The sequence below is a fragment of the Streptomyces sp. NPDC056169 genome, assembly GCF_042268445.1.
Lineage (GTDB): Bacteria > Actinomycetota > Actinomycetes > Streptomycetales > Streptomycetaceae > Streptomyces.
This window is the reverse complement of sequence record NZ_JBHJUO010000008.1, coordinates 112730-167414: the sequence shown is the minus strand read 5'-3', so window position 1 is coordinate 167414 and position 54685 is coordinate 112730. Positions and strand designations below refer to the sequence as shown.

Below are 54685 nucleotides of genomic sequence, written 5' to 3'. Positions count from 1 at the left end.
ACGCTGACGGCGACCCCGACGGTGGAGAGGACGACGGCGGCGGGCAGGGCCGGCTTGATCTCCTTCCACTTCGTGCCGAGGCCACCCTCGGCGAGGATCACGACGAGGGCGGCGTAGCCGATGACCTGGGTCAGTTCGGCGTTGTCGAAGGCGACGTTGCCGATGCCGTCCTGCCCTATCGCGATCCCGATCCCGAGGTAGAGCAACAGGCTGGGAAGCCCGCTCCGGGACGAGATCCGTACGGCCGCGACGGCGATCAGCAACACGAGGGAGCAGATGAGCAGGAGTTCGTTGAGCTGGTGGACAGTCAGTGGCCGATCCTTCCCCTCGCATGCAGCTGGATCGTTCCTCCAGCGGCCGACACTTCGTTACCTTACCTAATCTTTAACGTTTTCTTGACGCCTCCTTTGCATCGGCCCGCTCATCAGTACGGTTCTCTTCCTGACACCGAGTCCGGGCCCTCCGGGGGCTGCGCCTAAGGTTGCTCCCGTACTCCAGGACCACCCTGCCCCTCGAAGGACAGCGATGCCCTCCAACACGACCGCGCCCCCCGCCAAGAAGAAAGGGCGGCGCGCCCGCCTGCTCCTCCTCGTCCTGGTCCTTGCGCTGGTCGCGGGCATCGGGTTCGGCGGGTACTGGGGTGTCAGCACCGTCCGGGCCTCGTTCCCGCAGACCACGGGCGAGATCCGGCTCGACAGCCTCTCCGCCGACGTCGAGGTGAAGCGGGACGCGAACGGCGTCCCGCAGATCTACGCGGACAACGAGACGGACCTCTTCCGCGCCCAGGGCTACGTCCAGGCGCAGGACCGCTTCTACGAGATGGACGTCCGCCGGCACGTGACCGCGGGCCGCCTCTCCGAGATGTTCGGCGAGAGCCAGGTCGAGACCGACTCCTTCCTGCGCACGCTCGGCTGGCGCCGGGTCGCGCAGCAGGAGTACGACACGGTCCTGTCGGCCGAGACGAAGAAGTACCTCAAGGCCTACGCGGAGGGCGTCAACGCCTACCTGAAGGACCGGGCCCCGGCGGACGTCTCCGTCGAGTACGCGGCGCTGTCCTTCACCAACGACTACGCGATCGAGCCGTGGACCCCGGTCGACTCGGTGGCTTGGCTCAAGGCGATGGCCTGGGACCTGCGCGGCAACATGCAGGACGAGATCGACCGCTCGCTGATGACGAGCCGGCTGAGCGCGAGTCAGATCAAGGAGCTGTACCCGGAGTACCCGTACGCGCTCCACCAGCCGATCCTCGACCGGGGCGCGGTCGACGGGTCGACCGGCGCCTTCGACCCGAAGGCCAAGCCCGGCGAGGGCGGCGACGGCGACGGGTCGACGACGGGCGACACCCCGGGCACCAACCCCACCGGTTCCGGTTCCTCCGCGGACAGCGGCGTGGACGCCCAGCTCAGCGGGCTCTCCGAGGTCCTCGACGGCATCCCGGCCCTCCTCGGCCCCAACGGCAACGGCATCGGCTCGAACTCCTGGGTCGTGTCCGGCGACAAGACGACCTCGGGCAAGCCGCTCCTGGCCAACGACCCGCACCTCGCGCCGCAGCTGCCGTCGCTCTGGTACCAGATGGGTCTGCACTGCCGCTCGGTCTCGGCCACCTGCCGCTACGACGTCGCCGGCTACACCTTCTCCGGCATGCCCGGCGTGATCATCGGCCACAACGACAAGATCGCCTGGGGGCTCACCAACCTCGGCGCCGACGTCACCGACCTCTACCTGGAGAGGATCGGCCCCGACGGCTACCTCGTCGACGGCAAGGTCAAGCCGTTCACGGTCCGCGACGAGGTCATCAAGGTGGCCGGCGGGGACGACCGGAAGATCACGGTCCGCTCCACCGACCGCGGCCCGCTCGTCTCCGACCGCTCCTCCGAGCTGGAGAAGGTCGGCCAGAAGGCCCCCGTCGGCAACGCCGCCCCCGACCGCGGCACCGGCTACGGCGTCTCCCTCCAGTGGACCGCGCTCCAGCCCGGCAAGTCGATGGACGCGATCTTCGCGCTCGACCGCGCCAAGGACTTCACCACCTTCCGGGCGGCGGCCAGGAACTTCGAGGTCCCGTCCCAGAACCTGGTCTACGCCGACACCGCGGGCAACATCGGCTACCAGTCGCCGGGCAAGATCCCGCAGCGCGGCAAGGGCGACGGCACCCTCCCGGCGCCGGGCTGGGACTCCACGTACAAGTGGAAGGGGTACATCCCCTTCGAGAAGCTGCCGTACGAGTTCAACCCGGACCGCGGCTACATCGTCACCGCCAACCAGGCCGTGATCGACCAGAAGACCTACCCGGACCTGCTCACCAAGGACTGGGGCTACGGCTCGCGCAGCCAGCGGATCAACGACCTCATCGAGTCGAAGATCAAGGACGGCGGCAAGATCTCGCCGGACGACATGCGGACCATGCAGACGGACAACCGCAGCGAGATCGCGACCCTGCTCAACCCGCTCCTGCTGAAGGTCGACATCTCGGACCCGTACGTCCGCGAGGCGCAGAAGCTCCTGGAGGGCTGGGACTACACCCAGGAGCCCGACTCGGCCGCCGCCGCCTACTTCAACGCGGTCTGGCGCAACGTCCTCAAGCTCTCCTTCGGCGACAAGCTGCCCAAGGAGCTGCGGGCCGAGGGCGACTGCATCACCGTCCGCCCGGCCGACGCCACCGGCCCGGTCGACGAGCAGAACAAGCTCGTACGGGAATGCGGCCAGCGCGACCCCGACTCGGCGCAGCCGGACGGCGGCGACCGCTGGTACGAGGTGGTCCGCCCGCTCCTCAAGCAGGAGAAGAGCGAGTGGTGGACGACCCCGGGCAACCGCACGGACTCGGCCACCGAGACCCGTGACCAGCTGCTCGCGCGGGCCATGAAGGACGCGCGCTGGGAGCTGACCGCCAAGCTCGGCAAGGACGTCTCCACCTGGAGCTGGGGCCGGCTGCACCAGCTGACCCTGAAGAACCAGACGCTCGGCACCGCCGGGCCCGGCGTCGTGCAGCAGCTCCTCAACCGCGGCCCGTGGAACCTGGGCGGCGGCGAGGCGGCGGTCGACGCGACCGGCTGGAACGCGGCCGGCGGCTACGAGGTCATCTGGGTGCCGTCGATGCGGATGGTGGTCAACGTCGGCGACTGGGACAAGTCCCGGTGGATCAACCTGACCGGGGCCTCCGGCCACGCCTTCCACGACCACTACACCGACCAGACGGACAGGTGGGCCAAGGGCGAGCTGTACGACTGGGCCTACGGCAAGGCGGCGGTCGACGCGGCGACGAAGGACACGCTGGTCCTCAAGCCGTAGGGGCCGTACGGAATCGGGTGACCCCCTCCGGGGTCACCACCGCGTGCACGGGGTGGTCGTGCGGTTCCTCCGGGACCCGGGCGACCACCTCGTCCGCGTACAGGAGCACGACGAGCGCCGGGTCGGCGCCCGCCCGTGCGAGCCGGGCGAGGACCCGGTCGTACGAGCCGCCGCCCCGCCCGAGCCGCATTCCTCGCCCGTCGACGGCGAGGCCCGGCAGCAGGACGGCGTCGGCGGTGCAGACGGCCTCGGGACCGAGGCGGGGCCCGACCGGTTCGAGCAGTCCGCGGCCGGCCTTCGCGAGCCGCTCCGGACCTTCGTACGAGGCCCAGTCCAGGTCGTTGTCGGGGAGCAGTACGGGGAGCAAAACCCGCACCCCGCGCGCGTGCAGCGCGTCGAGCAGCGCGCGCGTGCCCGGCTCGCGGCCCACGGAGACGTAGGCGGCGACGGTGGACGCCTCGGCCAGTTCGGCCAGTTCCACTCCCCGGTGGGCGAGGGATTCGGCCGCGGCGGTGAGGGATTCGACACTCAGCGCGGATCGGGCGGCCAGAAGTCGACTGCGCAGCAGGGTCTTTTCGGACAACTCGGGTGCCTCGGGCGTCATGACGGCCTCCTCTGAATTCACGAAAGTCTCGTAACTGTCTTTATGTGGATGAAGTTAATCGAACCCACATCTTTCTCTTATTCCGAACGACTAAGGTGCACCTCATGAATCAGTCGCTCCCCAGGCTCGGCCGGATCAGCAAGGCTGTCATCCCGGCCGCGGGCCTCGGCACCCGCTTCCTCCCGGCGACCAAGGCGACGCCGAAGGAGATGCTGCCGGTCGTCGACAAGCCGGCCATCCAGTACGTCGTCGAGGAGGCCGTCGCGGCCGGCCTCTCGGACGTTCTGATGATCACCGGCCGCAACAAGCGTCCCCTGGAAGACCACTTCGACCGGAACTACGAGCTGGAGGAAGCTCTGATCCGGAAGGGCGACGCCGAGCGCCTCTCCAAGGTCCAGGAGTCCAGCGACCTCGCCACCATGCACTACGTGCGCCAGGGCGCCCCGCGCGGCCTCGGCCACGCGGTGCTGTGCGCGGCCCCGCACGTCGGCGACCAGCCCTTCGCGGTGCTCCTCGGCGACGACCTGATCGACCCCCGCGACCCGCTCCTCGCGCGGATGGTGGAGGTCCAGGAGCGCGAGGGCGGCAGTGTGATCGCACTGATGGAGGTCGAGCCCTCGCAGATCCATCTGTACGGTTGCGCGGCCGTCGAGGCGACGGCGGACACGGACGTCGTGAAGGTGACGGACCTGGTCGAGAAGCCGGAGCCGTCGGAGGCGCCCAGCAACTACGCGATCATCGGCCGCTATGTGCTGGATCCGGCCGTCTTCGGGATGCTGCGGGAGACCGAGCCGGGCCGCGGCGGGGAGATCCAGCTGACCGACGCCCTGCAGAAACTCGCCACCGACGAGAAGATCGGCGGGCCGGTGCACGGTGTCGTGTTCAAGGGGCGCCGCTATGACACCGGTGACCGCGGGGACTATCTGCGTGCCATTGTCAGACTCGCGTGCGAACGTGAAGATCTGGGACCGGACTTCCGGGCCTGGCTCCGGAGATACGTCAGCGAGGAGATGTAGGACCTTGAGCAGCAGCGCGGGACCGTCGCCGTCCCACGACGACCACGAGCAGGGCCACGAGCACGAGCACGGCCATGAGCACGAGCACGGGCCTGCGGACCCCTGCGCGGGCCCCGCCCGCGGGCTGTGGTCGGTGGACGAGCACCTGGCCGACATCCTCGCGACGGTCGGCCCGCTCGAACCCATCGAGCTGCAACTCCTCGACGCGCAGGGCTGTGTCCTCGTCGAGGACGTGACGGTGCCGGTCGCGCTGCCGCCCTTCGACAACAGCTCCATGGACGGGTACGCGGTGCGGGTCGCCGATGTCGCCGGTGCCGCCGAGGAGTTCCCCGCGGTCCTCACGGTCATCGGCGACGTCGCGGCCGGTGACGGCGGGCTGCCGACCGTCGGCCCCGGGCAGGCCGCCCGGATCATGACGGGCGCCCCGCTGCCGCCCGGCGCCGAGGCCGTCGTCCCCGTCGAGTGGACCGACGGCGGTACGGGCGGGGGCGCGGCCACCGGCATGCGCGCCGCGAGCACCGCCCCGGAGGGCGCGGGCGGCGAGGTGCGGGTCCACCGGTCCGCCGAGGCCGGCGCCCACGTCCGCAGGGCGGGCAGCGACGTACGGGCCGGGGAGCTCGCCCTCGCGGCGGGCACGGTCCTGGGGCCGCCGCAGATCGGTCTCCTCGCCGCGATCGGCCGGGGCACCGTGAAGGTCCGCCCCCGGCCCCGCGTGGTCGTCATCTCCACCGGCAGCGAGCTGGTCCAGCCCGGCGAGCCGCTGGGCGAGGGCCAGATCCACGACTCCAACAGCTTCGCGCTGGCCGCGGCCGCGCGGGACGCCGGAGCCCTCGCCTACCGGGTGGGCGCGGTCACCGACGACGCCGAGACGCTGCGGGCGACGATCGAGGACCAGCTCATCCGGGCGGACCTGATCGTGACGACGGGCGGGGTGAGCGTCGGCGCGTACGACGTGGTGAAGGAGGCGCTGACCGCCGACGGCCAGGTCGACTTCCGGAAGCTGGCCATGCAGCCGGGCAAGCCGCAGGGCTTCGGCGCGGTCGGCGCCGAGCAGATCCCGCTGCTCGCGCTGCCGGGCAACCCGGTCTCGTCGTACGTCTCCTTCGAGTTGTTCGTCCGGCCCGCGATCCGGGCCCTGATGGGCGTAGAGGACCTGCACAGACCCCGGGTCCGGGCGGTCCTCGCCGCCGACAAGGCCCTCTCGTCGCCGGCCGGCCGCCGGCAGTTCCTGCGCGGCACGTACGACCCGGAGGCGGGCACCGTCACTCCGGTGGGCGGTGCCGGCTCCCACCTCGTCGCGGCCCTCGCGCACGCGGACTGCCTGCTCGTGGTCCCGGAGGAGGCGGACGGCGTGGAGCCGGGCAGCGAGCTGGAAGTGGTCCTCCTCGGCTGAGGGGGCGAGGGTGCCATGGAGGCGGTGACGGGCGGGGTGGTTGCGTGTTCGGGGTGGGAACGGGTGACCTTCTCCGGTGTGGTTCGTTGACCAGTGCGATCTGTCGGGGGTATCGGGCCGTGGGTGGGGTGCGGTCGGTTTCGGGTCTGCGTGTGCTTGCTGCGCCGTTCGTGGTGTCCGGTCCCACCGGTGTCGCGGTGCGGGACCGGTTGAAGGGCCTCGCCGAGGGTGAGACGGACGTTCTGCGGTTGGTGGGCGCGCATCTGGGTGTGCTGGCCTCGCGGGACCTGAGGGTGCGCTGCGCGGATGGTCTGGAGCATTCCACCCGGTCTTGGGCGGCTCGGAAGCGGTCCCTGACGCCCGTGTCGTCGTCGCGGTGGGCGGGTGCGGTGACGAAGGCGTCTCATGATCAGTGGGCGTTGGCCCGGCGTTGTCAGGCCGCGCATGTGCAGGGGCTTGAGGCGGGGATCCGGGTGCTGCGGCACCGGCTGTCGTTGCCGGTCGGTGAGCGTGGTTCGAAGCGGGTGCCGGGTGGTTATCGGTCGCGGCGGGAGTGGCATGCGAAGTCCCGGCGGCTGGCCGCCTTGGAAGCCCGGCACGCTGCCGCTGTCGCGGACTGGCGGGCGGGACGCGTGCGGGTGGTCCGGGGCGGCAAGCGCCTGCTGAACACCCGCCACCACCTCCCCGACGCCCGACTCGTCGAGGCCGAGTGGCGGGAGCGGTGGGAGGCGGAGCGCTGGTTCCTGGCGGCGGACGGGGAGTCGGGGAAGCGGTACGGCAACGAGACCGTCCGCGTCACCCCCGACGGCGAGGTCAGCATCAAGCTCCCCGTGCCGCTTGCCGGGCTGGCGAACGCCCCGCACGGCCGCTACGTCCTCTCCGCGCGGGTGCGGTTCGCGCACCGGGGCAGCGAATGGGCCGACCGCGTCGAGACGAACCGCGCTGTCGCCTATCGCATCCACTACGACGCGGCGCGCGGGCGCTGGTACCTCACCGCCTCGTGGCAGATTCCACCCGCGCCCACGCCGGTCCCCCTGAAGGCGGCGCTCGCGCACGGCGTGATTGGGGTCGACACCAACGCCGACCACCTCGCCGCCTGGCGCCTCGACACCCACGGCAACCCGATCGGAAACCCGCGCCGCTTCTTCTACGAGCTGTCGGGCACCGCCGAGCACCGCGACGCGCAGGTCCGCCACGCCCTCACCCGCCTGCTGAACTGGGCGAGAACCTGCGGCGTGAAGGCCATCGCGGTGGAGGACCTGGACTTCCAGGGAGAGAAGACCCGGGAGAAGCACGGTGGCAGGCGCCGATTCCGACAGGTGATCTCCGGCATGCCCACCGCGAAACTCCGCACCCGTCTCACCTCCATGGCAGACCGGAGCGGCATCAGCATCATCGCCGTCGACCCCGCCTACACCAGCAAGTGGGGCGCTCAGCACTGGCAGAAGTCGTTCACCGGCACCACCCGTAAGACCACTCGTCACGACGCTGCCGCCGTGGCGATCGGACGACGCGCCCAAGGACACCCGATCCGGCGACGGACGGCACCGCCCCCACACGACCGGAGCGATCGTGTGGGGCATCGGACCGTCCAGGCCCGACCGGATGCTCTTGGGCGTGAGGAACCCCGCCCCCGCATCCCCGGACCACGCACACGATGCGTGCCGCCCGGACGCGGAGCGAAAGCGGGCGACCAGCGTGCCCAACACCGCTCGGGACACGCGACTGATCAGGGGTTCTGGCAAAAGGCCTCACTCCCGCTCAGTCTGTAGGAACGGTACGGTGTCGTCCCCATACAGCGACCGGGAGTGTCACGGCCATGAGCACGCAGCAAGGTCTCACCCACATCGACGAGGCGGGTGCGGCCCGCATGGTCGACGTCTCCGCGAAGGACGTCACGGCCCGCACGGCGCGGGCCAGCGGACGGGTCCTCGTCTCGCCGCGCGTGATCGAGCTGCTGCGCGGCGAGGGCGTCCCGAAGGGCGACGCGCTGGCGACCGCCCGCATCGCCGGGATCATGGGCGCCAAGAAGACCCCGGACCTCATCCCGCTCTGCCATCCGCTGGCCGTCTCGGGCGTCACCCTGGACCTGGCGGTCACGGACGAGGCGGTCGAGATCCTGGCGACGGTGAAGACCACGGACCGCACGGGCGTCGAGATGGAGGCCCTGACGGCGGTCTCGGTGGCGGCCCTGACGGTCGTCGACATGGTGAAGGCGGTCGACAAGGGCGCGGTCATCTCCGACGTACGGGTGGAGGAGAAGACGGGCGGCAAGTCGGGTCACTGGACGCGGAGCGGGTCGTGACGCGCGGGGGCCGGGTGGCCGGGGCCCACGAGCACGGGGCCGAGGCGCCGACGACCGAGGCGCCGACGGCCGAGTCGTTCCCTGCCGCGCTCGGCGACGAGGCCGGCGGCGCGTCGACCGCCCGGTACTCCGCGCTGGTCGTCACCGCCTCCAACCGGGCGTCGGCCGGGGTGTACGAGGACAAGGGCGGTCCGCTGATCGCCGAGGGCCTGACCCGGATGGGCTTCGCCGTGGAGGGCCCGCAGGTCGTCCCGGACGGGGCGCCGGTCGAGGCCGCGCTGCGGGCCGGGGTCGAGGCGGGGTACGACGCGATCGTCACCACGGGCGGTACGGGCATCTCGCCCACCGACGAGACGCCCGAGGTCACCCGCCGGGTCCTGGACCGCGAGATCCCCGGCATCCCGGAGGCCATCCGCGCGTACGGCCGCGAGAAGGTGCCGACGGCGGCGCTGTCGCGCGGGCTCGCGGGAGTCGCGGGCGGGACGCTGATCGTGAACCTGCCGGGGTCGCCGGGCGGCGTACGGGACGGGCTCGCGGTCCTGGAGCCGATCCTCCGGCACGCCGTCGACCAGATCCGCGGCGGCGACCACCCGAGAACGTCATGATCCCGTCCTGGCCCGTGGTCCTCGTGGACGGGGACGTCGTCCTCCGCCCGATAAAGATGAGCGACCAGCGGGTCTGGCGCGAGGTGAACCGGCGCAACCGCGAGTGGCTGCGGCCCTGGGAGGCGACGGTGCCGCCCCCGGCGCCGGGCGGCCCGGTCGCGCAGCGGCCGACGTACCGTCAAATGGTCCGCCACCTGCGGTCGGAGGCGAAGGCGGGCCGGATGTTGCCGTTCGTCATCGAGTACCAGGGGCGTCTCGTCGGGCAGTTGACCGTGGCGGGGATCACCTGGGGCTCGATGTGCTCGGGGCACGTGGGCTACTGGGTGGACGGCGAGGTGGCCGGGCGCGGGGTGATGCCGACGGCGGTCGCGCTCGCCGTCGACCACTGCTTCCGCGCGGTCGGGCTGCACCGGATGGAGGTGTGCATCCGCCCGGAGAACGGCCCTTCGCGCCGCGTCGTGGAGAAACTCGGCTTCCGCGAGGAGGGGATGCGCCCCCGCTATCTCCACATCGACGGCGCGTGGCGGGACCATCTGGTCTTCGCGCTGACGGTGGAGGAGGTGCCGGAGGGATTGTTGCGACGCTGGCGCCAAGCTCGAATGGCATAAATGTTCGAATTTTATCGGCAGTTGGCACCGAACGATCTGAACAATCACAAAAAAGTTCAGTGATATCAGCCAGATCGTGCGACACACCGGGCCAATTGGCCGATGCCCGTAACGGAACCCCTCTACCGTGTGAGGCGTGAGCAGCAGCGGCCTCATCTACGCAGTCATCGTCGGGGCCTGGGCCGCCTACTTGGTGCCGATGTGGCTCCGCAGGCAGGACGAGCTGAACGAAGCCCGTCCGACGGAACGCTTCAGCACCGCCATCCGGCTGCTGTCCGGACGGGCGGGAATGGAGCGCCGGTACGCCAAGGAGCTCAAGGAGCGGGACCGTACGGCGGAGGGACCGACGCCCGACGTGGACCCGGACGCGGAGACCGAGCATCTGAGCTCGGTCGACGTCCGGGCCTTTTCCGCGCCCGCGGCCAGGACCGAGGCGCGCCTCGAACTCCCGGCCCCCGTGCCGGAACCCGCGCCGGAACCCGCCCCCGCACCCGCCCCGCAGCGCCCCTCCACGAGCGGCGCTGCGGCCGAGCGGGCCCGCCGGGGCAAGGCCCTCGCCCGGCGCCGGCGCGTCACGACGCTCCTCTTCGCCGGGTTCACCCTCGGCGCGGTCGTCGCGGCCGTCGGCGGCGTTCCCTTCCTGTGGGCGCCCGCGGTCCCGGCGCTGCTCCTCAGTGCGTACATCGTGCATCTGCGGGTCCAGGAGCGGCGGCGCTTCGTGTACGTGATGGACCGGCGCCGCGCGGAAGCGGCGGCGGCCCGGCTGCGCGAGAGCCGGCGGCCCACCCCGACGCCCGAGCTCGAGGCCGAACAGGCCCCGGTCTCGACTCCGCCGGTGTCGCCGCAGGAGGCGGGCCGGCGCGCCCTGGTCGAGCAGACGGACCACGCGGAGTGGGTGGACCAGCAGCGCGAGCGCGGTCCGGCCCGCGGCGACAGCTGGGAGCCGGTGCCGGTCCCGCTCCCCACGTACGTGACGGCGCCGGTCGCCCCGCGCGCGTCGAGCGGTGTCGACATCACGGACCCGGAGACGTGGAGCGCGGCCCGCTCCTCCACGGCGGCGGACCCGACCCCCGCTCCGTCCCCGTCCCCCCGCCGCCGCCCGGCCCCGCCCCGCCGCGGCCGGGACAGCGGCCGCACGCCCCTCTTCGACCAGTACGCGGAGGACGACCGCCCCCGGGCGGCCAACGAATGACCCCCACCGGGGGCCCGCGACGGCCCCCGGTGACCTGCGGCGGAACGGATTTTTGCGTGAGCCGGTCGGGATGCTAATGTTTCACACGTCGCAAGGGCCTGTGGCGCAGTCTGGTAGCGCACCTCGTTCGCATCGAGGGGGTCTGGGGTTCAAATCCCCACAGGTCCACAGACACGGAAATCCCGTCCGATCGAAAGATCGGGCGGGATTTCTGCTTTCCTGTGCCCTACGGCGCGTCAGGTCGGTGTCAGGTCAGCGGCTTCGCGAAGCAGCGGCTGTTGGGGTAGTCGCGGTAGTGGCCGAACTTGGCGCAGGGCTCGTAGCCGCTGGACGTGTAGAGGCCTATCGCCTCCGGCTGGGCGCTGCCCGTTTCGAGGACCATGCGGGTGCGGCCGGCCGTGCGGGCGTCGGATTCCAGGGCGGCGAGGATGCGGCGGGCCAGGCCCAGGCCGCGGGCCTCGGGGATCACGTACATGCGCTTCAGTTCGGCGTCGCCGTCCGCGTAGCCCTCGTCGTTCCGGTTCTGGGTGCGCCAGCCGCCGGTGGCCACCGGGTGGTCCTCGGGGTCGTACGCGAGGAGGTAGAGGCCCTGCGGGGGAACGAACATCGTGGCGTCCAGCGGTGTGACGTCGCCCTCGTCGCCATAGCGGGCGACGTATTCGAGTTGCACCGCGTCGTTGAGTTTGACGGCGTCGGGGTGGTCATAGGGCGTGGGCTGGATGTTCATGCGAAGAATCGTACATGTATGCGATGCGATGGTGTCGGTATTCTCCCGGGATGCTCACTGTCACGTCCGTGAATGTCAATGGTCTCCGTGCCGCCGCCAAGAAGGGCTTCGTCGAGTGGCTGGCCGGCACCTCCGCCGATGTCGTGTGCCTCCAGGAGGTGCGCGCCGAGGAGGCCCAGCTGCCCGCCGAGGTGCGGGCGCCCGAGGGCTGGTTCACCGCGCACGCGCCCGCCGCCGCCAAGGGCCGCGCCGGCGTCTCCCTCTACACGCGCCGCGAGCCCGACGCGGTGCGCGTCGGCTTCGGGTCGAGCGAGTTCGACGACAGCGGGCGGTACATCGAGGCCGACCTGCCCGGTGTGACCGTCGCCAGTCTCTACCTGCCCTCCGGCGAGGTCGGCACCGAGCGCCAGGACGAGAAGATGCGGTTCCTGGGCGAGTTCCTGCCGTACCTGAAGGAGCTCAGGGGCCGGGCCGCCGCCGACGGGCGCGAGGTCGTGGTCTGCGGCGACTGGAACATCGCCCACCGCGAGGCCGACCTCAAGAACTGGAAGGCCAACAAGAAGAGCGCCGGCTTCCTGCCCGAGGAGCGGGAGTGGCTGGGCCGCGTCTTCGAGGAGGGCGACGGGGGGTACGTGGACGTCGTGCGGGCCCTGCACCCCGAGGAGGAGGGGCCCTACTCCTGGTGGTCCTACCGCGGCCGCGCCTTCGACAACGACAGCGGCTGGCGCATCGACTACCAGGTCGCCACCCCCGGCCTCGCCGGCAAGGCCGTCAAGGCCTACGTCGAGCGGGCCGCCACCCATGCCGAGCGGTGGAGCGACCACGCCCCCGTGACCGCCGTGTACGAGCTGTCCTCGTAGGCGGAATCAGGTCTGTCCTCGTAGGGCGGAATCAGGTGCTGTCGGGGCGCAGGCGTCGGTCCAGGGCCATCGACAGCTCCGCCTCGACGACGCTCTTCGCGAGCGGGCGCAGCCGCCCCAGGTCGTCCTCGGCCGCGTGGGCGCGCAGCAGGTCGGTGAAGAGCTCCGCGAGGGCGTCGGCGTGTTCGCGGACGCGGGCGCCCGCCTTGAGGACCTCGGCGAGCGGGACGCCCTCGCGGACGAGCGCGGCGGAGACGTCGAGCAGGCGGCGGCTGATGTGGATGATCTCCTCGCCGTCGGTGACGAGGTAGCCGAGGTCGAGGGCGGCCGCGAGGTTCTCGGGGGTGACCTCGCCGGCGAAGTGGTCGGCGAGCTCCTCGGGGGTGAGGCGGACGGGCTCCTCCTCGGTGGGGGAGCCGAGGGCCAGGACCTCGCGGACGTTCCGGCCGCTCTCGAAGGCGGTCGTGAGGTCGGCGATGCCGTTGAGGGTGTGGCCGCGCTCCAGGAGGGCGGCGATGGTGCGCAGCCGGGCCAGGTGGTGCTCGTCGTACCAGGCGATGCGGCCCTCGCGGCGCGGCGGCGGGATCAGTCCGCGCTCGCGGTAGAAGCGCAGGGTGCGCACGGTGATGCCGGCGGCGGTCGCCAGCTCCTCCATGCGGTACTCGCGTACGCCGTCGGGCACGGTCTCGTGTGCGCCCGTGCCGGGTCCCGGTTCTTCTGCTGATCCTTCTGCCACGCACGCCAGCCTATGTTGTACCGCCGGTAACTTTCCCTCGCCGTACCCCTACCGCTCGGTATGGAGCTGCTCTACAGTCCCGACTGTGCCAGTGATTGCTGGCGTGATCTGCCGGGCGTTCGGGAGGCGGCATGGCGAAGCACGAGCACGTACGGGTGGCGGTGATCGGATCGGGATTCGGTGGCCTGGGGGCCGCCGTCCGGCTGCGCCGCGAGGGAATCACCGACTTCGTCGTCCTGGAGCGGGCCGACTCCGTGGGCGGCACATGGCGCGACAACAGCTACCCCGGCTGTGCCTGCGACGTGCCCTCGCACCTCTACTCCTTCTCCTTCGCGCCCAACCCCGACTGGCCGCGGACCTTCTCGGGACAGCGCCACATCCGCGCCTACCTGGAGCATGTCACGGACACCTTCGGGATCCGTCCCCACCTGCGCCTCAACCACGAGGTGCGGCGGATGGCCTGGGACGCCGAAGCGCTCCGCTGGGAGATCGAGACCAGCCAGGGCTCCTTCAGCGCCGAGGTCGTCGTCTCCGCGACGGGCCCGCTGTCCGACCCCAAGATCCCCGACATCCCGGGGCTCGCCGACTTCCCCGGCAAGGTCTTCCACTCCGCCCGCTGGGACCACGACTACGACCTCACCGGCAAGCGCGTCGCCATGATCGGCACCGGCGCCTCCGCCATCCAGATCGTGCCCGCGATCCAGCCCCTGGTCGGGAAGCTGACGCTCTTCCAGCGCACGCCCCCGTGGGTCATGCGCCGCATGGACCGCGCCATCAGCGGCCCCGAGCGCTGGCTCCACCGCGCCGTGCCCGTCACCGGCACCCTCCGCCGCGGCCTGCTCTGGGGCATCCGCGAACTCCAGGTCGGCGCCTTCACCAAGCACCCCAACGAGCTCGGGCTGATCGAGAGGCTCGCCAAGGCCAACATCGCCAAGGCGATCAAGGACCCGGCGCTGCGGGCCAAGCTGACGCCCTCGTACCGCATCGGCTGCAAGCGCATCCTGCTCTCCAGCACGTACTACCCGGCCGTCGCCCAGCCCAACGTCGACGTCGTCGCCTCCGGGCTCCGCGAGGTCCGCGGCTCGACCGTGGTCGCCGCCGACGGCACCGAGACCGAGGTCGACGCGATCGTCTTCGGCACCGGCTTCCACGTCACCGACATGCCGATCGCCGAGCGGGTCGTCGGCGCCGAGGGGCAGACGCTCGCCGAGGCCTGGAAGGACGGCATGGAGGCGCTGCGCGGCGCCACCGCCGCAGGCTTCCCCAACTTCATGACGGTCATCGGCCCCAACACCGGCCTCGGGAACTCCTCGATGATCCTGATGATCGAGTCCCAGCTGAACTACATGGCCGACTACCTGCGCCAGCTGAACATGCTGGGCGGGCGCGCCGCGCTCGCCGTCCGACCCTCCGCCGTCGGCGCCTGGAACCGCAAGGTGCAGACGCGCATGGAGCGGACCGTCTGGAAGGCGGGCGGCTGCGAGAGCTGGTACCTCGACGCCAACGGCCGCAACACCACCCTGTGGCCGGGGACGACGGGCGAGTTCCGCAAGGAGACCCGGCAGGTCGACCTCTCCGAGTACGAGGTGCTGAGGGCCCCCAAGGCCCCCAAGGCCCCCAAGCCCGCCGAGGCCGCCGAGGCTGCCGAGCCCGCCCCGGCGGAGAAGACCCGCCCGTCCCGCACGAAGGAGGCCGCCAAGTGAGCCGGCACCTGACCTCGCTGCCCGCGTCCCGCGAACTCACCGCCGTCTCCGCCGACGGCTCCCGGATCCACGTCGAGGTGTACGGCCCCGAGGGCGCCCCCGCCGTCGTCCTCTCCCACGGCTGGACCTGCTCGATCGCCTTCTGGGCCGAGCAGATCCGGTCCCTCGCCGCCGACCACCGGGTCGTCGCCTACGACCAGCGCGGCCACGGCCGCTCCCCGCTCCCCGCCGGACCCTCCGGATACTCCGTCAGGGCCCTCGCCGACGACCTCGAAGCCGTCCTCGCGGCCACCCTCGCCCCCGGCGAGAAGGCCGTCGTCGCCGGGCACTCCATGGGCGGCATGACCGTCATGGCGGCGGCCTCCCGCCCCGGCTTCCAGGAGCACGCGGCGGCCGTACTGCTCTGCTCCACCGGGCCCTCGCGGCTGACCGCCGAGGCCACCGTCGTCCCGCTGCGCCCGAGCGAGCGGCGCACCCGGCTGACCCGGGGCGTCCTCGGCGCGAAGGCCCCCCTCGGGCCCGTCACGCCCGTCTCGAAGAAGATCCTCAAGTACGCGACGATGGGACCGGGGTCCGCCCCCGAACGGGTCGACACCTGCGCCCGGATCGTGCACGCCTGCCCGCGCGGCGCCCGCGTCGGCTGGTCCCACGTGCTCTCCGCGCTCGACGTTGAAGCGGGCGTGCGGGAGCTGGACCTGCCGGTGGCCGTCCTCGTCGGCACCGCCGACCGGCTCACCCCGCCCGTCCACTCCCGGGCCATGGCCGAGGCGCTCCCGCAGTGCGTGGGGCTCCTCGAACTCGCCGGCGCGGGCCACATGACGCCGGTGGAGGCCCCCGAGGCCGTCACCGCGCGGATCCGTGAACTGACCGACACGTACCTGACCGACACGCGTCAGGAAGCGAAGGAGAAGGCATGAGCCGGGTGAGCCTGGAAGGACAGGTCGCGGTCGTCACCGGAGGGGCCCGCGGCGTCGGCGAACTCCTCGCCCGCAAGCTCTCCGCGCGCGGCGCGAAGATCGCGCTCGTCGGCCTGGAGCCCGAGCAGCTCAAGGAGGTCGCCGGGCGGCTGCACACCGAGGCCGACTGGTGGCACGCCGACGTCACCGACCACGAGGCGATGGCGAAGGTCGCGGCCGAGGTCAAGGAGCGGTTCGGGAAGGTCGACATCGTCGTCGCCAACGCCGGTGTCGCGGCCGGCGGCCCGTTCGTCGAGTCCGACCCCGACGCCTGGCGTCGGGTCATCGAGGTCAACCTCATCGGCGGCGCCGTGACCGGCCGGGCGTTCCTGCCCGTCCTCATGGAGTCCCGGGGGTACTTCCTCCAGATCGCCTCGCTCGCGGCGCTCACCCCGGCCCCGATGATGACGGCGTACTGCGCCTCCAAGTCGGGCGTCGAGGCCTTCGCACACAGCCTGCGCGCCGAGGTCGCGTACAAGGGCGTGCGGGTCGGCGTCGGCTATCTGTCCTGGACCGACACCGACATGGTGCGGGGCGCCGACCAGGACGACGTGATGCGCGAACTCCGCTCCCGGCTGCCGTGGCCGGCGAACCGCACGTACCCCCTCGGCCCGGCCGTCGACCGGATCGTCGCGGGCATCGAGCGGCGCTCCTCCCACGTGTACGCGCAGTGGTGGCTGCGCGGGATGCAGTCGGTCCGGGGCTATGTCCCCGGGGTGATCGCGGCGGTCGGGCAGCGCGAGATGCGGCGCTTCGAGCCGCGCCTCGGCTCCGTCTCCAAGGGGCTCGTGGGCGCGGGCGGCGCGGCCGACGAGCAGGCACGGGCGGGGGACGCGAACCGGCGGTGACGGGGGACGCGACCCGGCGGTGACGGGGGACCGGCCCGGCGGTGACGGGGAGTCCGGTGACGGGGAGTGAAGGGCGGTGGCTGATCGAAATGCGTGGGATGTGCGCCCGTGCAAGGCTGGTCGAGCCCGATGGGGCATGACGCCCCGTCGCCCCCACACCCTTCTAGGAGTGAATCTTCATGGGCATGAAGGACCAGTTCCAGGACAAGGCGGAGCAGCTCAAGGCGCAGGCCAGGCAGGCCGCGGGCAAGGCGAAGGACGAGGCGTCCGAGCGCGCCTCCCAGGGCCGCGGCCGCTCCGAGGACGAGACGCGCAAGGCCCAGCAGGAGGCCCAGGACCGTTTCGACCAGGACTACGACGCCTGACGTCCGTCTCTGAGGCGTTCGTCTGAGGAAGGCGCATCCGGGACGCCGGGTGCGCCTTCGCGTGGTCAAGGCTCCGGCGGGCGGGGAGCGCGGGGCACGATCGAGAAGGTCCGGTCGAGGAGGACGTTCTCGGCGCGGTTCTGGAGGCGGTGCGCGAGCTGCTTGAGGTCGGCGGTCCGGGTGGCCGGGAGCGAGATCGCGAGGGCGGCGGCGGAGGAGCCGACCGTGATGGGGACAGCGGCGCAGACGGTGCCGAGGGCGTACTCCTCGTACTCGAGGTGGGGCAGCCCGCGCCGCTGGGAGGTGAGGCGCCGCTCGACGGCGGTGCGGCCCGCCACGGTGTGCCGGGTGAGCGGCGTCGCGGGGTTCCGGTCGAGGTGGGCGGCGCGCTCCTCGTCGCCGAGCTGTGCGAGGAGCGCCTGCCCGGCGGCGTGCGCGTGACCGGTGAGTCCGAACTCGGCCCACTCGGTGACGGGCGGGCAGTCGGGGTTGCGGGAGACGGCCGTGACCCGTATCTCGCCCTCGCGGTAGATGACGAAGTACACGGCGGCGTCGAGTTCCAGACTGAGGGCGTCCGTCCACTCCTGGGTGGGGAGCCCCTCGGGCGCGGAGGCCTGCGGGACCGCGAGGCCGGCCGGATCCGCGAGGGCGTATCCGTGGCGGTCCTTGCTCACCAGTCCCTCGTGGCAGAGGGTTCGCAGCAGGTGGTACGCGGTGGGAAGCGGCAGGTCGGTGTCGCGCGCGAGCTGCTTGGCGCTCGCGCTGCCGCCCCGGTGGTTCAGGGCGCGCAGCAGGTGGACGGCGCGCTGGACGGACTGGATGAGGGTCTGGCCGGTAAGTGAGCGTTCGGGCATGCGGGTTCCTGTTCTGCATCTTCTGCATCCTGGACGGCGTGCTCCGCCCGGCGGGTTTCCGCCGAATCCGGCCCCGGGCCGCAGGATATTAGGGCGCCCTTTCCCCGGGCGAGCGCATAGCGTGCCCCCCATGCCTGAACTGCAGCGACTGCGCCCCGACCACGCGCCCGCCCTGCTCGCGTTCGAGCGCGAGAACAGGGCCTACTTCGCCGCCTCCGTGCCCGACCGGGGAGACGCGTTCTTCGAGGAGTTCGAGGACCGGCACCGGGCCCTCCTCGACGAGCAGGAGACCGGTGCGATCCACTTCCATGTCCTGGTGGGGGAGGGCGGGGAGATACTCGGCCGGTTCAACCTCGTGGACGCCGTCGACGGGGCCGCCGACCTCGGGTACCGGGTCGCCGAGAAGGCGACCGGGCGGGGCGTGGCGACGGCCGGGGTGCGCGAGGTGTGCCGGCTGGCGCGGGAGGCGTACGGGCTGACCAGGCTGACCGCCGCCACGACCCTCGACAACGAGGGGTCGAGGGCCGTGCTCGGGCGGGTCGGTTTCGGCGCGGTCGGGAGCGTGACGCTGGACGGGAAGCCCGGGACCTCCTACGAGCTGGACCTCGGTGCGGCCCACGCGTAGGCCGCCCACGCGGGCCTGTTACGTGGTGGACCTCGGCGGCAGTTTCGGGCGGGAGCGGTCGGGGACTGCCTCGTAGCCCGGGGGGCTGGCCGCCGGGGTCTCCTCAAGGAGCGCGAGGGCGACGTGCACGGCGTCGTCGAGCTGGGCGTGCCGTCCCTCGGCCCAGTCGAGGGGGGTGCGCAGGACCGCGAGGTCGGGTTCGACGCCGTGGTTCTCCAGGGACCAGCCGTACTCCGGGAACCAGGCCGCGTTCATCGGGACCGTGATCTGGGTGCCGTCGCCGAGCCGGTGACGGCCGGTCATGCCGACGACCCCGCCCCAGGTGCGCTGGCCGACGACGGGCCCGAGGCCGAGGAGCTTGAACGCGGCGGTGATCATGTCGCCGTCGGAGGAGGTGGCCTCGTCGGCGAGGGCGACGACGGGGCCGCGCGGGGCGTTCGAGGCGTACGAGACGGGCTGGGCGTTCCGGGTGAGGTCCCAGCCGAGGATCTTGCGGGTGAGTTTCTCTATGACGAGCTCGCTGATGTTGCCGCCGGCGTTGCCGCGGACGTCGACGATGAGGGCCGGCCGGGAGACCTCCATGCGGAGGTCGCGGTTGAACTGGGCCCAGCCGGAGCCGCCCATGTCGGGGATGTGGAGGTAGCCGCAGCGGCCGCCGCTGATCTCCCGGACGACGGCCCGGCGTTTGGCGACCCAGTCCTGGTAGCGCAGGGGCCGTTCGTCGACGAGGGGGACGACGGCGACGCGGCGGGGGCGGCCCTCGTCCTCGGCGGGGGTGAAGGTGAGCTCGACGGTGGTGCCGCCGGTGCCGGAGAGCAGCGGGTACGGGCCGGTGACCGGGTCGACGGGCCGGCCGTCGACGTGGGTGAGGACGGCGCCCTCGCGGATGCCGGTGCCGGCGAGCGGGGAGCGGGCCTTGGAGTCGGAGGACTCGCCGGGCAGGATCCGCTTCACCGTCCAGCCGGTGTCCCGGGGCACGAGGTTGGCGCCGAGCAGGCCCATGGGCCGCTGGTAGTGCGGCGGGCCCTCGTTGCGGCGGGCGGGGGTGACGTACGCGTGGGAGGTGCCCAGCTCGCCGACGACCTCGCGGAGCAGGTCGGCGAACTCGTCGGGGGAGGAGACCCGTTCGACGAGCGGCCGGTACTGGTCGAGGACGGCCGTCCAGTCGACGCCGCCCATGCCGGGCTCCCAGAAGTAGGCGCGGACGATCCGGCCGGCCTCGTCGAAGGCCTGGCGCCACTCGGCGCCGGGCTCGACCTCGTGGAGGATGCGCCGCAGGTCCAGGTAGACGGTGGAGTCGCCGTCCCCGGACTCGGTGGCGGGTACGGCCCGCAGCTCGCCCTCGTCGGCGACGACGAGCCGGGTGCCGTCGCCGCTGACGGCGAACCAGTCGAGGTCCTTGGCGAGTTCGGTCTTGCGGGCCTTGGTGATGCTGAAGTGTTCGAGCGAGGGGCGGCCCGAGGTGTCGGCGGGGTTGGCGAAGGTCTCGCCGAGCGCGCCCGAGATGGGCCAGCGCAGCCAGACCAGACCGCCGCCGCTGACGGGGTGCAGCGCGGAGTACTTGGAGGCGGTGACCGGGATGGGGGTGACCCGGTCGGGGAGCCCCTCGATCTCGACGGTGACGGTGCCGTCGCCGGTGTCCGTCTCGTCGTCGGCGGGGTCGAGGCCGCCGGCCGCCGGGCGCCCGTCGGGCAGCAGCGCGAAGGGGGAGGGCGTGGCGGAGGAGAGCGGTACGAGGTAGGGGCGGCAGCCGAGCGGGAACGACAGGTCGCCGGTGTGGACGTCGTACACCGGGTCGAAGCCGCGCCAGGAGAGGAAGGCGAGGTAGCGGCCGTCGCGGGTGAAGACGGGGTTCTCGTCCTCGAAGCGCCCGTTGGTGACGTCGACGACGGTCCGGGGGCCGGGGCCGGAGATGCGGGCCATCTTGATGGAGCGCAGGGAGCGGCCGATGCCGGGGTGGGACCAGGTGAGCCAGGCACCGTCGGGGGAGAAGGCGAGGTCGCGGACGGGCCCGTTGACGGACCGGATCAGCTCGGTGACCCCGCCGTCCGCGGAGTCGTCCCCAGGCCCTTCTCCGGCCCCGTTCCCAGGCCCTTCTCCGGGCCCGTTCCCGGGCCCGTCCCCCGCCCCGCCGTCCGCGGAGTCACCCCCGGCCCCTTCTCCGGGCCCGTTCCCGGGCCCGTCCCCCGCCCCTTCGGCCGGGGCGGGCTCCCCGGCCTCCTCCTCCGTCGCGTCGATGAGGAGGAGCCGGCCGTCGTGGGAGGCGATCGCGAGCCGCTCGCCGTCCGGGTCGGAGATCAGCTCCTCGACGCGGCCGAGGCGGCCCGAGGCGAGCCGGCGCGGCGGCCGGTCGCCGCTGGCGCGCGGCAGGTAGGCGACCTCGACGGCGTCCTCGCCGTCGGCGTCGGTGACGTACGCGACCTGGCCGCCGCTGCCGAGCATCTCGGGCAGCCGGACGCGGACGCCCGGCGCGTCGATGATCGTCCGGGCCGGGCCGTCGCGGTGCGTGAGCCAGTACAGGCTGCCGCGTACGGAGACGGCGCTGGCCCGGCCGGTCTCGTCGACGGAGACCGCGTCGACGTGGTGGGCGGCGGGCACCTGGTAGGAGCGCCGGCCGACGCGCTGGCCGCCGAGCCGGACGTCCAGCTTCCGGGGGCGGGAGTCGGCGGTGAGCTCGTCGACGATCCACAGGTCGCCCGCGCACTGGTAGACGACCCGGCGCCCGTCGGTCGACGCGTGCCGGGCGTAGAAGGCGTCGTGGTCGGTGTGGCGGCGCAGGTCGGTGCCGTCGGGGAGGCAGGAGTAGAGGTTGCCGACGCCCTCGTGGTCGGAGAGGAAGGCGACCCGGCCGCCGACGGCCATGGGGGAGTCGAGGTGGCCCCCGATGTCGGGCAGGAGCCGTTCGCCGTGCAGCCAGAGCCGTCCGGTGGCGCCGCCGAGGTACCGCTTCCAGGACGCCGGCTCGTGCGGCGGCTTCCCGGTGAGGAGGATCGTGCGGCGCTCCGCGCCGGTGGCGTCGCCGGTGATGCCGGCGTCGGCGGTGACGGCGATGTCGGAGACCGGGCCCCAGGGCATGCGGCCGCCGGGGGAGCCGTCGGTGGAGACGGTGTAGGCCCAGGAGTAGTACGAGAAGGGCTGCCCGTGCGAGGAGACGGCGAGGATGTCGGAGTGGCCATCCCGTTCGGGGTCGGGGGGCGTCCAGCCGCAGACACGGGTGTCGGTCGAGCCCCAGTAGGTGAGGCGCCGGGCGGATCCGCCGTCGATGGGGACGAGATGGATCTCCGGGTCGAGGCTGCGCCAGTTCGTGTACGCGATGTGGCGGCCGTCCGGCGAGAAGCGCGGGTGGCCGACCCGGGTGCGGTCGACGGTCAGCCGCCAGGCCCGGCCGGGGCGGAGTCCCTCGGGGACGAGGGGGGCGATCCAGAGATCGTCCTCGGCCGCGAAGCACAGCAGGTCGTCGTGGAGGTGCGGAAACCGGAGATACGCGACGTCGTCACTCACCTGTACATGCTTTCCGCGCGGAGGGGGTGCGGCAACTCGTACGTGTATACGGGCTTCCGGCGCGGTGTGGTGCGGCGCGGTGTGGTGCGGTGTGGTCCAGGACACGTACGAAACGGTTTCGTTTCGCTGGGGCCGCGGGTACCTTCGTACTGTACGAAACCGTTTCGTTCGCACTGTCGGATCGGAGGAGCCGTTCATGGCTCGCAGCAGACTCACTCCCGAGCGGGAGTCCGAGCTGTACACAGCCGTGCTCGACCTCCTCCGCGAGGTCGGTTACGACGCCCTCACCATGGACGCCGTCGCCGCCCGCACCCACTCCAGCAAGGCCACCCTCTACCGCCAGTGGGGGAGCAAGCCCGAGCTGGTCGCCCGGGCGCTGCGCGCCAACAAGCCCGCCGATCTCGCCGAGATCGACACCGGCTCGCTGCGCGGCGACTTCCACGTGCTCATGGAGCGGACCGACGACTGCCAGATGGAGAAGGACTCCGCACTGATGCGGGGCCTGGCCCATGCCGTCCACACCCACCCCGAACTGCACCGGGCGCTGCGCGAGCTGCTCATCGAACCCGAGATGAACGGCCTCGACGAACTGCTGCGCCGAGCGGTCCGCAGGGGAGAGGTCGACGCCGACAACCCGGCGCTGAAGCTCCTTCCCCACATGCTGATCGGTGCGTTCATCGCCCGGCCGCTGATCGAGGATCAGCCGGTCGACCGTGCCTTTCTCACCGCCTACGTCGACGCCGTCGTGCTCCCCTCACTCGGCGTCTGACCCCACCCGCACCGGCACACCCGGCCGGAGCACCCACACGACACACCACACCACCTGACGCGCACCGCTCACCCGTCGGGCCGGCTCCCCATGTCCTGTCCCACCCCACAATGGGAGTACGCCCCCGTGGCCACGTTCCTCTACAAGCTGGGCCGTTCCGCCTTCCGGCGCCGACGGCTCGTCGCCCTCCTCTGGGTGGCGCTCCTGGCGGTCGCCGGCATCGGCGCCGCCACCGCGCCCGCCCCCACCTCCGGCTCCTTCTCGATACCCGGCACCGAGGCCCAGCGCGCCTTCGACCTGCTCGAAGAGCGCTTCCCCGGAGCCGGCGCCGACGGCGCCACGGCCCGTGTCGTCTTCAAGGCCCCCGAGGGCCAGAAGGTGACCGACCCGGCCCACAAGGCCGTCGTCGAGGAGACCGTCGGCGCGCTGAAGTCCGGCTCGGACCAGATCGTCTCGGTCGCCGACCCGTACACCGCGCACGCCGTCTCGCAGGACGGCTCCACGGCCTACGTCTCCGTCGCCTACAAGGTCAACGCGATGGAGCTGACCGACGAGACCCGCGAGGCGCTCACCCAGGCCGGTGAGCACGCGCAGGGCAAGGGGCTGACCGTCGAGGTCGGCGGTGACGCCCTCCAGACCATGCCGGAGACCGGCGCGGGCGAGATCGTCGGCGTGGTCATCGCCGGCATCGTGCTCGTCATCACCTTCGGCTCGCTCGTCGCGGCGGGGCTCCCGCTGCTCACCGCGATCATCGGCGTCGGCATCGGCGTCTCCTCGATCGCCGCCCTCGCGAACGTCCTCGACCTGGGCTCCACCACCTCCACCCTCGCGATGATGATCGGCCTCGCGGTCGGCATCGACTACGCCCTCTTCATCGTGTCCCGCTACCGCGCGGAGCTCGCCGACGGGCGCGAGAAGGAGGAGGCCGCGGGCCGCGCGGTCGGCACGGCGGGTTCGGCGGTCGTCTTCGCCGGACTCACCGTCGTCATCGCCCTGGTCGGCCTGGCCGTCGTCAACATCCCGATGCTGACGAAGATGGGCTTCGCCGCCGCCGGCACGGTCGTCATCGCCGTACTGATCGCCCTCACCCTCATCCCGGCGCTCCTCGGCTTCGCCGGCGACAAGGTCGTCGGCCGCAAGCAGCGCAAGGGCACCGCGAAGGTGAGCGACAAGCCCAACGGGGGCACCCGCTGGGCCCGGTTCGTCATCCGGCGCCCCCTGATGGTGCTGCTCGTCGGCGTCATCGGCCTCGGCGCGATCGCCGTGCCCGCCGCCTCCCTGGAGATGGGCCTGCCGGACGACGGCGTCAAGCCCACGTCCACCACCGAGCGCCGCGCGTACGACACGCTGTCGGACGGCTTCGGCCCCGGCTTCAACGGCCCGCTGCTCGTCGTCGTCGACGGCGACAAGGCCACCGCGGACCAGACCGTCTCCACGATCAAGGGCCTCGAAGGCTGGGCCGCCGTCACCCCGGCGACCCCGAACAAGGCCGGCGACGCCGCGATGATCACGGTGGTCCCGAAGGACCGTCCGTCCTCCGTCGCCACCGAGGACCTGGTCCACGACATCCGGAACGCCACCGGCGACGAGGTCCTCGTCACCGGCGCCACCGCGATGAACATCGACTTCTCGCAGAAGATGAACGACGCGCTCGTGCCCTACCTGGCACTCGTCGTCGGCCTCGCCTTCCTGCTCCTGACGGTGGTCTTCCGGTCGATCCTGGTCCCGCTGAAGGCGGCCCTCGGCTTCCTGCTCTCGGTCGTCGCGGCCCTCGGCGCGGTCGTCGCGGTCTTCCAGTGGGGCTGGCTCGGCAGCCTCTTCGGGGTCGAGCAGACCGGCCCGATCATGTCGATGATGCCGATCTTCATGGTGGGTGTCGTCTTCGGTCTCGCGATGGACTACGAGGTCTTCCTCGTGACCCGCATGCGGGAGGCGTACGTGCACGGGGAGCGGCCCGGCGAGGCGATCGTGACCGGCTTCCGGCACAGCGCCCGGGTGGTCGTCGCCGCGGCGGTCATCATGATCGCGGTCTTCTCCGGCTTCATCGGCATGACCGACCAGATGATCAAGATGATCGGCTTCGGCCTGGCCGTCGCGGTCCTCTTCGACGCCTTCGTGGTCCGGATGGCGATCGTCCCGGCCGTGCTCGCGCTCCTCGGCCACAAGGCCTGGTGGCTGCCGAAGTGGCTCGACCGGGTCCTGCCGAACGTGGACGTGGAGGGCGAGGGTCTCGCCGCGTCGACGGGTGAGCCCGCGCCCGCGAAGCCGGACCTCGTGAAGGTCTGACCTCATGAAGGTCTGAACCTCGTGAAGGTCTGACCTCCGGATCCGCTCCGTCTCCGTTACGCCGTCAGTGTGTCGTCAGCGACGTACTGGCGGCGTACGTGTGCCGGAGGAAGCGGAGCAGGGGAGCGGTGTCGAACTGGACGACCGCGACCCCGTCGGCCGTGTGGAACTCGACGACCGTCTGCACCCGGCCGCAGGGCCACACCCCGATGTCGCCGCGGCGGGTCGGGGTGCGCAGCCCGGTTTCGAGGAGCGCGCGCGGGAAGGACCACTCGACGCCGTCGGGGAACCCGAAGCGGACGGTCGCGGGGGAGAAGTCGGCGTCGTAATGGAGGGTCACGGGCACGGGCCGGGAGAGGGGGGCGTCGCTGATGATCCGTCCTTTGGCGTGGTCGTCGACTGCGTGTTCCTCTACGGCGGCCATCGCGGGCTCCTCACGTTTTGTCCTGCTATCAGCCAATGTGTCACTCCTTCCCGCCGTGTGCGAGGGGCATGCTCCGTCTGCCCTGTGATCTGTGACCTATGCGCTCTTGCAACTGGTTCGCAAGAAGGCTCATCATTCGGGACGTGCATGTACCTGACGGATTTATCAACGCCCCCGTATCGGCCGCCGCCGGTGTCGTCGCCGCCGGCGCCGTCGCCGTCAGCCTGCGGGGGGCCCGCCGCGAGCTGGACGAGCGGACGGCGCCGCTCGCCGGGCTCGTCGCGGCGTTCATCTTCGCCGTGCAGATGCTGAACTTCCCGGTCGCCGCCGGGACCAGCGGACACCTGCTCGGCGGCGCGCTCGCCGCGATACTCGTCGGCCCGTGGACCGGCGTCCTGTGCATCGCCGTCGTCCTGCTGATGCAGGGCATCCTCTTCGCCGACGGAGGCCTCACCGCCCTCGGCGTGAACATCACCGTCATGGGCGTCGTCACGGTCGTCGTCGCGTACGCGCTCTTCCGGGGCCTCGTCCTCGTGCTGCCGCGCACCCGCCGCTCGGTGACCGTGGCCTCCTTCGTCGCCGCGCTCGTCTCCGTACCGTCCGCGGCCGCCGCCTTCACCCTCGTCTACGCGATCGGCGGCACCACCGACGTACCGCTCTCCAAGGTCCTGACGGCCATGGTCGGCGTGCACGTCCTCATCGGCATCGGCGAGGCCGTCATCACCATGCTGACCGTCGGCGCGGTCGTCGCCGTCCGCCCCGACCTCGTCTTCGGCGCCCGCGGTCTGACGTCCCCGCTCAAGCTGCGGGTCGACGGCGAGCTCGTCGACGCGGCGGCCCCCGCTCCCGTCGCGCCCGCGGGCTCCCCGAAGAAGCTGTGGATCGGCGGTGTCGTCACCGCGCTCGTCCTCGCCGGCTTCGTCTCCTTCTACGCCTCCGCCAGCCCCGACGGCCTGGAGAAGGTCGCCGCCGACAAGGGCATCGACGCCAAGGTCGAGGAGCACGCCGCCGCCGGCTCGCCGCTCGCCGACTACGGCGTCAAGGACGTCGACAACGCCCGGCTCTCCGGCGGCCTGGCCGGCGCCATCGGCGTGGGCGCGACCCTCGCCGTCGGCACGGGCGCGTTCTGGGTCGTGCGCCGACGCCGTACGGGCCAGGAAGCCGCGGCGGTCTGACATGGGAGCCGGGCACGCCCACAAGCTCTACCGGCACGCGCACTCGCCGGTGCACGCGCTGCCCCCGCACACCAAGCTCGCGGCCGTCCTCGGCTTCGTCGTGGTCGTCGTCTCGACGCCCCGCGAGGCCGTCTGGGCCTTCGCCCTCTACGCCCTGCTCCTCGCGGCCGTGGCGGCGAAGGCCCGCGTCCCGGCCGGCTTCCTGCTGAAGCGGCTGCTCATCGAGGTGCCGTTCGTCGCGTTCGCGCTGCTCATGCCATTCGTGGTGCCCGGCGAGCAGACGACCGTCCTCGGGGTGTCGCTCAGCGTCCCCGGCCTGTGGGGCGCCTGGAACGTCCTCGCCAAGGGCACCCTGGGCGTCGCCGCCTCCGTGCTCCTCGCCTCCACCACCGAGCTGCGCGCCCTGCTCCTCGGACTCCAGCGGCTGAGGCTGCCCCCGCTGCTCGTCCAGATCGCCTCGTTCATGATCCGGTACGGCGACGTCATCACCGACGAGATGCGCCGCATGTCCGTCGCCCGCCGCTCGCGCGGCTTCGAGGCGCGGGGCGTCCGCCACTGGGGCGTCCTCGCGAAGTCCGCGGGCGCGCTCTTCATCCGCTCGTACGAGCGCGGCGAACGCGTCCACCTGGCCATGGTCAGCCGCGGCTACACGGGCACCATGCCGGTCATCGACGAGGTGACCGCCACCCGCGCCCAGTGGACGTACGCCGCCGCGCTGCCGCTCACCGCACTCCTGATCTGCCTCCTCGGATGGACGACGTCATGACCACTCCCCCCTCCCTAGAGGTCCGCGGCCTCGCGTACGCCTACCCCGACGGCCACCAGGCCCTCTTCGGCGTGGACCTGACCGTCGGGCGCGGCGAGCGGGTCGCCCTCCTCGGCCCCAACGGCGCCGGCAAGACCACCCTCGTCCTCCACCTCAACGGCATCCACACCGGCGGCGCGGGCACGGTCACCGTCGCCGGGCTCCCGGTCGGGAAGAAGCACCTCGCCGAGATCCGGCGGAAGGTCGGCATCGTCTTCCAGGACCCCGACGACCAGCTCTTCATGCCGACCGTCCGCGAGGACGTGGCCTTCGGCCCGGCGGCGGCGGGCCTCCGGGGCGCCGAGCTGGAAGCCGTCGTACGGAAGGCCCTCGACCGGGTCGGCATGGCGGAGTACGCGGACCGGCCGCCGCACCACCTGTCGTTCGGGCAGCGCCGCCGGGTCGCGGTGGCCACCGTCCTCGCCATGGAGCCGGAGATCCTCGTCCTCGACGAGCCGTCCTCCAACCTGGACCCGGCCTCCCGCCGCGAGCTCGCCGACATCCTCCGCTCCCTCGACGTCACCGTCCTCATGGTCACCCACGACCTGCCGTACGCCCTGGAGCTCTGCCCGCGCGCGGTGATCCTCAGCGAGGGCGTCATCGCCGCCGACGGGCGGACCGGCGACATCCTCGCCGACACGGAGCTGATGGCCCGGCACCGCCTGGAGCTGCCGTTCGGCTTCGTGCCGAGCTCCGTGGCCTGACGGCCGTCCTTCTCGTGGCCCGACGGCCGTCCTTCTCGTGGCCCGACGGCCCCGGAATCCGTCCTTCTCCCGCCGCGTTGCACCATGGAGGGTCGGAACGACGAGTGAGGGAGTGGGGACGTGGACGTCCAGGGCACGGTGGCGGCGGGCTGGGAGCCGGTCAGGGACGCGTTCCTGCGCAACTTCGAGCAGCGCGGCGAGCGCGGGGCGGCCCTCGCCGTCCACCGCGACGGCGAGAAGGTCGTCGACCTGTGGGCGGGCAGGAGGGATGCCGACGGCGGGGCGGAAGCCGGGACGGACCCGTGGACGGCCGACACCGCCCAGGTCGTCCGCTCGGCCACGAAGGGCGTCGCCGCGGCCGTCCCCCTGCTCCTGCACCAGCGCGGCCTGCTCGACCTGGACGCCCCCGTGGCGACGTACTGGCCGGAGTTCAAGGCGGCCGGCAAGGATCGGGTGACCGTACGGCAGCTCCTCGCGCACCGGGCGGGCGTGCCCGTCCTGGACCACCCGCTCACCCTCGCCGAGGCCGTCGACCTGCCGACGGCGACCCGCGCGATAGCCGCCCAGGCCCCCGTCTGGGAACCCGGCACCGCCCACGGCTACCACGCCCACACCTTCAGCTGGCTGCTCTCCGGCCTCGTCCACCACGTCACCGGCCGCACCATCGGCCGCTGGGCCGCCGAGGAGATCACCGGCCCCCTCGGCCTCGACCTGTGGATCGGGCTCCCCGAGGCGGAGGCCCACCGGGTCGGCCGCCTCGGACCCGTCGAGGAGATCGACCCGCCCGGCAGCGGCGCCCTCAAGCTCCGCCCCAAGCGCTCCGTCAGCGAGGCCTACCGGGACCCCGGCTCCCTCACCCGGCGCGCCTTCGGGGTCATCGAGCCCCAGCCCGACGAGAACGACCCCGTCTACCGGGCCGCCGAGCTGCCCGGCTCCGCGGGCGTCGCCACCGCCCGCGCACTCGCCCGCTTCTACGCCGCGACCCTCGGCCCCGTCGACGGCGCCGAGCGCCTCTTCGCGCCGGCGACGCTCACCCTGGCCCGTACGGAGGAGTCGGCGGGACCGGACAAGGTGCTGCTGGTCGGCACGCGCTTCGGCCTCGGCCACATGCTGCACGGACCGGCCTCCCCGCTCCTCGGCCCGTCCTCCTTCGGCCACCCCGGCCGCGGCGGCTCCCTCGGCTTCGCCGACCCCGAGTCCGGGATCGCCTTCGGGTACGTCACCAACGGCATGCGGAAGACGGTCACGGCCGACCCGCGCGCCCAGGCCCTGGTGCGGGCGGTGCGGGCGGTCGTGGACCGGCCCTGACCCGACTGGACCTTGATCTGACCGGACCTTGACCCTGGCTTGACTTGACCTGACATTCTGAGCCACCGCCCGACGGATGCGGGGGTGCGTGGCCAGTACCTTGTGCCTGCCCGCTGACCGGTGGGCAGGCACGGGGGTGCATGCAGGTGAGCGAGATTCCGTCGCGGCCGTCCGACTGCGCGACGAGGAGCGATCCGAACCGCGTGACGGTGCGGATCGCGAGCAGCCGGCTCTGGGAGATCTACGGCAGCATCGGGCTGCTCTCGGCGCACCGGGGCCTCGTGCCCTGGCCGTACGCCAACTGGAACAAGGCCGCCCGTCGTTCGCTGAGCCGCTCCGACGTGACCATCCCGGGCTGGCTCGTCCACCTCTTCCGGACCGGCGCCGGGACCCTCCCGCCGTTCCTCCTCACCGTCCCCGCCTCGGACGGGCCGGACCTGGCCGAGGAGCTCGCGCCCCTCGCGGCGGTCTGCCACGACCGGGCCCGCGCGGAGCTCGAACAGCGCTTCCCGCGGGGCGTGCCCGCCGAGGTGCGCCCGCTGTACGCGGACCCGGCGGCGCGCGTCGCCGAACTCCGCGCCTTCCTCCCGCGGTACTGGCGGGCCGCGCTGGCCCCGTACGCGGCGACCCTGCGGGCGACGACGGAGGAGGACATCCTGCGCCGCGCCCGCACGCTGGCCACGCAGGGCCCGGAGGCGCTCCTGAACGCGGTGGGCGGGATCGCGGTGCCCGGCGGGGTGGCCGTGCCCGGTGTGATGGCCGTGTCGGGCGTCTCCCGGCTCGTCCTCGTACCGCTGCTGTTCGGCCGCGGAGCTCCTTTCTCCACGGCGGCCCGCGACGGCACCGAGGCGGCCCTGTCCTACCCGGTCGACGGGTCCGCCCTCCTCGTCGCGGAGGCTCCGCCCGAGCGGCGCGCGGACGCTCCCGTGCGCGGCGACCGGCTGGAGATCCTCATCGGCAGGAGCCGGGCGGGTGTCGTACGGGCCCTGGTGGCGCCCACGACGACCTCGGACCTGGCGACGGCCCTCGGCCTCGCCCCGAGCACGGTCTCCCAGCACCTCACGGCCCTGGTGGCCGCGGGCGTGGTGCGGCGGCGCAGGGCGGGCGTCCGCGTGCTGTACGAACTGGACCGCCCGGGCGTCGTGTTACTCAGACATCTGGACCACGCGCGCGGCATGCACGCGGCCCGGTGACCGGCCAGTAGGGTCGACGCGCCGTACAACTCGCCGTACACGTACATCGGTTGCAACAGGAGAGAACGTATGTCCCAGGAAACGTACGAGAAGCTGGTCGCCCTGCTCGACGAGCGCGGCGCCGCCTACCGGGTGATCGAGCACGCGCCCGAGGGCGCCACCGAGGCGGTCAGCGCCCTGCGGGGGCACGCACTCGCCCAGGCGGCCAAGTGCATCATCGCGATGGTCAAGATCGGCAAGAAGGAGAAGCGGTTCGCGCTGGTCGTCGTCCCCGGTGACAAGCGGATCGACCTCGCGGCGGTGAAGGCGCTGTACGGCGGCACCTACGTCTCGTTCGCGTCCCCGGAGATCGCCGAGGAGCTCGCGGGCTCGGAGAGCGGCACCATCCTGCCGTTCTCCTTCGACGAGCGCCTGGAGCTCTTCGTCGACCCGGACCTCCTGGCGCACGGGGAGTTCTACTTCAACGCCGCCCGTCTCGACCGCTCGATCGCGCTCTCCAGCGCGGACTACCGGTCGATCGCGGAGCCGCGCGTCGAGAAGGTGTCGACCGACTGACGCCGATCTGCCGAGGGCTCGCCGTCAGGCCATGGCCGGCGTGAGCGCGAGCAGCATCCCCAGGCCGACGAGCACGGTGCCGATGACCTTGTTGAGCACGGTCTGGCGCTGCAACAGGCGGGACCGCAGGCTCTGGTTGGAGAAGAGGAGCGCGGCGAGCGCGAACCAGACCAGGTGGGCGAAGGACATGAAGAGGCCGTAGCCGACCTGCTGGAAGACGGGGGTGTCGGCGCTGACGACCTGCGTGTACGTGCTCAGCACGAACAGCATCGTCTTCGGGTTGAGCGCGTTCGTCAGGAAGCCGGTGCGCAGCGCGCCGGCCTTCGACAGGCCGTCGCCGCTCGACAGGTCGACGTCCACCTGGGTCTTGGTGACGAACGTCTTGTACCCGATGTACACCAGATAGGCGGCGCCGATCAGTTTCATCGCCGTGAAAAGCATCGGGGTCCGGGAAACCAGAAGCCCCACGCCCAGCATGGTGTAAGTGACATGGACGAGAACGCCCAGGGAAATTCCGACGGCGGCGAGAACGCCGGCGGTCCGCCCGTACAAATAGCTGTTGCGGACGGTCATCGCGAAATCCGCGCCGGGGCTGATGACAGCCAGAATGGTGATGACCGCCACGGCGATGAGCTGACCCATGTACCCGTCTTCCCGTTCTTCTCACTCAAGGGGTGCGCGGGCGGGGGCGGCGCCTCGCGGACGCCGGCCCCCACCCGCGTCTGACATCAGGGCTTGTGACGGTAGGTCACGACCAGCACGTCGCGCGAGGCCGGGGCGGTCGAATCGATCTGCTCGATGGGCGTGACGCCGTGGTAGACCCGCTCGTCGTTGACGAGCGCCAGGTCGAGGGGGTCGGTCAGGGCGAACTTCTCGACCGGCTGCTTGTCCAGGTTGAAGACGGTGCTCTCGCCGCCGGTGGCGTTGGTGCGGCCGATCATCGCCATCAGGACGAAGGTGACGCCGTCGCGGTGGACGCCCTCGGGCGTCGGCAGGCCGACCTCCTCGCCGTCGACCTCGATGCGGAACTGGTGGGCCTCGATGTGCCACGCGGAGTACGGGGCGAGCCGGCCGAAGATGTCGCAGCCCAGGGTGACCAGGCTGCTCATCGTGGCGCCGCGCAGCGACACGTCCTCGAACGGCTCGTAGTGCCGGGCCACGCCGCCGTTGAGGTTGTTGTAGTCGAGCCCCTGGTAGTGCGGCTGGTGGGGCTCGACGCGGTAGTCGGCGCTCGACCGGGGCGCGCTCAGCGTGGCGTGCCGGCGGCGGCGGTAGCGCCCGCCGTCCGCCATGTAGCTGTCGAGCGGCATCCGGCCCCAGCTGTCGCGGAAGGGCTCCAGGTCGTCGAGCGCGTTTTCCGAGCGCTGGAGGAGAAGCTGCTTCACCTTCTCGCCGGAGCGAAGGTCAAAGCTCCGGGAAGAAAGGGACTCGCATATTTCCTCTACTCCGGATTCGTACGTCGAAGACATTGTTCCCCCTGTGTCCACGTGGTCATCGGCGTAGTCGATCGTGGTATTTGCGACGGGTGCATGTCAAAGCCTTTCGGTCGTGGCCGAATTGTCACAACTCCCTTTTGTGAACGGAATGTTGCGAGCGGATGGTGCGATGGGTAGGGGAAGGCACATGGATCTCAGGGAGAGCGCGGAACACGCGAAACGCTTCGACGGGTACGCGGTACTGATCACGGGCGCGGCCCGCGGCATCGGCGCGGCCACCGCACGGCGCCTCGCGGCGGAGGGCGCGCGGGTGCTGGTCACGGACATCGACGAGGACGAGGCCGCGCGGACCGCCGCCGAGCTGCCAGGGGCGGTGGCCCTGCGCTGCGACGTCGGCGACCGGGACGCGGTGGAGGCGGCCGTCGCGTACGCGGTGGAGACCTTCGGCGGCCTCGACGTCCTCGTCAACAACGCCCTCGCCCCCGTCGCCCCCGACCGCGACCGCTTCGAGGACGAACCGGACGGGGGCTGGGCGGGCCAGCTCGACGTGACGCTGATGGGCGCGGTCCGCTGCTCCCGGGCGGCGCTGCCGCACCTCGCGGCGGCGGGCGGGCGCGGCGCGATCGTCACCATCGGCTCGGTCAACGCCGAGGTGGACTTCGGCAACCACGCCTACAGCGCGGCCAAGGCGGGCCTGGCCTCCCTCACCCGGACCCTTGCGGGCGACGCGGCACCGCGCGGTGTCCGCGTCAACCAGATCAACCCGGGGACGATCGCGACGACGGCCTGGGCGGGCAAGGAGGCCGGACTCGCGGCCCTCGCGGACCGCGTCTACCCCCTGGGCCGGGTCGGCACGCCGGAGGACGTGGCCGCCGCCGTCGCGTTCCTGGCGTCGCGGGACGCGTCCTGGATCACGGGCACGGTCCTGCGGGTCGACGGCGGGCTGCTTGCGGTGAACTCGCACTTCGCGGAGGTCCTGGCGGACTGAGGGGTCAGGAAACCTCTTGGCCCGAGAACTTCTTCGACGGGAGACGCAACCTCGGGAGGTGCCACACGTCTGGTGGGTTGAAGGCGCCCTTCACGTCCCGTCCCACCTGCTCCCTTGGAGAACCTCATGAACCGCAATTCCCGCCGCGTCCTGGGCGCCGTCGCCGGTGCCGCGCTGCTCCTCGGCGGTGCCTTCACCGCCCAGGCCGTCGCCGACTCCGGCGCCAAGCCGGCGCCGAAGGTCGTCACCCCCGCCGACTCCGGGGCCAAGCCGGCGCCGAAGGTCGTCACCCCCGCCGACTCGGTCCCGCAGCCGGCGACGAAGCCGGTCGTGGTGAAGCCGGGCACGGCGCAGCCCGCCGCCGGCGAGAAGGGCGTCCCGGCCACGAAGTCGGTCCCCGCGGAGAACGCGCCCCGCGTGGTCAGCCCGGGCACGGGCGCCAAGAAGTAACACCGGAGCGGGGGCGGACCGGTCACCCGGACCGGCCCGCCCCACCCCGCTCCCGCCCGACCCGCTCCCGCCCAATCCCCTCCCCACACCCCGAACGAGGCCCATGCAGTACGCGATAGCCGCGGCACCCTCCTGGTGGTCCCGTCTGCTCGCCCGCGTGTCCGGGACCGAGGGCGGGGCGGTCGTACGGGAACTCCGCCCACGCGCACGGGTAACGCCGCACGACGAGGGGCCGCCCACCCTGACCGACCTGTACAGGGCCCGCCGGCTCGACATGGTGCGGCTGGCGCTCTTCCTGGTGGACGACCTGCACACGGCCGAGGACGTCGTCCAGGACGCGTTCGCGGCGCTGTGCCGCGCGTACGGGACCTCGCTCGACGGCCTCCAGGACCCGGGGGCGTACCTGCACACCGCCGTGGTCAACGCGGCCCGCTCCGTACTGCGCCGCCGCCGCACGGCCCGCGGCTACACCCCGCCCCACCAGCCGGCGAGCGCCCCGGTGGACGAAGGCCTCCTCCTCGCGGAAGAACACCGCCACGTCCTCGACGCACTGGCCCAGCTCACCGACCGCCAGCGGGAGGTCCTCGTCCTCCGCTACTGGTCGGAACTGACCGAGGCGCAGATCGCCCGGACCCTCGGCCTCTCGCGCGGCACGGTGAAGTCCACGGCGAGCCGGGCCCTGGACGCCCTGGAGAAGAGACTGGAGGCGTCCCCATGACCCCCCGACCACCCACCGAAGACCGCCACGCCACGACGGAGACCCGCCTCAGAGCGGCCCTGACGGCCCGGGCGGCCCAGATCACCCACCACGACCTACGCCGGGAGGACCCGCCGCAGGGCCGCGGCTGGACCGTCCGCGCGCTGCGCGGCCCCGGCCTCGCCGCGCTGGCAGCGGCGGCGGCGGTAGCGGCCGTCTGCCTCCTGTACCTGTTCCCCGGCAGCCCCCTGGCCCCCACCCCGGTCCAGCCTGCCCGCCCCCCGGGCATCAGTGACCCGGCACCACCCGACGCGACGCCGACCACCCCCGTACCGGCGTCGACGCCCCGGGTCGTCAAGCCGTCGGAGTGATCCTTTCGTGGGCGCGCCGTCCGGTGCGGGGGAGCGCGCCCACGACGGAGTGAATGGCACGAGGGGGCACACACCCCCACTTGACTGGCCTGCGTAAGTCCCGACTCACGTAAGGCCCTTGCGACATGCATGCACTTCCGCCGATCGGCGCCGAGATCCCCTGCTCCCGCCTCGCGATCAACACCCCGCTCCGGATCAAGGACGAGCTCGTCACCGTCGACTTCCGGGGCGGCATCAAGCACCGCGTCGACGTCAACCCCGACGACCCGATGAACTCCGTCCGCATGCGGACCGTCGGACACAAGATGAGCGCGGAGCTGCCGGGAGAGGACGGGAAGAGCCCGGGCACCATCACCATCGAGCAGAACGACGTCGACGTCGACGCGCCCACCATCCTGCGCCTCACCCAGAACTTCCCGCCGAAGTACGAGTTCCGCGAGGTCTCGACCTTCACGATGGTCATCGAGCGGCCCGGGGACGGGAACGGATACGCGCCGCTGGTTCTGACCACGAAAGAGCCGATGGTCCTCATCGGACAGCTGACCCAGTACCCGCCCCGCGGCGACCTCTACAAGCTGGAGAAGCCGGTCGAGCTCGTCGACCTGGAGGACCCGACCAAGGTGCTCGCCGTCATCGAGCGGTTCCCCGTCAAGGTCGGCGGCCTCTAGGCGCCGGGCGCGACGAGACGGCTGGTGAACCCCTGGTCCCGAAGGCGCTCGAAGGCGCCGACGACGGGCCGGGGGATCTCCGTCTCGCCGGTGTTCCGGGCCCGGGGCTCGACGAGGACGACGTCCTCGGGCACCCCGGACTCCAGCGCCCGCTCCCGATAGTGCTCGGCCTCGCCCCGGGGCATCCGCTCCCGCGTGGTCGGGCTGGTGGCCCCGGTGAACACGATCACCGGCGCCAGCCCTTGCCGGTACAGCCCGACGGCCACGTCGGCGACCCCGAGATCATGACTCCCGAGCCCGACGGCGACGGAGCAGGGCCGGGGCGTGTGCCCCATCTGCTGGAAGTCCCAGAGAAGTTGGGCGTCGGCCCGGGTCCCGGGGGCGGTGCCGGTCGCCACGGCCTACAGCCGCTCGGCCTTCACGGCCCCGACGAACGACGCCCACGCCGCCGCCTCGAAGAAGACGCACGGCCCGGCGGGGGCGGCCTTGCTGTCGCGTACGGCGGTTCCGTCCACGGCGGTGGCGGCCGTCTCGACGCAGTCGCCCTGCTGATCCGAGAAGGACGACTTGCGGAAAGCGCTGACGATCTCAGGTGTCACTTTGCCTCTTCCATCTGATCCGGGACGCCGCCCAGGGTCTGCCGGATGCGCTCCGCGCTCTCCTCTGCGGACATCGCCGCCGAGCGTAGTAGATCGAATACGTTGACGTAGGCGGCGAGATCCTCGGGCGCTTCGACGACGGTCGTGTTCGCGGCCGTGCGCACCGCCACCGCCTCGACGTTGGGTTCGATGCCGAACGAGAACGCGACGAACGCACCCGACATCCCCGCCGCTTTGCTCGCCGCCGCCGGCAGGATCTGCACGGTGACGTTCTGGCGCTGCCCGGCGTCGAGGAGGCGGCGGAGCTGGCCGTCGCGGACGGCCGGATCGTGGCGGAGCGCGGCTATGGCGGGCTCCCAGATGATGGCGGTGAAGTGGACCCCGCCGTCCTCGATTCTCCGCTGACGCTCCTGGCGGACCTCGACCAGCTGGGCGATGCGCTCCTGCGGGATGAAGCTGGGGCCGGAGGAGATCACCGACTCCGCGTACTCCGGGGTCTGCAACAGGCCCGGGATCAGCGAGGGTTCCCACGATCGGATGTAGGTCGAATCGCTTTCGAGGGTGATGTGGTCCGCGTAGTCCGGGCGCAGGGTCTCCTGGTAGTCGAGCCACCAACCGCGTTGATTGCTCGCGCGCGCCAGTTCCTCCAGCCTGCGTCGCTCGTCCTCGTCCCGGACCCCGTAGCAGTCGAGGAGGGTCCTCACCTCCAGGGCGGAGGCGGAGACTTGTCCGCTCTCGAGTCGGCTGACCTTGGTCACCGACCTCAGGATGGCCTGGGCCGCGACCGACTGGTCGACGCCGGCCGCCTCCCGAAGGCGCTTGAGGGCGGAGCCGAGCCGCCGACTGCGAACCGTCGGCTTCCCACCTGCGGGCATGCCGTCTCCTCTCAACGTGACGCCCAGTGTGCCGCTTTGGGGCAAAGCGGAGCCAGCCTGGACCCCCGCTGGAGCGGTCGCAAATTTGCGAGAGGTCCACTTGCGGTGATGGTGGCGGCACCTCTAGCTTGATGACGTGACGTACCGCACATGCTCGATCGCGGTACGTGATCTTGGTGGTGCGCCGATGGCGGCCGACAGCCGCCCGGCGACCGATGCCGGAATCCCTGGACAAGGGAAGACCCCCGCGACCGTGCGACCGGTCCGGGGGCGTGGCCAACGCTTCGAAGGAGCGTCAACATGAGTAACCCTATCGTCCGCCTTGTCGGACTGGTCCTGCGGCTGTTACTGCCCCCGTCGGGGCGGCGGCGTTTGGGTGGGGCTCCGGTCCCGACCCCGCGCGGGTGCGTCGCTCGAACCGCAACTGATCGGTGCCGCACCCGCGTTCCCCTCCTCCGAGGGGAGGACAACCGACTCGTACGCCCCTACCTCGACGCGCACGAGACCGCGCGGGCCCAGCGTCAGCGGCGGCGGGCCCTGTGGTTGGCCACGCACGGGGTCGACGTCGGGGCGCGGCGGATCCACGGCGTGGAGGTGGCCTGATGGGGCCCGCACCCGACGGCGCCGTGGTGCTGCGCTGGCAGCCCGCCGCCCGCAGTGTGCCGCTCGCCCGGCGGGAGTTGCGCCGCGCGCTCGCCCGGTGGGAGTGGGGGGCCGTCGAGGACGTCGCCTCGCTCGTGCTCTCCGAGCTGCTGACGAACGCCGTCCGGCACGGCCGCGTGGCCGGCCGCGAGGTCGAGACGCACTTCGCTCAAGTGCCGGGCGCCAGACTGCGTATCGAGGTCCATGACGCCTCCGAGCGGCGGCCGTTGATGGCGCTGCCCGACGGCGTCGGCGACGGCGGGTGGGGGCTTCCGCTCGTCGACAGTCTCGCCGTCAAGTGGGGGGTCTGCGACCGCCTCGGGACGGGAAAGCTGGTGTGGGCTGAGCTTGCCGTGGAGGGGGAGTCGGATGCGCCGTGAGGGTACTGCGTTAGGCCGGGTTGCGGGGCCGTACCACCGGGGCGCCCGGCGGCCGAAGCTCTGGGCGTTACGGGCCGACCGCTCCGGGAGCGGGCCGATCACCGAGGCCGAGTGCACCACCTGCCTGGACGGTTCCGGCGCGGCGGACGACGGGCGCGGGCCCGCCGTCTGGTGCCTGGCCCACGCCGAGGAGACCGGGCACACCGGCTTCCGCCGTATCCGTACCGACTTCTTCCGGGCGACCTCGTCCGTACCCGGTGACGGCGACGGTCCTCGCTGAGCGCGTGAGCGCGTTTTTCGTTTGCTGTTCCTAGGGGTCCTAGGTTAAACCTAGGACCCCTAGGAACGGTGGAGGACACATGGCGGCGGCGCGGGCAGGGCTGACGGCGGATCGAGTGACCCTCGCGGGCGCCGAGTTGGCGGACGAGGCGGGGCTCGACCAGGTGACCATGTCGCAGGTCGCGCGGCGGCTGGGCGTCAAGGACGCGAGCCTCTACTCGCACGTCCGCGGCCTGGAGGACCTGCGCGGCCGGATCGCCCTGCTGGCGGCCGACGAGAAGACCCTCCGCATCGCGGAGGCGACCGCCGGCCGTTCGGGCAAGGACGCGCTGGCTGCCTTCGCGAACGCCTGGCGGCAGTACGCCCACGCGCACCCCGGCCGCTACACGGCGACCCAGATTCCGATCCGGATCGATCCCGAACTCGCCGCGAACGCCCCCGGCCCGCGCCGCGCCGTCGAGCTGACCTACGGCATGCTGCGCGGCTACGGGCTCGCCGAGCCGGACCTGACCGACGCGGTCCGGCTGCTGCGGAGCACCTTCCACGGCTTCGTCGCCCTGGAGGCCGCTGGCGGGTTCGCGCACCAACGCGCGCCGCAGCAGTCCTGGGAACGCGCTCTCGACGCCCTCCACACCCTCCTGGAGCACTGGCCCCCGTCCCGAGAAGGAGACTCCGTATGACCGCCCCGACCCCCGGCAGCCTGCGCGTGAACGGCGCGACCCTGCACTACGAAGTACGTGGTCACGGCCCGCTCCTGCTCCTGATCCCCGGCGGGACGGGCGGCGCCGCCGCCTTCGACGGCTTCGCCGACGACCTGGCCGCCACGTACACGGTCGCCACCTACGACCCGCGCGGAATGTCCCGCAGCACGCTCGACGACCCCGAGGCCGAGCAGACCGTCGCCGAACACGCCGACGACGCGCTCCGCCTCCTTGACCTGCTCTCACCCCACGAGCCCGCCCAGGTGTTCGGCGCCAGCTCGGGCGCGATCACCGCCCTGCACCTGCTCACCACCCGCCCCGAACGCGTCGCACGCGTCGTGGCGCACGAGCCCCCGGCGATCATGGTCCTGCCGGACGCCGCCGACCATCGCGCGTTCCTCGCACGCGTGCAGGAGACCTTCCGTACGCAAGGGCTCATGCCGGCGTTGACCGTGTTCGGCGCAGGCCTCAAGGCGGACGGTGACACCACCGAGCCCGAGCCCGAGCCGAAGGCGGCCGACATCGAACTTCCGCCGCAGGCCGCGGCCAGGGCGGAGCAGACCATGGCCAACCTGCCGTACTTCGTCGGACGCATCGTCCCCGCCTTCATGTCCTACACCCCGGACCTGAACCGGCTGGCGGCCCTGTCGGACCGGCTCGTGCTCGCCGGCGGCGAGGACTCACGCGGCGAGTTGGCCTACCGCCCGGCCGCGCTCATGGCCGAGCGAATCGGCCGGGAACTGCTCCACTTCCCCGGCGGGCACGTCGGTTCGACCACGCATCCGACCCAGTTCGGCGAACTCCTCCTCACCGCGTTCCGCGTTCACCCCGCCTGAAGCATCAGACCGATGCCGATGACCATCAGGCCCGCCGCCGCGACCCGCGGGGCACCGAAGCGCTCCTTGAAGAAGAGCGCGCCGATCGCCGCGCCCACGATGATCGAGGACTCGCGGAGCGCGGCGATCGGGGCCAGCGGGGCCTTCGTCTGGGCCCACAGGACGAGGGCGTACGCCGTGACGGAGAGGACCGCGCCGAGGGCGCCCCGGGCCGCGTACGGGCGGAGTTGGGGGACGAGGTCCGCGCGGCGCCGCCACAGCGCGTACGCCGGGACCGCGGAGCCTTGCAGGATCATCAGCCACGCGATGTAACCGAGCGACGTGCCGGAGGCGCGGACGCCGACGCCGTCGACGACCGTGTAGAGCGCGATGGACAGGCCCGTCGCGCCGGCGGCGACCAGCGCCGGCCAGTGCGGGCGGGCGTCCTTGCCCCGGATGCCCCAGAGCGCGAGGCCCGTCAGGCCCGCGCACGCCACCGCCACCCCGAGCAGCTGCCAGCCGCCCGGCACCTCGTGGAGGAAGACCGCCGCGAGGACGGTCACGACGAGCGGGGCCGTACCGCGCGCGATCGGGTACATCTGCCCGAAGTCGCCCAGCGTGAACGAGCGCATGAGCAGGGCGTAGTAGCCGACGTGGAGCAGCGCGGAGGCGACCAGGTACGGCCAGGCACCGGCCGCCGGGAGCGGCACGAAGACGGCCATGAGCAGGCCGACCAGCACTCCGCCGCCGGAGATCAGCGTGAAGGACAGCAGCTGATCTTTGATGTGGTGCGCGATGGCGTTCCAGCTCGCGTGTGTGACGGCGGCGACGATCACCGCGAGGGTGACGAGCGGCGTCACGCGGAGGGCTCGCGGACGTCCACCAGGGTGGCGCCGGCGTGGGCGACCAGCGTCTTCGGGTCGATCGCGAAGACGGTGTGCGGGGTGCCCGCCGCCGCCCATACGACGTCGTGGTCGAGGACGCCCCGGTCGGCGAGGACCCGGGTCCTGGTCCGGTGACCGAAGGGCGGGACGCCCCCGATCGCGTACCCGGTCGTCTCCCGGACCGCCTTCGCGTCGGCCCGGGTGACCTTCTCGGCGCCCAGCTCCTCCCGTACCCGCTCGACGTCCACCCGCGAGGCGCCGTCCATGAGGACGAGGACCGGCACCCCGTCGGCGGCGAAGATCAGCGACTTCACGATCTCGGCGACCTCGCAGCCGATGGCCTCGGCGGCCTGCTGGGCGGTGCGGGTCTCGTCCGGGAAGCGCCGCACCTCGACGTCGAGGCCCAACTCCTGGAGAGCGGCGGCGAACTGGGGGTGCGCGGGGGAGGTCTCGTCAGCGGTCGTCATGGCCCGCACGCTAGCGGTAGCTGTACGGGCCACGCGACAGGGTTCCAGGGGTCGGTCAGCCGGGGCGACCGGTCGGCGAGTCGCCTGTCCCGTCAGCCGGCCTTGAGGACCGCCGCGACCACCGGGCCCGCCGCGTCGCCGCCGTGGCCGCCCTCCTCGACGACCGCCGCCGCCGCGAGGTCGCCCGAGTAGCCGGTGAACCAGCTGTTGGAAGTGGCCTGGCCGTCGATCTCGGCGGAGCCGGTCTTCGCACCCTTGGGGGAGGAGACCCCGGCCATCGCCTCCGTCGCGGTGCCGTCCGAAGCCGTCGCCGCTGCGTTCATCATCTTCCGCAGCCCCGTGGCGACCTCGGGGGAGAGCCGGTCGGCCTGGGCGAACTCCCGGTCGTCGAGCTCCTTCGCCACCAGGTACGGCTGGAGGAAGCCGCCGTTCTGCACGGTCGCGGAGAGCGAGGCGACGTTGAGAGCGCTCATCGTGATCTTGCCCTGGCCGATGTACGAGGCGGGCGTCTCGCTGCCGGCCGACTCGGGGACGCTGCCGTCCGCCGCCGTGACGCCCACCGCCCAGCTCTGGCCGATGCCGAAGGAGTCGCGGGCGGTGTCGCCGAGGGCGGTGTCCGCGATGCCCTTGTCGCTGAGGGTGCTGATCGCCTTGATGAAGGCGGTGTTGCAGGAGCGGCGGAACGCCGCGGTGAGGGTGCCGTTGGCGATGCTGAACTTGTCGAGGTTCTGGAAGGTGCGGCCCCTCGACAGCACGGTGGAAGGACACTCGACCTTGCTGTTCGGCGTCGCGATGCCGTTCTGCATCATCATCGCCGCCGTGACGATCTTCATCGTCGAGCCGGGAGCCTGGGCGCCCCGGAACGCGGTGTTGTAATCGGTGGCCGGGTTGTTGGCGACCGCCCGTATCGCGCCGGTCGACGGCTCTATCGCCGCCACCGAGGCGTTCCCGAACCTCTTGACCGCCTTCTCGGCCGCCGCCTGCACGCCCGCGTCGATGGTCGTCCTGAGCGTGCCCGGCTTCCCCTTCGACAGGACGAGGAGGGTGGTGTCGGGCACGGACTCGCTGCCCGATTCGATCCACGTCTCGACGCCGGTCGCGCCGCCCGCCTTCGCCCCGTACCGCTCGCGCAGCGTCGCCAGGACGGGGCGCAGCGAGGGGTACTTCTCCGCCGTCAGCTCCTTGCCGTTCCGGTCGACGGCCTTCACGGAGGGGGTCTTCGCGACGCCCGTCCGCAGGGTGGCGTCGGCGGTGAGCAGCTTCGGGTGGAGGACGGACGGCGCCCACTTCACCAGCGGCCGGCCGGTGGTCTGGCCCCGGACGACGGTCAGTTCGGAGGCGTACGACCAGGGCTTCGACACGCCCTCGAACGTGATCGTGGCCTTCACCGTGAACGGCACCTTCGCCCCGACGGGCGTCCCCGGCGTGATCTCGGCCGCCGAGACGCTCGCGCCGTCCCGGTAGGCCGCGACGGCCGACCCGGCCGTGACCGGGTCGTTCGTCAGCTGCGCGGCCTTCTCCGGCTCCCCGGCGGCCCAGGCCGCCAGGAAGTCCTTCGCGGTCGTCGTCACCTCGTCACCGGTGACGGGCCCGGTCTTCGGCGCGCTGCCGGAGTTGGACTTCACGGACGTGTCGCCGCCCGTGATCCCGTTGTAGAGGTTGAGCCCCCCGTATCCGACACCGCCGGCCACGACGAGGAACACGCCCCCGACGATCGCGGTCTTCGCTCCACTGCGCATGACTGCGCCTCCCCTCCCCAGGTGGCCGTCCAGTCAAGCAGCGTCCCTTCCGTGTGTCGAGCAACTACCGCCATATCCGTCACACTTGGCCGTCATCCCGACCCGTGCGGGATCCGTCAAACCCAGGTGTCGAGCCACATGCGGCCCCGCCATTGGTCTATCGGAATCGGCGTTCCCGTGTAGATGGGCCAGAAGTAGATGAAATTCCAGACGATCAGCAGAACGAGACATCCCGCCGCCACCGCGCCGAATGTCCGGCGCCTTTCCGATGAACCCCGGGGGCCGATGATCGCGCCCAGCATCATGGCCACCGCCAGGCACAGGAAAGGCACGAAGACGACCGCGTAGAAAAGGAAGATCGTGCGTTCCTGGTAGAGGAACCAGGGGACCCAGCCCGCCGCGATCGCGCAGGCGATCGCGCCCGCGCGCCAGTCGCGGCGGAAGGCCCAGCGCCACAGGATGTACAGGATCGCGAAGCAGGCGGCCCACCACAGGAGCGGGGTGCCGAGGGCCAGGACCTCCTGGGCGCACTTCTCCTTGGTGGTGGCCGGGCAGCCCGCGGTGCCGGGGGCGGGGGACTCGTAGAAGTACGAGACGGGGCGGCCGAGGACGATCCAGGACCAGGGGTTCGACTCGTACGTGTGCGGCGAGGTCAGGCCCACGTGGAACGAGTAGACCTCGGACTCGTAGTGCCAGAGGCTGCGCAGCCACTGCGGCAGCCAGCCCCAGGTGCTGTCCCCGCCGCCCGGGAGCTTGTCCTGCTGGGCGGCCCAGGTGCGGAAGTAGCCCTTGTCCGAGACGAGCCAGCCCGTCCAGGTCGCCAGGTACGTGGCGAGCGCCACCGGCACCACCGACACGAACGCCGGCACCAGGTCCTTCTTGATCACCGAGAGGTACGGGCGGACGGCGCCGCCCGTGCGGCGGCCCGCCACGTCCCACAGGACCGTCATCAGGCCGAACGCCACCATGACGTACAGGCCGTTCCACTTGGTCGCCGCCGCGAGGCCCAGCATCACGCCGGCCGCGATCCGCCACGGCCGCCACCCCATGCGCAGGGTCTCCGCGATCTCCGCGTCCGGCCGCAGCACCCCCTCCTCGTCCTCGGGGAGCGCCGCCGCGAGCCGTTTCCGGTTGCGGTCGCGGTCGACGACGAAACAGCCGAAGGAGGCGAGGACGAAGAACATCAGCACCTGGTCGAGGAGCGCCGTGCGGCTCATCACGAAGTGCAGTCCGTCGACGGCGAGCAGCAGGCCCGCCAGACAGCCCAGGAACGTCGAGCGGAAGAGCCGCCGGCCGATCCGGCACAGCATCAGCACCGACAGGGTGCCGAGCAGCGCCACCATGAAGCGCCAGCCGAAGGGCTCGAAGCCGAAGATCTTCTCGCCGACGCCGATGACCCACTTGCCCATCGGGGGATGGACGACGTACCCGGGGTCGGTCGGGATGAGCACCGCGCCCGGGTCGTTCAGGATCGTCTTGTCGATGTCCTTCGGCCAGGCCCCCTCGTACCCCTGGTTGATCAGGGCCCACGAGTCCTTGGCGTAGTACGTCTCGTCGAATATCACCGCGTGCGGCTTGCCCAGGTTCCAGAACCTGAGCAGCCCGGCGACCGCCGTGACCAGGAGCGGACCGCCCCAGGCCAGCAGCCGCCACAGCCGCTCGGCCGGTCCCGGGCCGATGCCGAGGAGCGACCACATGCGCGCCGACGGGCGGGCGTACGGGGGGTCGAGCCGCTCCCGCAGCCCGATGGGAGCGGGGTTCTCGGCGCGCGGCGCGTAGCCGAAGCGCCGCAGCCTCTGCTGCCACGAAGAGGGCTCTGCCACGGCGTGCCGGCCCTCCAGGGTCTCGGGTGCGGTACTGGTCACCGCGCCATCGTAGGGAACGCGCCTGTGCGCGTCGCCTGTCCGGGCTGGGAGGATGTCCCGTGTGACAGGAACGCTGGTACTCGCAGGGACCCCCATCGGTGACATCGCGGACGCTCCGCCCCGACTCGCCACCGAACTGGAGAACGCGGACATCGTGGCCGCCGAGGACACCCGGAGGCTGCGCGGCCTGACCCGGGCGCTCGGCATCCACACCTCGGGACGGGTCGTCTCGTACTTCGAGGGCAACGAGTCCGCCCGTACGCCCGAACTCGTCGAGGCGCTCGTGGGCGGCGCCCGTGTGCTGCTCGTCACCGACGCGGGCATGCCGTCCGTCTCGGACCCCGGCTACCGTCTGGTCGCCGCCGCCGTCGAGCAGGACATCAAGGTCACGGCCGTCCCCGGCCCGTCCGCCGTGCTCACCGCGCTCGCCCTCTCCGGGCTGCCCGTGGACCGCTTCTGCTTCGAGGGCTTCCTGCCCAGGAAGGCCGGGGAGCGGCTCGGACGGCTGCGGGAGGTCGCCGACGAGCGCCGCACCCTCGTCTACTTCGAGGCCCCGCACCGGCTCGACGACACGCTCGCCGCGATGGCCGAGGTCTTCGGCGCCGAGCGCCGCGCCGCCGTCTGCCGCGAGCTGACCAAGACGTACGAGGAGGTCAAGCGCGGCCCGCTCGCCGAGCTCGCGGCCTGGGCCGCCGAGGGCGTACGGGGTGAGATCACCGTCGTCGTCGAGGGCGCCCCGGAGGCCGACCCCGGCGAGCTCGACGCCGCGGAGCTGGTGCGCAGGGTGCAGGTGCGCGAGGAGGCGGGGGAGCGGCGCAAGGAGGCGATCGTCGCGGTCGCGGCCGAGACGGGGCTGCCCAAGCGCGAGGTCTTCGATGCGGTCGTCGCGGCAAAGAACGCGGCAAAGGGCTGAGGGACCATTCCCCGGAAACGGTAAAGGACTAATCTGAAAGGCAAAGCCGAACCCGGCGCCGGGACTCTTCACAGGGCGCTTGGCAAGGGAAGAGCCAAAAGCCTTCCATGGTTCGTCTCCTGCTGATGCGCTCCGGCCCGAAAAGGCGTCCACTGATCAGTGGAGAGGAGCTGGCATGAGCGAGATCACCGGCACCGGCATATCCGTCGCCCATGAGGCGTACGCCTTCGCCTGCATGCGCTGTGGATACGGCTGGGAGCAGGCGTACGACATCGAGCACCACGTCGACGCCGCCGGCCACGAATTCGTCGTCTACAAGGCCGAAGGGGAGCGGGTCCCGTCCCCGCTGTCCAGTCCCACCTGCATGAACTGCGGCGGTCACGTCGTCCGGATCATGCGCGCGGGGCAGGTGTCGTCGGTGCTCGACCTGATCGCCGCGACGGAGAAGCACCAGCACGGGGCGAAGGCCACCAAGCCCGTCTCGATGGCCGGGCCCATCGGGCAGGAGCTCACTGAAGACACTGTGGACACCGTGGGCACGGCGGGCACGGCGGGCACCGCGGGCCAGGAGACCCCGCCGGTGCCGCACCACTGGCACCTCTCCGACCTCCTGCACCCCTTCCGCAACCGCGAAAGGTAGTCGCCGGAAGTCGCCGGTATCCGCGAGCGTCGGCACTCGTGGCCCTCGTACGATCGGGACCATGAGTGCCAAGGACGCCCCGCCGCCGCTGCCCGAACCCCTCCTCGTGGAGGTCGCGGACTCGCACACCCACCTGGACATGCAGTCCGGGACCGTCGAGGAGGCCCTGGTCAAGGCCGCCGCCGTCGGTGTCACCACGGTCGTGCAGGTCGGCTGCGACGTGAAGGGCTCCCAGTGGGCCGCCGAGACCGCCGCCGCCCACGCCCACGTGCACGCGGCCGTCGCCCTGCATCCCAACGAAGCGCCCCGGATCGTGCTCGGGGACCCCGACGGCTGGTCCCGGCAGGGTGCGCGTGAGGGGGGCGGGGACGCCGCCCTCGACGACGCGCTCGCCGAGATCGACCGCCTGGCCGCCCTGCCGCACGTCCTCGGCGTCGGCGAGACCGGTCTCGACTACTTCCGTACGGGACCCGAGGGCATGGCCGCGCAGGAGCGTTCCTTCCGCGCCCACATCGAGATCGCCAAGCGGCACGGCAAGACGCTCGTCATCCACGACCGCGAGGCGCACGACGACGTGCTCCGCGTCCTCGACGAGGAGGGCGCCCCCGAGCGGACCGTCTTCCACTGCTACTCCGGCGACGCCGCCATGGCCGAGATCTGCGCCGCCAAGGGCTACTACATGTCCTTCGCCGGCAACGTCACCTTCAAGAACGCCCAGCACCTGCGGGACGCGCTCGCCGTCGCCCCGCTGGAACTCGTCCTCGTCGAGACCGACGCGCCCTACCTCACCCCCGCGCCCTTCCGGGGTCGCCCCAACGCCCCGTACCTCATCCCCGTCACCGTCCGGGCGATGGCGGCCGTGCGCGGGATCGGGGAGAACGACCTCGCCGAGGCGCTCGCCGTCAACACGGCCCGCGCCTTCGATTACTGATCCATAACGGTTACGTGTCGTAGCCGGATAGTTCGGGAGAGTGACCGTGGCCGGGGCTAGTGTCCCGGCCTCGTGAGTACTTCCCAGGGCAGTCACCGAGCCGGACGGCGAGCGGCGACCCTGCCCGTCCACGAGCAGCCGACCCAAGCCGCGCCGCTCGTCGCCCCCGGGGGCCCGGAAACATGGGCCTCCGGTGTCGGATCCCCCGGTGGTGTCCCTGGTGCCGGAGCCCCCGGTGCGGGGGCCCCCGGTGTCGTCCCCGGCCAAGGCGGCTCCCGCGCCGGGGCCCGGCGCGCCGCCCGCCGCCGCAAGACCTCCGGCACGACCCGGGACGGCCTCCGGCGGCTCGTCCCGCAGGCCCTCGTCGTCGCCTTCCTCGCCGGCGGCACCAGCGCCTTCGTCGCCAACGACAAGGCCGTCCGGCTCTCCGTCGACGGCGTCCCGCGCAGCCTCCACACCTTCGCCGACGACATCGACGAGCTCCTCGCCCACGAGGGCCTGACCGTCGGCGCCCACGACATCGTCGCCCCCGCCCCCGGCGAGGCCCTGGCCAACGGCGACGACGTCGTCGTCCGGTACGGGCGGCCGATCACCCTCACCCTCGACGGGCGGCGCCACCAGATCTGGACCACCGCCAGGACCGTCGAGGGCGCGCTGCGCCAGCTCGGGGTCCGCGCCGAGGGCGCGTACCTGTCCGTCTCCCGCGCGGCCCCCATCTCCCGCCAGGGCCTCGCCCTCGACGTCCGCACCGAGCGGGCCGTCACCTTCCTCGCCGACGGCCGCGAGCGCGTCGTCCGCACCAACGCCGCCACCATCCGCGAGGCCCTCGCCGAGGCCGGGATCACCCTCTCCGGCCAGGACACCACCTCCGTAGCGGCCGACGCCTTCCCCCGCGACGGCCAGACGGTCACCGTGCTGCGCATCACCGGCTCCCGGCAGGTACGGGAGGAAGCGATCCCGTACGCCGTCGAGAAGGTCCGCGACCCGGAGCTCTTCGCCGGCACCGAGACCGTCGAACGGCAGGGCGTCGCGGGCGTCCGCCGCGTCACGTACACCTTCCGCACGGTCAACGGCGTCCGGCAGAAGCCCCGCAGGACCGGCGAGGAGATCGTCCGCGAACCCGTCAGCCGCAAGGTCCGGATCGGCACCCGCGCGCTGCCCACCTCCGTCGCCGGGGCCGACGGCCTCGACTGGGGCGCGCTCGCCGCCTGCGAGTCCGGCGGCCGCCCGAACGCCGTCGACCCCTCGGGGACGTACGGCGGGCTCTACCAGTTCGACCCCGGCACCTGGCGCTCCCTCGGCGGCACCGGCACCGCCCAGAACGCGCCCGCCTCGGAGCAGACCTTCCGCGCGAAGAAGCTGTACGTCCAGCGGGGGGCGAGTCCGTGGCCCCACTGCGGCAGGCGACTGCACGGGTGAGACGGGGTGAGACGGGGTGAGACGGGGTGAGGCGGGGTGAGATGGGGTGAGACGTGGGACTGCCCCACGGCTGCCCCGTAGGCTGTACCGGTGAGCACCACCACCGGCCCCGAAAGCCCCGACGCCCTCCTCGGCCCCGCCGACATCCGTGAGCTGGCCGCCGCCCTCGGCGTGCGCCCCACGAAGCAGAAGGGCCAGAACTTCGTCATCGACGCCAACACCGTCCGGCGGATCGTCCGCACGGCCGAGGTACGGCCCGACGACGTCGTCGTGGAGGTGGGGCCCGGACTCGGCTCCCTCACCCTGGCCCTCCTGGAGGCCGCGGACCGGGTGACGGCCGTCGAGATCGACGACGTGCTGGCCGCCGCGCTGCCCGCCACGATCCAGGCCCGCATGCCCGCGCGCGCCGACCGCTTCGCGCTCGTCCACTCCGACGCCATGCAGGTGCAGGAGCTCCCGGGCCCGGCGCCCACGGCGCTCGTCGCCAACCTGCCGTACAACGTCGCCGTGCCGGTCCTGCTCCACATGCTGGAGCGGTTCCCGACCATCGAGCGGACCCTCGTCATGGTCCAGGCCGAGGTCGCCGACCGGCTCGCCGCCAAGCCCGGCAACAAGGTCTACGGCGTCCCGTCGGTCAAGGCGAACTGGTACGCGGAGGTGAAGCGGGCCGGCTCCATCGGCCGCAACGTCTTCTGGCCCGCGCCGAACGTCGACTCCGGTCTCGTCTCCCTCGTCCGCCGCACCGAGCCGCTCGCGACCACCGCCTCCCGCAAGGAGGTCTTCGCGGTCGTCGACGCGGCCTTCGCGCAGCGCCGCAAGACCCTGCGCGCGGCCCTCGCGACGTGGGCGGGCTCGCCCGCCGCCGCCGAGGAGGCCCTGGTCAAGGCCGGGATCTCGCCGCAGGCGCGCGGCGAGGCACTGACGGTCGAGGAGTTCGCGAGGATCGCGGAGGCGAAGGCGTGACCACTCCCAGCAGCGTGACCGTCCGCGTACCGGCGAAGGTCAATGTCCAGCTGGCCGTCGGCGCGGCCCGCCCCGACGGCTTCCACGACCTCGCCAACGTCTTCCTCGCCGTCTCCCTGTACGACGAGGTCACCGCCACCCCGGCCGCCGAGCTGACCGTCACCTGCGAGGGCCCCGACGCCGACAAGGTGCCGCTGGACCGCACGAACCTCGCCGCGCGCGCCGCCGAGCTGCTCGCCGCCCGGCACGGCATCTCCCCGGACGTGCACCTGCACATCGCCAAGGACATCCCGGTCGCCGGTGGCATGGCGGGCGGCAGCGCGGACGGCGCGGGCGCCCTGCTCGCCTGCGACGCGCTGTGGGGCCTGAACACCCCGCGCGCCGAGCTCCTGGACATCTGCGCCGAACTCGGCTCCGACGTGCCGTTCAGCCTGGTCGGCGGGGCGGCGCTCGGCACCGGCCGCGGCGAGAAGCTCACCGAGCTGCCGGTCGGCGGCACCTTCCACTGGGTGTTCGCCGTCGCGGACGGCGGGCTGTCGACCCCGGCGGTGTACGGCGAGTTCGACCGCCTCACCGAAGGCGCCGACGTCCCCGCCCCGACCGCCTCCCCGCTCCTCCTGGACGCCCTCCGCGCCGGCGACACCACCGCGCTCGCGGGCGCCCTCGTCAACGACCTCCAGGCGGCGGCGCTCTCCCTGCGCCCGTCCCTCGCGGCGACCCTGACGGCCGGCACGGACGCGGGCGCACTCGCCGCCCTGGTCTCCGGCTCGGGCCCCACGACGGCCTTCCTGACGAAGGACGCGGAGTCGGCGCGGTCCGTCGCGACGGCCCTCATCGCCTCGGGCACGTGCCGCACGGCACGCGTGGCGACGTCGCCGGCGGCGGGCGCGGTCGTCCTCCCGACTGCCTGACACCTTCCCGTTCACTTGCGCCTGCCACCCTGGGCCCGTCGGTTCGGACGAGCCCAGGGGGGCATCGCGTGACGGTGTGGCGGTGGTGGAAGTCGACGACGGCGAGACACCGGCCGGTGCTGAAGATGGTGGACGAGTGCGGCCAGGTCGTGTTCTTCGCCTTTCTCGGCGTCCTGTGGGTTCTGATCCCGCCCTGGGACGGGTTCTGGCGGTGGCCGGCCGTCGCGGTCGACACCCTCCTGTTCCTCGGCGCCTGCCGAGGCGCCCGGCACGCCGTGCGTGTCTGGCGGAAGTGGCGCGACAACCCCGGCTACTCACTTACCGGTTGAGTATCCGCACCCTGTCGGGCCCCGGCCCCCGCGCGGGACCGTACGAGCATGGGAATCAGCGCTCGTGAACTCGCCGCCGCGACACCCGCGACCCGGGACCGGTACATCGATCTGCTGCGGGTCGCCTCGCTCGCGGTCGTCGTGCTCGGGCACTGGCTCATGGCGGCCGTCGCCGGGGACGGGCAGATCGGGAACCTCCTCGCCGTCGTGCCCGAGCTCCAGCTCGTGACCTGGGTCTTCCAGGTCATGCCGGTGTTCTTCTTCGTCGGCGGCTTCTCGCACGCCCTCGCCCACCGCTCCCGCCCCGCGTACGCCTCCTTCCTGCGGGCCCGGCTCCAGCGGCTGCTGCGGCCGACGATGGTCTTCGTCGCGGTGTGGGGTGCCGCCGCGCTCGTGCTCCAGCTGACCGGGGCCGACGGCGGGCTCACCGGGGTCGCGCTGCGTCTGGTCACGCAGCCGCTCTGGTTCATCGGGATCTATCTCGCGATGGTCGCCTTCACCCCGCCGCTGCTGCGGCTGCACGAGCGGTGGGGCTGGGGCGCGTTCGCCGCGCTCGCGGGCGGGGCGGTCGCCGTGGACGTGCTGCGGTTCGCCGCCGGGGTGCCGTTCGTCGAGTTCCTGAACTTCGCGTTCGTGTGGCTGGCGGTCCACCAGCTCGGCTTCCTGCGCGCCGACGGCATGATCCGCCGCCCGGCGCTGCTCGCCGGCGCGGGGCTCCTCGGTGCCGCCGCGCTCGTGGCCCTCGGCCCGTATCCGCTCTCGATGGTCGGGATGCCCGGTGAGAAGGTCTCGAACATGGCCCCGCCGACGCTCGCCCTGCTCTGCCACGGCCTGTGGCTGGTCGGCGCGGTCGAGCTGCTGCGGGGGCCGGGGGCGCGGTTCGTCGCGCGGGCCGGGGTGTGGCGGGCGGTGGTCGCCGCCAACGGGATCGCGATGACCGCGTTCCTCTGGCATCTGACGGCGATGCTCGGCGTGTACGGGGCGCTGCTCGGGTCCGGGGTCGGCCTGCCCGCCCCGGCGTCCGGCGCCTGGTGGGCGCAGGTCCCGCTCCGGATGGTGGCGGCGGTCGTCCTCACCGCGGTACTCGTCGCCGTGTTCCGCCGCTTCGAGGCCCCGGTCCCGGCCGCGCCGGCGACCGGCGAGGGCGGTCCTGTCGCGGCCCTGGGCATCACCCTCGCGCTGCTGGGGGTCCTGGGGCTCTCGATGACGGGCTTCGCGGGGCTCCTGACCGGCCACTCGGCGACCCTGATCGCCGTCCCGGTCACGGCCCCGGCGGCCGTCGGCCTCGCCCTGGCGGGCTGGCTGCTGGTGGAGCGGGCGGGGCGGCGCGGGGCCGGGGGCGGTTGGCGGTGACGTCAGTCGTCGAGACGCTCGTCGTCGATGTTCACGGTCACGGTGCCCGGGGGGTAGAGGTCCTCCCGGTCCGTCAGGATCAGGTCCATGGTGGGACGGTGCGGTGCGGGCAGCGCGGTGTAGAGCGCGTGGCAGACGTCGGGTCCGCCGAATCCGCCGCGAACCATCCGCGCGACGGTCACCGACGCCACCGTGTCGAGAGGGACGACGTCGATGCCGGGGAGCGCCAAGGCCGCGTCACCCGCCCCTTCGTCCTCCGTCTCGGCTTGGAGCAGGCACAGGGCAGGCACCTGGAGATGCCGAAACGGCGAGGCCGCCGCGTTGTCGGCGACGCGCTGGAGCTTGCGGTGGCCGCGGGCGAGGGCGAGCACGGCGGAGGTGTCGAGAATGATCACGCCGCCGTGTCTCCCAGGGCGCGGCGGGCGTTCGCGGCGGCGATCTCGTAGACCTTGTCGAGGGCGTTCGGCGTCGCGTCGAACTCTTCGTCGGTGAGCGTGGAGTGCATGCGCTCGCGCATGATCCGTCGGCTCTCGGCGACCTTCTCGCGCGCCTGCGCGGCCGTGAGCTGGGACGCGGCCAGTTCGGTGACCAGCGCTCCTATCGTGGTGCCCCGCTCGCGGGCCAACGAGGCGAGGTGGTCGCGGGTGGTGTCCGGCACCTTGATGGTGGAGTCAGCCATACCTCCACGGTACACCGCTGGTGTACCGGAGGTGTACTCGCGGCGGCAACGTACTCTGGGACGTCGATCGATCCCCCGTACAGGAAGAGTCAACGTGGCCGTCAACCTGGTCAATGTCGAGGCCGTCAGCAAGGTGTACGGCACCCGTGCCCTGCTCGACGGGGTCTCGCTCGGTGTCTCCGAAGGGGACCGGATCGGGGTCGTCGGGCGCAACGGCGACGGCAAGACCACCCTCATCCGCATGCTCGCCAAGCTGGAGGAGGCCGACACCGGCCGCGTCACGCACATCGGCGGGCTGCGGCTCGGCGTGCTCACGCAGCACGACTCGCTCGACCCGAAGGCCACCATCCGGCACGAGGTCATCGGCGTCATGGCCGACCACGAGTGGGCCGGCAGCGCCAAGATCCGCGACGTGCTCACCGGGCTCTTCGGCGGGCTCGACCTGGCCGGCTTCGAGCAGGGCCTCGACACCGTCATCGGTCCGCTCTCCGGCGGCGAGCGCCGCCGCATCGCGCTCGCCAAGCTCCTCATCGAGGACCAGGACCTGATCGTCCTCGACGAGCCCACCAACCACCTCGACGTCGAGGGCATCTCGTGGCTCGCCCAGCACCTCCAGGAGCGCCGCTCGGCGCTCGTCTGCGTCACCCACGACCGCTGGTTCCTCGACCAGGTCTGCACCCGCATGTGGGACGTGCAGCGCGGTGACGTGCACGAGTACGAGGGCGGCTACTCCGACTACGTCTTCGCCCGCGCCGAGCGCGACCGCATCGCGGCCACGGAGGAGACCAAGCGCCAGAACCTGATGCGCAAGGAGCTGGCCTGGCTGCGGCGCGGCGCCCCCGCCCGTACGTCCAAGCCGCGCTACCGCATCGAGGCGGCCAACGAGCTGATCGCCGACGTGCCGCCGCCGCGCGACACCAGCGAGCTGATGAAGTTCGCCAACGCCCGCCTCGGCAAGACGGTCTTCGACCTGGAGGACGTGACCGTCACCGCCGGTCCGAAGACGCTCCTCCAGCACCTCACCTGGCAGCTGGGCCCCGGCGACCGCATCGGCCTCGTCGGCGTCAACGGCGCGGGCAAGACCTCACTCCTGCGCGCGCTCGCCGACGCCGCCGTCTCCGACGGCGAGCAGCAGCCCGCCGCGGGCAAGGTCGTCGTCGGCAAGACCGTCCGCCTCGCCTACCTCTCGCAGGACGTCACCGAGCTCCCCGGCTCGCTGCGCGTCCTGGAGGCCGTGCAGCAGATCCGCGACCGCGTCGACCTCGGCAAGGGCCGCGAGATGACGGCCG

Annotated in this window: 57 protein-coding genes, 1 tRNA gene and 1 pseudogene (2 of these 59 cut by a window edge); 41 read left to right on the top strand and 18 right to left on the bottom strand. The window is 72.2% G+C overall.

Translation table 11 applies throughout. From position 1 onward, the window contains the following. Positions 1 to 266: the start of a potassium/proton antiporter gene (locus ACFC0G_RS15050; RefSeq protein ID WP_376402806.1), read on the bottom strand. It extends 1327 nt beyond the left edge of the window; only the first 266 of its 1593 coding nucleotides appear in the window; its start codon is at positions 264 to 266; its stop codon lies beyond the left edge, outside the window. Between the two features lie 259 nt (positions 267 to 525). Between ACFC0G_RS15050 and ACFC0G_RS15045 the strand changes: the two genes are divergently transcribed. Next, on the top strand, positions 526 to 3285 hold the full coding sequence (locus ACFC0G_RS15045) for a penicillin acylase family protein (RefSeq protein WP_376402803.1): 2760 nt from the start codon (positions 526 to 528) through the stop codon (positions 3283 to 3285). Here the strand turns inward: ACFC0G_RS15045 and ACFC0G_RS15040 are convergent. Continuing rightward, positions 3275 to 3889 carry a 5-formyltetrahydrofolate cyclo-ligase gene (locus ACFC0G_RS15040; RefSeq protein ID WP_376402801.1) on the bottom strand — a complete coding sequence of 205 codons (615 nt, stop codon included), beginning with the start codon at positions 3887 to 3889 and terminating at the stop codon, positions 3275 to 3277. The genes ACFC0G_RS15045 and ACFC0G_RS15040 overlap by 11 nt on opposite strands. Before the next feature lie 104 nt (positions 3890 to 3993). Here ACFC0G_RS15040 and galU point away from each other — a divergent pair, with 104 nt between their 5' ends. The 8 genes from galU to ACFC0G_RS15000 all read left to right on the top strand — a co-directional run bounded on the left by galU (position 3994) and on the right by ACFC0G_RS15000 (position 11176). Beyond that, complete coding sequence (galU, locus tag ACFC0G_RS15035; protein WP_376402798.1) at positions 3994 to 4905, top strand: UTP--glucose-1-phosphate uridylyltransferase GalU; 912 nt, start codon at positions 3994 to 3996, stop codon at positions 4903 to 4905. 124 nt (positions 4906 to 5029) lie between these two features. Then, entirely contained in the window at positions 5030 to 6298 is a 1269-nt protein-coding gene (glp, locus tag ACFC0G_RS15030; protein ID WP_376403308.1) for a gephyrin-like molybdotransferase Glp, read from the top strand. Positions 6299 to 6450: 152 nt separating this feature from the next. Then, entirely contained in the window at positions 6451 to 8070 is a 1620-nt protein-coding gene (locus ACFC0G_RS15025; protein ID WP_376402795.1) for an IS200/IS605 family accessory protein TnpB-related protein, read from the top strand. Positions 8071 to 8117: 47 nt separating this feature from the next. Further along, positions 8118 to 8603, top strand: coding sequence for a cyclic pyranopterin monophosphate synthase MoaC (gene moaC, locus ACFC0G_RS15020; RefSeq protein ID WP_024754798.1), 486 nt, complete (start codon positions 8118 to 8120; stop codon positions 8601 to 8603). Beyond that, complete coding sequence (locus ACFC0G_RS15015) at positions 8600 to 9208, top strand: molybdenum cofactor biosynthesis protein B (protein ID WP_376402792.1); 609 nt, start codon at positions 8600 to 8602, stop codon at positions 9206 to 9208. The genes moaC and ACFC0G_RS15015 overlap by 4 nt, the downstream gene beginning before the upstream one ends. Then, entirely contained in the window at positions 9205 to 9816 is a 612-nt protein-coding gene (locus ACFC0G_RS15010; protein WP_376402789.1) for a GNAT family N-acetyltransferase, read from the top strand. The genes ACFC0G_RS15015 and ACFC0G_RS15010 overlap by 4 nt, the downstream gene beginning before the upstream one ends. 136 nt (positions 9817 to 9952) lie before the next feature. Further along, positions 9953 to 11008, top strand: a complete 1056-nt coding sequence (gene glpR / locus ACFC0G_RS15005) for a gephyrin-like molybdotransferase receptor GlpR (RefSeq protein ID WP_376402786.1) — start codon at positions 9953 to 9955, stop codon at positions 11006 to 11008. 94 nt (positions 11009 to 11102) lie between these two features. Continuing rightward, positions 11103 to 11176, top strand: a tRNA-Ala gene (locus ACFC0G_RS15000). 79 nt (positions 11177 to 11255) lie between these two features. Here ACFC0G_RS15000 and ACFC0G_RS14995 read toward each other — a convergent pair. After that, on the bottom strand, positions 11256 to 11735 hold the full coding sequence (locus ACFC0G_RS14995) for a GNAT family N-acetyltransferase (protein ID WP_376402783.1): 480 nt from the start codon (positions 11733 to 11735) through the stop codon (positions 11256 to 11258). A gap of 50 nt (positions 11736 to 11785) precedes the next feature. Between ACFC0G_RS14995 and ACFC0G_RS14990 the strand changes: the two genes are divergently transcribed. Beyond that, a complete protein-coding gene (locus ACFC0G_RS14990; protein ID WP_376402780.1) occupies positions 11786 to 12595 on the top strand; it encodes an exodeoxyribonuclease III in 810 nt (269 codons plus the stop codon). 31 nt (positions 12596 to 12626) lie between these two features. Here the strand turns inward: ACFC0G_RS14990 and ACFC0G_RS14985 are convergent, their stop codons facing one another. Next, positions 12627 to 13250, bottom strand: a complete 624-nt coding sequence (locus tag ACFC0G_RS14985) for a MerR family transcriptional regulator (protein WP_376403305.1) — start codon at positions 13248 to 13250, stop codon at positions 12627 to 12629. A gap of 212 nt (positions 13251 to 13462) precedes the next feature. Here ACFC0G_RS14985 and ACFC0G_RS14980 point away from each other — a divergent pair, with 212 nt between their 5' ends. The 4 genes from ACFC0G_RS14980 (at position 13463) to ACFC0G_RS14965 (ending at position 17203) form a co-directional block, all read left to right on the top strand. After that, positions 13463 to 15034 carry a flavin-containing monooxygenase gene (locus ACFC0G_RS14980; RefSeq protein WP_376402778.1) on the top strand — a complete coding sequence of 524 codons (1572 nt, stop codon included), beginning with the start codon at positions 13463 to 13465 and terminating at the stop codon, positions 15032 to 15034. A gap of 8 nt (positions 15035 to 15042) precedes the next feature. After that, entirely contained in the window at positions 15043 to 15951 is a 909-nt protein-coding gene (locus ACFC0G_RS14975; protein WP_376403301.1) for an alpha/beta fold hydrolase, read from the top strand. Further along, positions 15948 to 16838 (top strand): SDR family oxidoreductase, encoded by an 891-nt coding sequence (locus ACFC0G_RS14970; RefSeq protein ID WP_376402775.1) that lies wholly within the window; start codon positions 15948 to 15950, stop codon positions 16836 to 16838. Before ACFC0G_RS14975 ends, ACFC0G_RS14970 begins: the two co-directional genes overlap by 4 nt. 179 nt (positions 16839 to 17017) lie before the next feature. Next, positions 17018 to 17203, top strand: coding sequence for a hypothetical protein (locus ACFC0G_RS14965; RefSeq protein WP_376402772.1), 186 nt, complete (start codon positions 17018 to 17020; stop codon positions 17201 to 17203). A gap of 65 nt (positions 17204 to 17268) precedes the next feature. Here ACFC0G_RS14965 and ACFC0G_RS14960 read toward each other — a convergent pair whose 3' ends face one another. Next, the gene (locus ACFC0G_RS14960) at positions 17269 to 18057 is read right to left on the bottom strand and encodes an IclR family transcriptional regulator (protein WP_376402769.1); all 789 of its coding nucleotides are present in this window, start codon (positions 18055 to 18057) and stop codon (positions 17269 to 17271) included. Positions 18058 to 18187: 130 nt separating this feature from the next. Between ACFC0G_RS14960 and ACFC0G_RS14955 the strand changes: the two genes are divergently transcribed. Further along, positions 18188 to 18682 (top strand): GNAT family N-acetyltransferase, encoded by a 495-nt coding sequence (locus tag ACFC0G_RS14955; RefSeq protein ID WP_376402766.1) that lies wholly within the window; start codon positions 18188 to 18190, stop codon positions 18680 to 18682. Positions 18683 to 18700: 18 nt separating this feature from the next. On the opposite strand, the gene ACFC0G_RS14950 is transcribed toward ACFC0G_RS14955, so the two are convergent. Next, entirely contained in the window at positions 18701 to 22183 is a 3483-nt protein-coding gene (locus tag ACFC0G_RS14950) for a S41 family peptidase (RefSeq protein ID WP_376402763.1), read from the bottom strand. 196 nt (positions 22184 to 22379) lie between these two features. Here ACFC0G_RS14950 and ACFC0G_RS14945 point away from each other — a divergent pair, with 196 nt between their 5' ends. After that, positions 22380 to 22952 carry a TetR/AcrR family transcriptional regulator gene (locus tag ACFC0G_RS14945; RefSeq protein WP_376402760.1) on the top strand — a complete coding sequence of 191 codons (573 nt, stop codon included), beginning with the start codon at positions 22380 to 22382 and terminating at the stop codon, positions 22950 to 22952. A gap of 126 nt (positions 22953 to 23078) precedes the next feature. Further along, entirely contained in the window at positions 23079 to 25238 is a 2160-nt protein-coding gene (locus tag ACFC0G_RS14940) for an MMPL family transporter (protein ID WP_376402757.1), read from the top strand. 64 nt (positions 25239 to 25302) lie between these two features. Here ACFC0G_RS14940 and ACFC0G_RS14935 read toward each other — a convergent pair whose 3' ends face one another. Continuing rightward, positions 25303 to 25662 carry an SsgA family sporulation/cell division regulator gene (locus tag ACFC0G_RS14935; protein ID WP_376402754.1) on the bottom strand — a complete coding sequence of 120 codons (360 nt, stop codon included), beginning with the start codon at positions 25660 to 25662 and terminating at the stop codon, positions 25303 to 25305. Positions 25663 to 25805: 143 nt separating this feature from the next. On the opposite strand from ACFC0G_RS14935, the gene ACFC0G_RS14930 reads away from it, so the two are divergent. The 6 genes from ACFC0G_RS14930 to ACFC0G_RS14905 all read left to right on the top strand — a co-directional run bounded on the left by ACFC0G_RS14930 (position 25806) and on the right by ACFC0G_RS14905 (position 31402). After that, positions 25806 to 26837 (top strand): energy-coupling factor ABC transporter permease, encoded by a 1032-nt coding sequence (locus tag ACFC0G_RS14930; protein WP_376402751.1) that lies wholly within the window; start codon positions 25806 to 25808, stop codon positions 26835 to 26837. A gap of 1 nt (position 26838) precedes the next feature. Then, positions 26839 to 27603, top strand: coding sequence for a cobalt ECF transporter T component CbiQ (gene cbiQ, locus ACFC0G_RS14925; protein WP_376402748.1), 765 nt, complete (start codon positions 26839 to 26841; stop codon positions 27601 to 27603). Then, entirely contained in the window at positions 27588 to 28346 is a 759-nt protein-coding gene (locus tag ACFC0G_RS14920) for an energy-coupling factor ABC transporter ATP-binding protein (protein ID WP_376402745.1), read from the top strand. Before cbiQ ends, ACFC0G_RS14920 begins: the two co-directional genes overlap by 16 nt. Positions 28347 to 28466: 120 nt before the next feature. Then, positions 28467 to 29654, top strand: a complete 1188-nt coding sequence (locus ACFC0G_RS14915; protein WP_376402743.1) for a serine hydrolase domain-containing protein — start codon at positions 28467 to 28469, stop codon at positions 29652 to 29654. A gap of 203 nt (positions 29655 to 29857) precedes the next feature. Further along, on the top strand, positions 29858 to 30847 hold the full coding sequence (locus tag ACFC0G_RS14910; RefSeq protein ID WP_376402740.1) for a helix-turn-helix domain-containing protein: 990 nt from the start codon (positions 29858 to 29860) through the stop codon (positions 30845 to 30847). A 69-nt stretch (positions 30848 to 30916) separates the two neighbouring features. Continuing rightward, complete coding sequence (locus ACFC0G_RS14905) at positions 30917 to 31402, top strand: YbaK/EbsC family protein (RefSeq protein WP_376402737.1); 486 nt, start codon at positions 30917 to 30919, stop codon at positions 31400 to 31402. Positions 31403 to 31426: 24 nt separating this feature from the next. Here ACFC0G_RS14905 and ACFC0G_RS14900 read toward each other — a convergent pair whose 3' ends face one another. After that, entirely contained in the window at positions 31427 to 32044 is a 618-nt protein-coding gene (locus ACFC0G_RS14900; protein WP_376402733.1) for a LysE family translocator, read from the bottom strand. 86 nt (positions 32045 to 32130) lie between these two features. Beyond that, a complete protein-coding gene (locus ACFC0G_RS14895; RefSeq protein ID WP_376402730.1) occupies positions 32131 to 32787 on the bottom strand; it encodes a 2OG-Fe dioxygenase family protein in 657 nt (218 codons plus the stop codon). Positions 32788 to 33025: 238 nt separating this feature from the next. On the opposite strand from ACFC0G_RS14895, the gene ACFC0G_RS14890 reads away from it, so the two are divergent. The 5 genes from ACFC0G_RS14890 (at position 33026) to ACFC0G_RS14870 (ending at position 36012) form a co-directional block, all read left to right on the top strand. Further along, complete coding sequence (locus ACFC0G_RS14890; protein WP_376402728.1) at positions 33026 to 33826, top strand: SDR family NAD(P)-dependent oxidoreductase; 801 nt, start codon at positions 33026 to 33028, stop codon at positions 33824 to 33826. A gap of 126 nt (positions 33827 to 33952) precedes the next feature. Then, positions 33953 to 34276, top strand: a complete 324-nt coding sequence (locus ACFC0G_RS14885) for a hypothetical protein (RefSeq protein WP_376402725.1) — start codon at positions 33953 to 33955, stop codon at positions 34274 to 34276. Positions 34277 to 34379: 103 nt separating this feature from the next. After that, entirely contained in the window at positions 34380 to 34994 is a 615-nt protein-coding gene (locus ACFC0G_RS14880) for an RNA polymerase sigma factor (protein ID WP_376402722.1), read from the top strand. Beyond that, a complete protein-coding gene (locus ACFC0G_RS14875) occupies positions 34991 to 35344 on the top strand; it encodes a hypothetical protein (RefSeq protein ID WP_376402719.1) in 354 nt (117 codons plus the stop codon). The genes ACFC0G_RS14880 and ACFC0G_RS14875 overlap by 4 nt, the downstream gene beginning before the upstream one ends. Positions 35345 to 35469: 125 nt before the next feature. Then, positions 35470 to 36012, top strand: coding sequence for a hypothetical protein (locus tag ACFC0G_RS14870; RefSeq protein ID WP_376402716.1), 543 nt, complete (start codon positions 35470 to 35472; stop codon positions 36010 to 36012). 83 nt (positions 36013 to 36095) lie between these two features. On the opposite strand, the pseudogene ACFC0G_RS14865 reads toward ACFC0G_RS14870, so the two are convergent. From ACFC0G_RS14865 to ACFC0G_RS14855, 3 genes and pseudogenes are all read right to left on the bottom strand, one after another. After that, positions 36096 to 36347 (bottom strand): annotated as a pseudogene (locus ACFC0G_RS14865) (YdcF family protein); the annotation flags it as partial. Positions 36348 to 36413: 66 nt separating this feature from the next. Next, positions 36414 to 36611: a DUF397 domain-containing protein gene (locus tag ACFC0G_RS14860; RefSeq protein WP_376402713.1), complete on the bottom strand. Its 198-nt coding sequence runs from the start codon at positions 36609 to 36611 to the stop codon at positions 36414 to 36416. Then, positions 36608 to 37486, bottom strand: a complete 879-nt coding sequence (locus ACFC0G_RS14855; protein ID WP_376402710.1) for a helix-turn-helix domain-containing protein — start codon at positions 37484 to 37486, stop codon at positions 36608 to 36610. The genes ACFC0G_RS14860 and ACFC0G_RS14855 overlap by 4 nt, the downstream gene beginning before the upstream one ends. 602 nt (positions 37487 to 38088) lie before the next feature. On the opposite strand from ACFC0G_RS14855, the gene ACFC0G_RS14850 reads away from it, so the two are divergent. From ACFC0G_RS14850 to ACFC0G_RS14835, 4 genes are all read left to right on the top strand, one after another. After that, on the top strand, positions 38089 to 38508 hold the full coding sequence (locus ACFC0G_RS14850) for an ATP-binding protein (RefSeq protein WP_376402707.1): 420 nt from the start codon (positions 38089 to 38091) through the stop codon (positions 38506 to 38508). Then, positions 38498 to 38788 carry a hypothetical protein gene (locus ACFC0G_RS14845; protein ID WP_376402704.1) on the top strand — a complete coding sequence of 97 codons (291 nt, stop codon included), beginning with the start codon at positions 38498 to 38500 and terminating at the stop codon, positions 38786 to 38788. The genes ACFC0G_RS14850 and ACFC0G_RS14845 overlap by 11 nt, the downstream gene beginning before the upstream one ends. A gap of 79 nt (positions 38789 to 38867) precedes the next feature. Further along, positions 38868 to 39467: a TetR/AcrR family transcriptional regulator gene (locus tag ACFC0G_RS14840; protein ID WP_376402701.1), complete on the top strand. Its 600-nt coding sequence runs from the start codon at positions 38868 to 38870 to the stop codon at positions 39465 to 39467. Next, positions 39464 to 40324 carry an alpha/beta fold hydrolase gene (locus tag ACFC0G_RS14835; protein WP_376402698.1) on the top strand — a complete coding sequence of 287 codons (861 nt, stop codon included), beginning with the start codon at positions 39464 to 39466 and terminating at the stop codon, positions 40322 to 40324. The genes ACFC0G_RS14840 and ACFC0G_RS14835 overlap by 4 nt, the downstream gene beginning before the upstream one ends. Here the strand turns inward: ACFC0G_RS14835 and ACFC0G_RS14830 are convergent. The 4 genes from ACFC0G_RS14830 to ACFC0G_RS14815 form a co-directional block, all read right to left on the bottom strand. Further along, positions 40312 to 41163: an EamA family transporter gene (locus tag ACFC0G_RS14830; RefSeq protein ID WP_376402695.1), complete on the bottom strand. Its 852-nt coding sequence runs from the start codon at positions 41161 to 41163 to the stop codon at positions 40312 to 40314. The genes ACFC0G_RS14835 and ACFC0G_RS14830 overlap by 13 nt on opposite strands. Beyond that, positions 41160 to 41654, bottom strand: a complete 495-nt coding sequence (locus tag ACFC0G_RS14825; RefSeq protein ID WP_376402692.1) for a YbaK/EbsC family protein — start codon at positions 41652 to 41654, stop codon at positions 41160 to 41162. The genes ACFC0G_RS14830 and ACFC0G_RS14825 overlap by 4 nt, the downstream gene beginning before the upstream one ends. 92 nt (positions 41655 to 41746) lie before the next feature. Further along, entirely contained in the window at positions 41747 to 43393 is a 1647-nt protein-coding gene (locus tag ACFC0G_RS14820) for a penicillin-binding transpeptidase domain-containing protein (protein WP_376402689.1), read from the bottom strand. A 116-nt stretch (positions 43394 to 43509) separates the two neighbouring features. Further along, positions 43510 to 45258, bottom strand: coding sequence for a dolichyl-phosphate-mannose--protein mannosyltransferase (locus ACFC0G_RS14815; RefSeq protein WP_376402687.1), 1749 nt, complete (start codon positions 45256 to 45258; stop codon positions 43510 to 43512). Positions 45259 to 45310: 52 nt separating this feature from the next. On the opposite strand from ACFC0G_RS14815, the gene rsmI reads away from it, so the two are divergent. The 8 genes from rsmI to ACFC0G_RS14775 all read left to right on the top strand — a co-directional run bounded on the left by rsmI (position 45311) and on the right by ACFC0G_RS14775 (position 52717). Then, positions 45311 to 46171: a 16S rRNA (cytidine(1402)-2'-O)-methyltransferase gene (gene rsmI / locus ACFC0G_RS14810; RefSeq protein WP_376402684.1), complete on the top strand. Its 861-nt coding sequence runs from the start codon at positions 45311 to 45313 to the stop codon at positions 46169 to 46171. 175 nt (positions 46172 to 46346) lie between these two features. Continuing rightward, complete coding sequence (locus ACFC0G_RS14805; RefSeq protein ID WP_376402681.1) at positions 46347 to 46811, top strand: hypothetical protein; 465 nt, start codon at positions 46347 to 46349, stop codon at positions 46809 to 46811. Between the two features lie 61 nt (positions 46812 to 46872). Next, positions 46873 to 47742: a TatD family hydrolase gene (locus tag ACFC0G_RS14800; protein ID WP_376402678.1), complete on the top strand. Its 870-nt coding sequence runs from the start codon at positions 46873 to 46875 to the stop codon at positions 47740 to 47742. Positions 47743 to 47814: 72 nt separating this feature from the next. After that, positions 47815 to 49161, top strand: a complete 1347-nt coding sequence (locus ACFC0G_RS14795; protein WP_376402674.1) for a ubiquitin-like domain-containing protein — start codon at positions 47815 to 47817, stop codon at positions 49159 to 49161. 90 nt (positions 49162 to 49251) lie between these two features. Next, complete coding sequence (gene rsmA, locus ACFC0G_RS14790) at positions 49252 to 50124, top strand: 16S rRNA (adenine(1518)-N(6)/adenine(1519)-N(6))-dimethyltransferase RsmA (protein WP_055643021.1); 873 nt, start codon at positions 49252 to 49254, stop codon at positions 50122 to 50124. After that, positions 50121 to 51035: a 4-(cytidine 5'-diphospho)-2-C-methyl-D-erythritol kinase gene (locus ACFC0G_RS14785; RefSeq protein WP_376402670.1), complete on the top strand. Its 915-nt coding sequence runs from the start codon at positions 50121 to 50123 to the stop codon at positions 51033 to 51035. Before rsmA ends, ACFC0G_RS14785 begins: the two co-directional genes overlap by 4 nt. A 116-nt stretch (positions 51036 to 51151) precedes the next feature. Further along, positions 51152 to 51364 carry a hypothetical protein gene (locus ACFC0G_RS14780; protein ID WP_376402667.1) on the top strand — a complete coding sequence of 71 codons (213 nt, stop codon included), beginning with the start codon at positions 51152 to 51154 and terminating at the stop codon, positions 51362 to 51364. 48 nt (positions 51365 to 51412) lie between these two features. Continuing rightward, complete coding sequence (locus ACFC0G_RS14775) at positions 51413 to 52717, top strand: acyltransferase (protein ID WP_376402665.1); 1305 nt, start codon at positions 51413 to 51415, stop codon at positions 52715 to 52717. Positions 52718 to 52719: 2 nt separating this feature from the next. Here the strand turns inward: ACFC0G_RS14775 and ACFC0G_RS14770 are convergent, their stop codons facing one another. Both ACFC0G_RS14770 and ACFC0G_RS14765 read right to left on the bottom strand, forming a co-directional pair. After that, positions 52720 to 53112 carry a hypothetical protein gene (locus tag ACFC0G_RS14770; protein ID WP_376402662.1) on the bottom strand — a complete coding sequence of 131 codons (393 nt, stop codon included), beginning with the start codon at positions 53110 to 53112 and terminating at the stop codon, positions 52720 to 52722. Beyond that, on the bottom strand, positions 53109 to 53396 hold the full coding sequence (locus tag ACFC0G_RS14765) for a hypothetical protein (protein WP_376402658.1): 288 nt from the start codon (positions 53394 to 53396) through the stop codon (positions 53109 to 53111). The genes ACFC0G_RS14770 and ACFC0G_RS14765 overlap by 4 nt, the downstream gene beginning before the upstream one ends. A gap of 94 nt (positions 53397 to 53490) precedes the next feature. Here ACFC0G_RS14765 and ACFC0G_RS14760 point away from each other — a divergent pair, with 94 nt between their 5' ends. Continuing rightward, positions 53491 to 54685, top strand: the 5' portion of a protein-coding gene (locus ACFC0G_RS14760) for an ABC-F family ATP-binding cassette domain-containing protein (RefSeq protein WP_376402655.1). Its footprint extends 611 nt past the window's final position; only the first 1195 of its 1806 coding nucleotides appear in the window; its start codon is at positions 53491 to 53493; the stop codon falls past the right edge of the window.

What these genes read in the sequence shown, in the direction of transcription:
- ACFC0G_RS14845 (WP_376402704.1), top strand. Translation starts at nt 38,498, where the DNA reads ATGCGCCGTGAGGGTACTGCGTTAGGCCGGGTTGCGGGGCCGTACCAC.
- ACFC0G_RS14825 (WP_376402692.1), bottom strand. Translation starts at nt 41,654, where the DNA reads ATGACGACCGCTGACGAGACCTCCCCCGCGCACCCCCAGTTCGCCGCC.
- ACFC0G_RS14905 (WP_376402737.1), top strand. Translation starts at nt 30,917, where the DNA reads ATGTCCCAGGAAACGTACGAGAAGCTGGTCGCCCTGCTCGACGAGCGC.
- ACFC0G_RS14880 (WP_376402722.1), top strand. Translation starts at nt 34,380, where the DNA reads ATGCAGTACGCGATAGCCGCGGCACCCTCCTGGTGGTCCCGTCTGCTC.
- ACFC0G_RS14850 (WP_376402707.1), top strand. Translation starts at nt 38,089, where the DNA reads ATGGGGCCCGCACCCGACGGCGCCGTGGTGCTGCGCTGGCAGCCCGCC.
- ACFC0G_RS14970 (WP_376402775.1), top strand. Translation starts at nt 15,948, where the DNA reads ATGAGCCGGGTGAGCCTGGAAGGACAGGTCGCGGTCGTCACCGGAGGG.
- ACFC0G_RS14900 (WP_376402733.1), bottom strand. Translation starts at nt 32,044, where the DNA reads ATGGGTCAGCTCATCGCCGTGGCGGTCATCACCATTCTGGCTGTCATC.
- ACFC0G_RS14885 (WP_376402725.1), top strand. Translation starts at nt 33,953, where the DNA reads ATGAACCGCAATTCCCGCCGCGTCCTGGGCGCCGTCGCCGGTGCCGCG.
- ACFC0G_RS14870 (WP_376402716.1), top strand. Translation starts at nt 35,470, where the DNA reads ATGCATGCACTTCCGCCGATCGGCGCCGAGATCCCCTGCTCCCGCCTC.
- ACFC0G_RS15040 (WP_376402801.1), bottom strand. Translation starts at nt 3,889, where the DNA reads ATGACGCCCGAGGCACCCGAGTTGTCCGAAAAGACCCTGCTGCGCAGT.
- ACFC0G_RS14765 (WP_376402658.1), bottom strand. Translation starts at nt 53,396, where the DNA reads ATGGCTGACTCCACCATCAAGGTGCCGGACACCACCCGCGACCACCTC.
- ACFC0G_RS14875 (WP_376402719.1), top strand. Translation starts at nt 34,991, where the DNA reads ATGACCCCCCGACCACCCACCGAAGACCGCCACGCCACGACGGAGACC.
- ACFC0G_RS14960 (WP_376402769.1), bottom strand. Translation starts at nt 18,057, where the DNA reads ATGCCCGAACGCTCACTTACCGGCCAGACCCTCATCCAGTCCGTCCAG.
- ACFC0G_RS14855 (WP_376402710.1), bottom strand. Translation starts at nt 37,486, where the DNA reads ATGCCCGCAGGTGGGAAGCCGACGGTTCGCAGTCGGCGGCTCGGCTCC.
- ACFC0G_RS15010 (WP_376402789.1), top strand. Translation starts at nt 9,205, where the DNA reads ATGATCCCGTCCTGGCCCGTGGTCCTCGTGGACGGGGACGTCGTCCTC.
- ACFC0G_RS14820 (WP_376402689.1), bottom strand. Translation starts at nt 43,393, where the DNA reads ATGCGCAGTGGAGCGAAGACCGCGATCGTCGGGGGCGTGTTCCTCGTC.
- ACFC0G_RS14980 (WP_376402778.1), top strand. Translation starts at nt 13,463, where the DNA reads ATGGCGAAGCACGAGCACGTACGGGTGGCGGTGATCGGATCGGGATTC.
- ACFC0G_RS14775 (WP_376402665.1), top strand. Translation starts at nt 51,413, where the DNA reads ATGGGAATCAGCGCTCGTGAACTCGCCGCCGCGACACCCGCGACCCGG.
- ACFC0G_RS14840 (WP_376402701.1), top strand. Translation starts at nt 38,868, where the DNA reads ATGGCGGCGGCGCGGGCAGGGCTGACGGCGGATCGAGTGACCCTCGCG.
- rsmI (WP_376402684.1), top strand. Translation starts at nt 45,311, where the DNA reads ATGTCCCGTGTGACAGGAACGCTGGTACTCGCAGGGACCCCCATCGGT.
- ACFC0G_RS14935 (WP_376402754.1), bottom strand. Translation starts at nt 25,662, where the DNA reads ATGGCCGCCGTAGAGGAACACGCAGTCGACGACCACGCCAAAGGACGG.
- cbiQ (WP_376402748.1), top strand. Translation starts at nt 26,839, where the DNA reads ATGGGAGCCGGGCACGCCCACAAGCTCTACCGGCACGCGCACTCGCCG.
- ACFC0G_RS14995 (WP_376402783.1), bottom strand. Translation starts at nt 11,735, where the DNA reads ATGAACATCCAGCCCACGCCCTATGACCACCCCGACGCCGTCAAACTC.
- ACFC0G_RS14990 (WP_376402780.1), top strand. Translation starts at nt 11,786, where the DNA reads ATGCTCACTGTCACGTCCGTGAATGTCAATGGTCTCCGTGCCGCCGCC.
- ACFC0G_RS15045 (WP_376402803.1), top strand. Translation starts at nt 526, where the DNA reads ATGCCCTCCAACACGACCGCGCCCCCCGCCAAGAAGAAAGGGCGGCGC.
- ACFC0G_RS14985 (WP_376403305.1), bottom strand. Translation starts at nt 13,250, where the DNA reads ATGGAGGAGCTGGCGACCGCCGCCGGCATCACCGTGCGCACCCTGCGC.
- moaC (WP_024754798.1), top strand. Translation starts at nt 8,118, where the DNA reads ATGAGCACGCAGCAAGGTCTCACCCACATCGACGAGGCGGGTGCGGCC.
- ACFC0G_RS14800 (WP_376402678.1), top strand. Translation starts at nt 46,873, where the DNA reads ATGAGTGCCAAGGACGCCCCGCCGCCGCTGCCCGAACCCCTCCTCGTG.
- ACFC0G_RS14920 (WP_376402745.1), top strand. Translation starts at nt 27,588, where the DNA reads ATGGACGACGTCATGACCACTCCCCCCTCCCTAGAGGTCCGCGGCCTC.
- ACFC0G_RS14805 (WP_376402681.1), top strand. Translation starts at nt 46,347, where the DNA reads ATGAGCGAGATCACCGGCACCGGCATATCCGTCGCCCATGAGGCGTAC.
- ACFC0G_RS14965 (WP_376402772.1), top strand. Translation starts at nt 17,018, where the DNA reads ATGGGCATGAAGGACCAGTTCCAGGACAAGGCGGAGCAGCTCAAGGCG.
- ACFC0G_RS14835 (WP_376402698.1), top strand. Translation starts at nt 39,464, where the DNA reads ATGACCGCCCCGACCCCCGGCAGCCTGCGCGTGAACGGCGCGACCCTG.
- galU (WP_376402798.1), top strand. Translation starts at nt 3,994, where the DNA reads ATGAATCAGTCGCTCCCCAGGCTCGGCCGGATCAGCAAGGCTGTCATC.
- ACFC0G_RS14955 (WP_376402766.1), top strand. Translation starts at nt 18,188, where the DNA reads ATGCCTGAACTGCAGCGACTGCGCCCCGACCACGCGCCCGCCCTGCTC.
- ACFC0G_RS14890 (WP_376402728.1), top strand. Translation starts at nt 33,026, where the DNA reads ATGGATCTCAGGGAGAGCGCGGAACACGCGAAACGCTTCGACGGGTAC.
- ACFC0G_RS14945 (WP_376402760.1), top strand. Translation starts at nt 22,380, where the DNA reads ATGGCTCGCAGCAGACTCACTCCCGAGCGGGAGTCCGAGCTGTACACA.